We start from the raw sequence: 57,671 nt of genomic DNA, 5'->3' as shown, positions 1-57,671 counted from the left end.
CAAAACAATTGCAATAATAACAATATAATTGTTTTACCTAGCGTATATTTATTAAGAGATATCATAACGGGTAAATACAGTAATGAAGCAAATGGTAATACTTGTAGGACATCTGCAATAATTTTAGGAAAGAACCCCAAAGGAATTAGTGCTCCAGACATAAAGTTAACTATAGAGTTTTTCATTAAAATCAAACCCCAAATATTTTTAAAAATAAAAGAAGTAAAACCAAAACAAACACTTAAATAAAAATTGATTAAATAAGAAATAAAGCTACTTAAAATATAGATAGCTAAGTTAGTAATTCTAAACAGAATATTTTCAGATTGAAACAACTGGTATAATATTATTCCACCAAAAATAGGAATTGCTAGGATATAAACTTCTATCAATTTTTTTCCCATTTCTTCAAATAGATATGTTGCTGTAAAGCTTATTGGCTTTAATAGCCTCATTGAAATTGAACCATCTTTAACTTCACTACCTATTTGACTACTAACATTAGTTCTAGTAATTATTCCTGTATAAAAACTCAAAAAAATATATACTGTCATTTCTTGAAAAGAAAAACCGTTTAAATAAGAGCTAGACGATGAATTGAAAATAGCTAACCATATAAAGTAAGTAACAAAAGCTCCCATAAGATCCCCAATACGAAAAATTAAAAAATCTACACGATACGCAATCATCCCTTGCATTCCAGCATTAATAAATGGTTGATACTTTCGAAAATTATTAGTCATTTTCTATTTCCTTCCTAAAAAAGCGTTTAATGATTTCTTCTATATTTCCATCCTTAACTGAAACATCATTAATCTGAGTCCTACTTAGTGTGAATTGAAGTAATTCTGTTACATGTATTTTTGTTGCATCGAAACATATATTAATATTAACTCCATTTATTTCCATATCTATATTTTCGAAAAAATCAGTATAATTAAGTTTAAACACCTCTTCAATATTAGCTACTTGAAAACTAATTTCATGCATTCTTCCAAACTTATTTTTCAGTTGACTAATTGAGCCATCAAACACTTCTTGACCTTTATCAATCATAAAAATTCTACTACATAATAATTCAATATCGGTTAAATCGTGGGTTGTTAAAACAATTGTTGTATTTTCTTCCTTATTTATATCAATGATAGCCCTACGTATATTATCTTTAACTGATACATCCAATCCAATAGTTGGTTCATCAAGAAAAAGAACTTTAGGATTATGCAAAAGAGAAGCTGCTATATCAGCCCTCATACGTTGACCTAATGAAAGTGTACGTACAGGATCTTTTATAAAATCATTGAGTTCTAGTATCTCGTTCAGAAAAAGCATTCTCTTATTAAATTGATCATCTGGAATATCATATATTTCTTTGAGAACTTTATATGTCTCTCTTAGAGGTAAATCCCACCACAGTTGTGTTCTTTGACCAAAAACTACACCTATATTCTTTACATATTCTTTGCGGTTTTTCTGTGGATTCTTCCCTTCGATTTCACAAACTCCAGATGTAGGAGTTAATATCCCTGTTAACATTTTAATTGTAGTTGATTTTCCAGCCCCGTTTGCTCCAATGAATCCAAAAATTTGTCCCTTTGGTATTTCAAAGCTCAAATCTTTTACAGCCTCAAATACTTCTATTTCAGGTCTAATAAATGACCTCAATGTTCCAGCCAATCCAGATTTTTTAATGCTTTTGTTAAAATTCTTTTGTAAATGCTCAACTTTAATCATAAGATAATTGCTACTCTCTCCTCTCAAAAAATAAATCCCCAAAAATTAACGTTCCAGAATTCACTTTATTCTTTGAGGTTAGCTTTGATTCGATTTCTTCATATATCATTTTTTCTTTTTTAAATAATTTTTCTAATATATCAAAATTTTCATTTAATCTATTTACATCATATTTTTTTCTTGCAAAAATCAAACGTATTTTGGATATTACTTTTTTCATTTCTTCTAAAAGAAAATTAGTTTCATTAAATATTTTTATATAGACCGAATTAATCTCAGATATATCTTTTAAAAAATCCCTAAAAAAGCAACGACTTATTTGCATCTCAATTAGACATATTTCAATTTGATGTACTTCCTTTTCTGATAAAACTTTTCTATTTGAAATATCTCTAAGTTCTTCAATAACCATTACATTAGCCGTGATTCCATAAAAATAGTTTGTCTCTCCATCTTTAAGTACTTTTCCATCAAGATATTCAAATACTATGGTTGCCAATAATTGAAAACTTAGTTCCATTATTCTTTTTTCTTTAATATCTTTCTTTATATCTATTTCTAAGTATGTATATGGAGATAGACTGTCTATACCTACTATCTTAGAAAATTCATCAATTTTACTATCACCTAGCCATGCTTTGCTTAGATTATCTATAGATAACGTCTCATTACACACAATCGGCGTGGTATCATAAACTTGTAAAAATTCATCATTAATATCTATCACTAAAATATAATGATTCGTTATTCCTATCGTCCTTGTTTCATATTCACTAATATAACGCTTATTTTTGAAATCTTTTGAATAAGGTAAATAATACGTAGTTACACCTATTATCGTATTTTCATTTTTTCTATTTTTTTCTTTCAAAAAATTTATCCCTTCAGAAAAACTCTTAAAACATCTATCATTAATCTCAATATCTAACATATCAAATACTGTTCTATAGTTTAATTTTTGTGAAAATTTTACATTTGACAAAAATTTTTCTTTAGAATTTTTTGCATAATTTGGCACTGCTGTCAATCCGCTATTAGCAAGTAAATTAATATACATTATGCCTCCAAGTTTTCTTATACTGTTAGTTAATAAAGGGATACTACATGGTATATAATATTCCAAGGAAGTACCATCATCTAATTTATTAAATAAACAACCTTCCATTTTATTCACCTCAATAGTTATTAGATATTTTTTAATTATCCTGTGTCTCTAAAACACCAAGTAATTATATAAATATTTTTTTCTAGTTTTTAGAATGTATCAGTTCCAACCACCTATCAATACCACAGCCTACACATCCAGAGACAACATTTCCATTTGAGTCAAAGTTAAATTCTTTACTAAAGTGATATCCATGAAAATTAAACGATGCGATGGATACATTTTTACCATTAATATCAGCTACAAGCTCTGTTTTCAATTTGTTTTTTTCTTGAAACTTTTCTTTCAAAGCATTTTTTTTACTAGGATAAAAATGGTCATGAGCAACTTTAAGATATGATTTATCAGTAAATTGTTGAGCATATTCTAATAATTTACTTTTCATATCTTCTAAGAAATTTTGAACATATTCAATCGAGCCAACAGCTACAAACTCCCTAACTGAAAATTCCCATTGCCGTTCATTATATACAAATGCTCCATCTTCATATCTGTAAACGCGAGCCATTGTTGTTATGATTTCGTTGTATTTATTTTCTGTCTCTAACATAGGATAAAAATGTATACATGCTGCTGGTGTAAGATATAAATTAGAACTTGATATAAAACCATTACAATCATTATCTTTTGCATGCAAATCAATTTTATCCAAATCCAATGTACCAATTTTGGTTAACTGATTAGGAATAGTGGAAAAATATCCACATCTTTCTAAAACATCTCCATCTATAAGAGACGGTATAGTCCATTCATTAACTTTATAATCTTTAATGTAAGACATTAATTTAATGTTTAATTGGGCTCTTAGCTCAGTATCTTTACTGTGTAGAGTTGCATATTCTGGATGTATCATTTTGTACACTCCTTTTCTAATTTATTTGAAATGTAGAAGACTAAACTTTTTACACAAATTTCATTTGAAAATGTCAACATACTATCGTCAATTTCAAAATTATACTTTTCCTCAATAGCAACAATCAAATTAATAAAATCAATTGAATCTATTCCTAACTCTATAAACGGACGCTCTCTATCAACAGCCATAAATGTAGTTTTAGTGATTACTTGAACTTCAGAAATTAAAAAACTTTCTATTTCTCCCATTGTTATATTCCTTTCGCCTAGACTTTCAATTTAAATAAAAAAACTCAATGTTGGTTTAAAAAGTCATAAATTTTTCCAACAGACGTATTTATCAACAACTCTTCTGGAAAACTAATTGATGTTAACATATTCTTAATAGCAGAAAAATTTCCAATATCCGTCGCAAAATGCGCATCACTACCAATAGTTACTTTAGTGTCATTTTCCGCACAAAGTATTGCAATTCTTTTTATCCTTTCTTGAGCCATTTTATCTTTATTAAATGAATGTGTATTTAATTCAATTACTTTATTTAATTTTTTAGCAGTTTGAATAACAGCTAATTCTTCAAACTTTCCGGGTATTCTGTCACAATGACCTAGCACATGAACATCGGGATTAGATAGAACAGAGATGAGCATGTTAGTATTTTCTAAACTTGTTAAAGTTAAATTGCCAAATTGATGATAGCTAGCAATAATCATTGAGCACTTCTTTACAAGACGTTCTAGTACAGATTCTGAAGAATCAAAAGGAAAGTAATGATCAAAAAAGGCTAAATTTCCCATTTTATCTATAATATCAATTTCAACGCCATTAATAATTTTTATGTCATTTATTTCATCCGGTATATTTCTAATGTTAGCGATACCCGCAAACGATTGAAACAGATTTCCACCAACAAAATATGGTCCAAAATGGTCCGATATAACAATACCCTCTAAATTTTTTTTCTGTGCTTCCAAAGTATTTTCATGAATAGTACTATATGCGTGTAAACTATGGACTGTATGAACATGTGTGTCTACTTTTATCTCCATTAAACTGCTCCTTATACTCAAGACATGTAATGTAATGCTTCCGAAACAATACCTTCTCCCTTTTTTCTATAATCCAAGTGTCTGTACCTATTAGCTATCAATTTTTGTCCATCTACCCATTGAATAGCACCTAATCCCTGAATTGCTAAATATAGCCACATTTTTTTGTCATCTACATAAACTCTAGTTTCTTTTGACCAACCATCAAAGAAACTTTTTTGGAGTGAACAATCCTTAACAAAATCTAAATTATTAAATATCAACTTAGTAGTATCAAAAAAAATGTCTCCTATCATAGCATGTTCAAAATCGATGATTCCTGTAATATTAATATTTTTATACAATATATTTCTAAAACCATAATCTCGATGCATCAGCCCAATTGACTCAATAGATGAATCAACTTCTTTTAATCCTTGAAGTAAAATTTCTTCTAACTTAACGTAATTGATTTCACTTTTATATTTCTTATCCACTTTTTCTATCCATACAGGAATTTGATGCATGAAATGCTTTTTCCAATCATACTGTTTAAAATTTTCATCTGTTTCAAAATCAGAGTACTTCCATATATTACTGATATCTAATTCATTTAAAGTGAGTATTTTATTTATTTTTCCAAGAGCTTCGCCACATTCATACAACAATCCCTCTTTGTCCTTAATATCACTGTATATCTCCAGCAAAGTGTCTCCTTGCAATTTTTCTTGAATTATATAACCAACCTCTTTATTCCAAAATCCATTATAAAAAGATAATATTTGAGGTGTTTTAACTCTTTTTTTTTCTAACGCTTGTAGTGCATTAAGTTCTCTTTGAAAATTCTGTTCTGTACTATAATACTTTATTATAACTGGCACTTCATTAAGAGTTGCTTCATACACTTCCGTATTGTCTTTTTTGTTTAAAAGTTTTAGATTTTTTAATTTTGATAATAGTTCATTTTTTTTCATACTTACTTATCTCCAATCTGCTTTTGTAAGTAACTAGATAAACATTGATCCAAAACTTTATTTGTTTTCTTCTTTACTAGTTCTGAAGAGTTCATTACTGCTATGCTAAAATCTGACCATTGAAACATGCCTATGTCATTAATATCATTACCTATTGCTATTTTAAAATCAGTTGAATATTCAACTAGATCTCTACTAAACATATATTTAAGCCCATTCTCTTTGCTTGTATTCTCTGGATACACAATCGTCATATATTTATAATTTTGTATGGAATAATTTCCTAAAACCTTTAAATTATCAAAATTTATATTCTCATCATAAATTTGAAAAGATAGAATATTTGTCAATGGATTAATAGTTGGTATACCAACTATTATTTTACTTTTTGGAATTTTATTTATTATTGAAAACCTAGTACGTGACTCTTTGGAGTTTGAATAAAGCTGTCCATCAATATCAACAACAAATTTTTTCCCTATAGTATTTATTTTCTTTATTAAATTTTCAGTTACTCTAAACTTATTAAGTACCAAAAATTCCTTAGTTTTAAAATCATAAATTGCATTACCGTTATAACATACAATTTTTGGATTAACTATCTTAACTAAGCTAGAAACAACAGCTAATTGATCTAAAGATGATTTACTTCTTCCAGTTGCAACGATTTTCAAGTTACGCATATTCACTAAAGTTTCTTCAATATTAAAAAAAAAACCATTTTCATTAATAATTGTGCCATCTAAATCTAGTATATAAACATCTTTGTTCTCCTTATTCATTTTTTTTCAGTAAATCTCCTTTCTTAGTATTATTCAAAACATCTTCTAGCCTAATATTCTGATTAAATACTCTATCTTTAAGAGAATTATTCCAATGTTTAATTTCACCTTTACATGTGTAGTAATAATTTACTTTTGATTCACTGTTTACATATTTTTTCAGTAATTTAGGTATTGGAAAAATAGGAAAGAGAATATTAAAATTTGAAATAACAAATTCAATACCTACACGAAAATCCTTATCCTCTATATAGGAATTAACTATATCCCAATCAATTTCTTTATTCATGAGCAACCCTATATCTAAATACTTTATCATCTCTATATCCCCCCAATTTTTATGCCAACTATATTGCCAGCAAAATAAAACTGCCTCGGAATATAAATGTAAACAAGTATGAATAAATAATAATTCCGGAGTAGGTCCTACTATTTTTTTACCTTCAAATTTATAATCAAAATTATTATCTAGAAATGTATTAGTAGAAATATCATCAAAAAGATTAATTTGAGTAGTTTTCTTCCATAGAACAGAATGATTTATGTCTACAATGATTTCATCAAGTAAATTTACTTGGCCATTTTTATAAAATTCTACCGTTTCATGAGAGCTAATTTCTTTTTTCAATATATCGAATCTTGTAGCTTCAATTAGTAAATCAGTATCCTTATTTTTATTAGCTTGCATATATCCTAGTGAAGAAATTAATTTCTTTCCTTTTGATAAATCCTCTCTATTCATTAGAATATCGATATCTCCATACATCCGAAGCCCCTGTTGATTATATAAATAATTAGACAAAATCGGACCTTTAAGAATCATTGCATCAACATCTGTCTTTTTTGCATATCTACATATTTCATGTGCTTCGTTAGATAACATCCTATCTCTGTAACTACTGATATCGTATTGAGTTTTTAATAACTTATAAATATTATTGTTAATCTTAGAAGTAATATTTTCATTAAAAAAATAATGATATATAACAGGAGTTATTCGATGCAATGTAGCTTGGTACAAAATTTTTTCCAAATTTAAACTTGAGATATTTTTATCTAACTCAACATTTATTCCTAAAAAATTATATAAAATATCAAATAAATATTTACTTTCTTTCAGATTGTTCACTCCTCAACTCCTCAATTAATAAAACTATAAAAAAATTCAGAAACACTTTCAAGTGCTCTTATTGTCCATGATAAATATTTTTTAAAAAAAGCCGGTTTACTTTTTTTCAATTGAAATAGGTAATCACTAGTAGGGATTAAACGTAATATCAATACATGTTTGAAAAACTTTTTCTCTAGTATGCTCAACTGATTATTCTTAAAATAATTATTGAAAAACATTTTAGAATACTCCACATTCACATTAAAGCCTCCTCTTTCTTTTCTGCATAATAAAAACCAAGAATAAGAAAGATCATGAATCCGAGGTGATACACATAAAGTATCAAAATCTATTATCTGTTCTAAATATTTTTTTTTAAATATAATATTTCCCCCATGAAAATCACCATGAACAATTGAATGGGGCAACTTTTTATAATCATGAAGCGACATGTTCCCTATACTTTCTTCACAATACTTAATAAGTTTTATATAATTATTGTCATTTCCAATCGATCTAAAAAAATTATTAATCTTATCTTCGGAATTTACCAGCCAATGAATTGGATCATGCGGCGACAAGTAATAATAATTATTATTCATGTTATCAATTGGTATAGAATGAATTCTTTTGAGTACGTTACTAGCTTGTTTTATATCATTTAAAATAGAAAGGTCACAATTTCTTCCATCAACAAACGTTTTTATTATCCACACACAATCCAAATTGCTTCCAGCTTCTATATTCAAAAACGGTGATATAGGAATTCCTTGTTCAAAAAGTATACCCATTATCTCATCAATTAATGTCAAATGAGATAATGGTAAACTATTTTTCTGTAAAATCACTTTCTTATTTTCATCGGTAGCTATTAGCCAAGAAATATTAGGTCCGGCTCCATTCATTTTTCGTATAGAAGTCACCTCTCCGTATTTTTTTTTACATATAAATTCATTAATCATAAGATTTACCTTCTTGTTCAATAAATTTAATAAGTGCTTCACTTCCTGCATTAAGATCATCAAAAGATTGATTCAACGATATTAAACATATGTCATTTTCTTTAAATTTATTTAAATTTAACTCTTTTAAGTTTTTTGAGAAATAGGGCAGCAAAAAGTCTATATACTTTCCTGGTACAGATTGTATATTTTTTTGTAGTTTTCTTGAGCCCGCAATATGATCTAATTTTTGGATAATTGGATACTCAGTATTTTTAAATTCAGGAAATACGACATAATCAACTTTAAATTCTGATAGTAAAGGTACTTCAAATTGTTGACACAATTCTTTAGGATAAAAACATGTGACGTCAGCTGTATGTTTTTCATTTAATGGATGAGCTAGCTTAATTTTTAAGTTTACATTTAACTTATCTAATGTATCATTTCGCACAACGATAGATCTTGGCCAACCAAATCCAATTATTTCAGGGCCTTTTACGTTTAGAGATACATCATCATTAGAAATAAAAGAGACATTCCCTTTTCTTAAAAAAGATAGTATTGACGAAGTTTTTCCACACTTCTTATCGCCTAAAAAACATATTCCTTTATTTTTATATTTGATAAACCCACCATGAAAAAATATTGTTTCATCCTCTTTTTGTTGTAACCTAATAACAATACGGATAAACCTAATAACATTTTGTACTTGCCAAGCCAAACTATTCTCTAAGACTAAACCAATTATTTTCTTTTCCCCTGAATAATAGACTGTCATAAACGGCTCTGGAGACTGTTTAATTATTATTTTCATTAAATTTAATTTTTCAAAATACTGAGCTGATTTATTAGTTGTTATTTTCCATGAATGCTCAAAAAAAGAATTCCCATTACATTCACAATAACAAAAAAAATCCTCTAAATATTTTGTCACTGACTTAATTATTTTCTCATCTGATTCGAGGATGACTGAAGAATTGTCTCGATAATATTTAATATACATAATTGAGAATCCCCTTACTAGTTACCACATTGTGATTCCTTCAAATATAAGTTTTCTGGATATATCACCTACATTTCGAACTTTTTCTTGAACATACTCTTCTATATCATTAATTACTTCGGAATTTAAGTTTATATTATTCAATTTCATGATGACTTTGTCTGGATTATTTAGTCTAGTTTCTTTAGCTGTATAGATATGAACCTCTACTGGAACTTTATATTTCTCAAATATTCCATGAGCTAAATCATTCGCAAGGATTCCGTATAATTTACCAGTATGATCCACAGAATTTTTACCTGCTGGAGCCTCAATACTCATAGGTCTCATTGGTGTGATTAATCCATTATATCTATTTCCTCTTCCTACAACACCAACATCACCCGTGTCAGCTACTGACCCCAAAGCAGTCAGATAAGCTCGCCCATTTCTATCAGTAGCGTTCATCATTAAATCGATTTTCACAGCATAATTTTTATCCAAAAAATCCTGTAACTCTGCCAATATCTCCTTCTTTCTAAAAAAATATTCTTCTATGGAGGAAATGTCTTTCGCTAAAAACGGCATATTGACAAGTAAATTATACTCATCACCTGTTCTAGTCCCAAAAACCTTAACATCCCATCCAGTATCTGGATTTCTAGTTTTAAAGGCTTTTCCATTTATATATTGTTCGGTTTTTAGTACAATATTCTCTAATGTAGAAAGGGGGGCATATGCACTTAATAAATTCGTGTCATTTGAAACTAAGTGTTCATTGTCGAGCTTCGGTAATTTACTTATATCTGAAGGTTTATATCGCGAATCTTTTCTCCCAGCTCCTTGGTAATCAACCAGTTTGTTTTCAATAACTAAATGACTATGCCGATCAAAACCTGTTAAAACATTTTCTAAAACTTCTACACAACTTTCAAAAAGTATTTTTTCCAATGGAATTTTGACTTCTCCCACCGAGTAGCTTACTTTACCTGCAAAAATTATAGTATATGGTTTTTCAATATTTCCATTTTTGAAGTCAACGTTGGCTTCACCTCCAATTAGCATTACTTTATCAAACCAGTGATGTGCTGGGTTTCCAAAGTTTTCTACACAAAATTTAGAGTAATTTTTCGATGCGGTTTCTGCAATAGCATCACATATAGTGTCTGGGTGCCCTACTCCTTTTCTTTCTACTAACTCAAACTCAAAATTCTCTACTGTTTCATTTTCATTCCTCTTTATAAAAATGTTCATACAAATATTCCTCCAATGTTTATTCTTTACATATCCATAAATTCACATACTTTTGCATATGCTATATCTTCTAACATTTGTACTTTGGGTGACTTCATGTAATAAGCACTAGGCTCTTCTAAATATCCATAAATAGAATTATCTTTAGCAACCATAAGGCATCTTATAGCATCAACTAATACTCCTGATGAGTTCGCTGAGTCTACTACAGTCAATTTTCCCTCTATAGTCACTGGACAACCTCCAAAATTCTGCCCTTCTATATAAATCCGACAAGTTTTATTATCTTTTTGATTTTCTAAATATGTTACATTGACTGACAAATCTATTTCTTCGCTTCCAGATTTTACTCCGTTAGCTTTCGATTTATGCTTGTCATCACCTCTAGGTGTCATTAAATTCCAGAAATCCATATTACCAGCATAATTAATATGATGGCTGTTATTAACTTGGACTCCACGAATCTTTAAAAGATTTAACAGAGTATGATGAAAAATTGTTCCCCCTATCTGGCTTTTAAAATCGTCACCTATTATTGCTACTTTATTTTTTTCTGCAAGTTCTATAATATTGGGATCTTGAGATAAAAAAACTGGTATTCCATTAACAACACTTATACCTGCTTTTAATGCTTCTTCAACATAGAACCTACAAGCATCATTTGAACCAGAAGGAAGCAAAACTACTAAAACATCTACTTCACTTCTAATTAATTCAACTTTCACGTTTACTGGTTGCTCATTTGATAATTTAACAAACTTTCCAAGATGTTTATTCCAGCCATCTAAAACAGGCCCCTTTTTTACTTTCACCCCTTTATAACTAACCGAGCAAATTTTCTTAGTACAATTCGGCTCAGCAAAAATTGCTTCACTTAAATCTTTTCCTACTTTATGCTCATCTATATCAAAAGCCACAACTATCTCTATGTCACCAATATCATAACCACCAACTTCTCTATGCATTAATCCTATATCTAAATCAGAATTATTTTTGTAATAATCAATCCCTTGAATTAAATTACTAGCACAATTACCAATCCCTACTATCGCTACTTTAATTTTTTTCTTCAAATTACCTTACACCCCTTATAATGTATGTTTTTCAGAATTATTACTATTCGTTTTTGAATATGCTGATACCCTTTACACCATAGATTTTGATTCATTAGTTCCACAGCACCAACCGGAAGAACGCTTACAAATTGCTTCTACAGTAAAAATTTGTTTCAATCCATAATTCAAGCTATTACTAATAAAAAACATCCTATCATGTGATTATTGAAACTTTTACGAGTTAAACTCAAATTAATTATAATAATTCTATTAAAAATAGTGTATCATATTCAATTACCAATGAAAATATGTTACCGGTAACAATATTGATTAAATTATCTTATTTTCATTGTTATCAACAGTCACTACTAGTTTTTCCTAGTTTCAGAAGATTATAAAAATTTTAGTATCAGAGAATAAATAATTCATTTGACATTTTAAACATCACTATTTTTCGTAATAAATAAAAGAATATATTTTTCAACTAGAGAAAATAAGGTGTTTGGGACAATATCATGTTCAAAAGACAATCAGATATGATTATTAAAACTAGTTGATTAGTAAATGATTCACAATGAACAGAAAATCTAACTGTGTTTGACCAATTAAGCACCTAGTAAGTTTTGAATTTCATAAAATTAGTGTTGAGCCATTAGGAATGTGCCCCCCCCAATAGTAATTTTTATAGTTAACAATTCAAATTTAACCACTAACCAATAACACCCCCTATCACAAACCCTGCACTTCCCACTTAAAAAGCCCGCTAAATCAACCTTCCCTTCCCAAAAATATCATTATTTATGATACGGTTCTCCCTTCATAATCCGAAAGCTTCTATAGATTTGTTCTACTAATATAAGTTTCATCAACTGGTGTGGATAAGTTAGTTTGCCGAAAGATATTTGTTTTTGGCTTCTGTGGATAACTTCGTCACTTAATCCTAATGATCCGCCAATTACGAAAGCTAGTTGGCTTTTCCCACTAACACCTAGCTGTTCAATTTCTTTTGAAAATTCTTCACTGCTAAATTGTTTTCCATCGATTGCTAAAGCAAATACGTAGTCTGAGTCAGAAAGTTTATTTAAAATTCGTTCTCCTTCTTTGCTTTTGACTTGTTTCATTTCCGCATCACTGAGCTTTTCTGGGGCTTTTTCGTCGGAAACTTCAATAACTTCGACTTTTGCATATTTTTGTAATCTTTTTAGGTATTCGTTGATTCCTTGAACCAAGTATTTTTCTTTTAATTTACCTACTGTAATTATTTTAATTCGCACATTTCCACATCTCTTTCTTTTTTTATATATAGTTTTCAACAATTTTAACATGAATAATTTAAGTATTCCACACTATTTCCACATAGTTATGCACATATGCACAGACTTATCCACAGAAACATGCTCTGTTATCCCTAATTTCACGGTATTTCCAAGATACAAACACTTATTCCCATTATTTGTCCACACTATCCACATTTTGTGGATAACTTTTATTCTAAGTATACACAGTGTCTTTCCGGACTTTTTCACAGCTTCTGTGTATAACTAATCCAGCTTTTTTTGATTCTTACTTTAGAGTGTGTCTGAAAACGCCAACGACGAATATTTTCATGAAGTGTAGATAACTCGTTATCATAGAGCCTCGCTTATGCACTAAATAAGCTACGTTTTTTTCCTAGATTTAAACACAGTAGTCAGATGTCAGTATCGTTTTTAGACACAACCTAGTGATTTTTTCATAAATTATCACTAGATTTCTCCTTAGCTTGTTCATAAAAAATTCAAAGCTCTTCTGTAGACTAAAAGTGTCTTGAAAGCTTATACTTAAAACATATAAATAGTAATTAACTAATCGGGAGGTTTTATTTATGGATAGAAAAGATGTTACGCCTAATTCAGAAAAAAATTCAAGCGGGATTTTTAAGAAGCTTGGTATAGGAATTGTTGGAGGCCTTCTTGGAGGAGCTCTAGCTTTTGGTGGATTTTATGCTGTTATGAGTCCAAATTTCAATTCTTCTCCAGCTGTTACTAAAACAGATAATAGTAAAGATACAAAAGTCAGCAATGTGAACTACAGTGTAAAAAGTGATGTGACTACTGCCGTTGAAAAAGTGCAGGATTCTGTCGTTTCAGTTATTAATATGCAAAAACCAAGTCAAGATAATGAATTAAGTGGCTTTGGTGGCTTGTTTGGTCAAACTCCAGATAGTAACAGTGATTCTCAAAATGCTGAAGGGGATTTACAACCAGCAAGTGAAGGTAGTGGGGTTATCTATAAAAAAGATGGGAAAGATGCCTATGTTGTAACCAATAATCACGTTGTTGATAAAGCGCAAGGTTTAGAAGTCGTTTTACATGATGGTACTAAGGTCAAAGGGGAATTAGTAGGAACCGATGCCTATACCGATTTAGCTGTGATTAAGATCTCTTCCGACAAAGTAGATCAAGTAGCAACTTTTGGCGATTCTGATAAATTGAAAGTTGGTGAACCGGCAATTGCGATTGGGTCTCCTCTTGGCTCAGAATATGCTAACTCTGTGACACAAGGGATTATTTCTTCTGTGAATCGCAATATCACAAACCAAAATGAATCAGGTGACACGATTAATATTAATGCTATCCAAACGGATGCTGCAATTAATCCAGGAAACTCTGGTGGGCCGCTAATTAATATTGCTGGACAAATTATTGGGATTAACTCAGTCAAAATTGTTCAATCAAATAGTCAGGTTAGTGTTGAAGGAATGGGCTTTGCTATTCCAAGTAATGATGTAGTAAACATTATTAACCAGCTTGAAAAAGATGGAAAAGTGACTCGACCTGGTCTAGGAATCACTATGGAAGAATTAACGAATATTTCTTCTCAACAGCAAGAGCAAATTTTAAAAATTCCAAATACTGTTACAAACGGAATCATCATTTTATCTGTAAGCCCTGCTAGTCCTGCTGAAAAAGCTGGTTTACAAAAATATGATGTTATCACCAAAATTGACGGAAAAGATATTTCTTCTGTAACAGATTTACAAAGTGCTCTCTATAAGAAAAAAGTTGGAGATACTATGGAAGTTACCTTCTATCGTGAATCAAAAGAACAAACGGTGAAGGTTGAATTAACTATTGACCAAGCTGCTTTGCAAAATAAGAATAAATAAAATTCAGGCTTCTTCTTATTCGAAAAAAATGACAGATAGAGTAGACATTATAAGAAAAGACTCTCTCGTTTTCAAATTGAAAATGAGAGAGTCTTTTCTTTATATTGCGTTTTTATTACTAAAGACGCTTATAAAATCCACTAGAATTTAAAATACAGTACTGCTATTTTTTAATTATCTCGGCGGAGTTGATACCCAATAACCACCGTCAAACGTTAAATTCAATACGACACCACGTTTTGTCTTATTATTTTGAATTTTGATTGCTTCGATTATTTGTAAATAATACGCATTATTTTTAGATGTGTAAAATTTATTTGGAATAAATCCACCAATGATATTAATCCCTTGAGTAATAGGAATTCCTTTATCCATCTCTCTAAGAACACTAATCAAAGAAGATATCTGAGAACGTTGATAGGTTGTTGCAGTTCCCCAAGAATAACTGATTCGACTTTGATAATTTTGTGATACTTCTGCAGCTAATGGTGCCGCTGTAGTTTGGGCATGTGTTACTTCTGGCAAAGCAAAACCACTAACCATAAAACATGTTGCTAAAATTGCTAAAACTATTTTTTTCATAAAACACCGTCCCTTAAGTTATTATTCTAAATTCTAGCGATTCTATTACAAATTTAAATACTTAAACTTTCTTTTTGGAAATTTTGACAATTTTGGTAACTATCTTTTTTTCCATAAATAACGACATTCTTACGCTTCGATTTTAAAAGGTTAATCACATCATAAATAAGTACATCAACACTTTGAATTGCTTGATAATCACATTGATTGCAATCATTAGTAATAATTAATAAATCACAATCACTCGTCACCTCTTGTATTGTAATTCCTTCATAGGAATGACCATCACAAGCTATGATAGACTTTACATTTTCATCTATATAATCAACTTTAGCTCCGAGTAAATATAATAAATTGAAAATTTCTAAGCTTTTTGATTCCCTAATATCAGAGGAATTACCTTTATATCCCATTCCATAAACAACAATTCTAGATGTTTTAATTGGTTTATCTACTTGAGTTAGAATTTCTAGTACATTATTAACAATTCGTTGTGGTTGCCCCTTATTGACTCGATGAGCTAGATTTAAGAACTCACTTGAATGTCCTGCCTGCTGAGCTGCCCATTCTAAATACATCGGATCTAGAGGTATGCAGTGCCCCCCCACTCCTACTCCAGGAGTAAATTTCATGAAGCCAAAAGGTTTCGTGGCCGCTGCTTCGATTGTGTTCCAAATATCTATTTTCAAATGTTCACAAATTTCTGCCATCTCATTCATAAAAGCTATATTGATACTCCGAAAAGAATTTTCTAATAACTTCGACATTTCAGCAACTTCTGTACTTGTTACAATATGTACCTTATCAACAATTGATTGGTAGAAAGCCTTTGCTATCTTATAAGACTCTGGATCATCTGTTCCAACAACTTTAGGAGTATTTTTTACTTCATAAATTTCATTCCCTGGATCAACTCTTTCTGGTGAATAGGCTAAAAAAATTTTTTTATATTCATTAAAATTCCCAAAAACTTGTTTGGTTGTTCCAGGATAAGTGGAACTTTCTAATGCCACAAAACAATCTTCTTTACAGCAGTCAAAAATAATATCCGCTGCCGCCTTCACAAAAGAAATATCTGGTTCATAGTTTTCTTTCAATGGAGTCGGCACACAAACTAAAAAAATATCCGCATTCTTTAGATCTCCTCCATTAGTTGTTAAAGAAAAATGATTTTGTTTTAACACCTCTTGTAATTGGTAATCTGAAATATCTTGTATTGGAGACTGTCCAGCCTTCATCTTTTCAATTTTATTCTGATCAGTATCAAACCCAATAACTTTAAAACCACACGTCAAGCATCTTAACGCTAATGGTAAACCAACATAACCTAAACCAATTACTGTTACTATCGCTTGTTTGCTTTTTATTTTCCTAAGTAATTGACTATCCAAAGAATTCCCTCCTTGATCTAAATTCATCTTGTATTCCAACCAGATTTCTTTATTGTTATTAATGCATACAAGCGAGTAATTGCTAGCAGCACCCCATAAAAAAAAGAATAGACAGGCACAATCAAATATCTAAAAAAGTTCTTTTCAGCATAATAAACGCTTGAGATTTGAGCTACAAAAATAAAATAAAGAATTGCAAAAAGAAGCTGTATCCCATTAAAATAAATACCGTAGTTTATGGCAATAGTCACTCGCCCTAATAAAGCAAAAAACCATAAAGAGCTTTCACAAAATAAAAGAAGCCAAGTGAGAGGTTTTTTCCAAGCAAAAGTTATCATGCAATGCCACGACCTGAGAATGCTTGATTTTGTCCATCTTGTTCTTTGCTTAAAAAAACCTTTAATAGTTGATGGAACATTTGTATAACATATTGCACTTAATTGGTAAATCGTTTGATAGCCCCCCATTAGAGAATAGCTAGTTAAACATCGATCATCACCAGAAACGCAATTAATTCCAAAGACATCTTTTTTTAAAAATTGTTTCAAATTCGACAGAACAATTTCTCTTCTATGCATGCTTATCGCTCCAGAACAAACTAAAACACTGTTTAAGACTGATTGCGCACCACGACCGCATCTAAAAGCGTTAAAATACTTTATATCTTGCATTTTTGTTAAAAAATTTTGTTCAGCATTTCTTGGCAGTATATGTCCCACAGCAGAACCAACACGCTGATCCGAGAAGCATTTTACTAGTTCTCTTAAAGCATCTTTATGTAAAGTGGAATCTGAGTCTGCTAAAAAGAAAATAGCTCCTTTGGCTTTCTTAAAACTCCAGACTTGTGCTGCTTTTTTTCCTCGATTTTTTTTAAATCGATGAACATAAATTTTTACTTGAGGTATACTCTCCAAGCTTCTTACATAATTATATGCAGACAGATTTTCACTTCCATCATCTACAAAAAAAATTTCATCAGGTAAACTAGTTTGTCTTAATAAAGATTCAAAAAAAAGAGCAACAGACTTGGCATCCTCATTGTAACTCGCAATTATAACGCTTACAGATAGTTTTTTCTGCTTTTTTATCCCCTTAATTTTTTTCTTTTTTTTATAAAATAGCGATAAAATTATTTTAGTCAACATATATATAAATTGAACAGAGGTCCAAAAATAAAGAACTGTAAAAGAATATATAAATGCTCGATAAAACATTTGTGCAATCACTACTAATATTAATAAACGAACCGTAATTCTAATTTTCACTCCTGTACTGTCAAGCGACCTAATCATATCGTTCATCAAACCTTTATAATCATATTTGACAATATTTGTTTAGAAAGTTTAAAATAAGGTTTAAATCCCTATGTTTTTTGATAAAAAAACAAGTTCTACCAACCATATATATAATATATAAATCATATAAAATACCACCTTTCGTCGCTTTTTTTTTATTATAATTATAATATTAGTCTATGGAAACAGGGTAAGGTATGTTTGTATCTTATTCCGACAATTAAAATTAGGAGGAATTTAAATGCTTGTTGGAGAAATTCTAAAAAAAATTCGATTGGATAAAGGTATGACACAAGAAGAAGTCTCAAAAGGTATTATTTCTAGATCACATTTATCAGATTTAGAAAATTCAAATTACTATTGCTCTTATGATAAGTTCCTACGTATTCTCAATAGGCTAAATATTAGCATGATGGAATTTGAAAATCATTTAAATAATAGTTATTTTTATAAATCCGAGATGATTTATATTGAAATAAAAAATTTTTTAAATTCAAATGACTTGATTTTCATCAAAGAAAATTCGTTATTTTATATAAATAAACTAAAAAAAATGAATACTCTAAGAAGTCATCATACTATTTTAACGATAAATGCAGTTATTGAATATCGTGAATATGGATATGTAACAGGAGACTACAGTGAACTAAGCAACTACTTAATTAAAGTCAATGATTGGTCAAACTATGAAATAAAATTGCTTAACAATACTCTATTTATTTATGATAACGCTGCCATAGATATTCTGGGTACAAAGTTAATAAAAAAAACGAAAGTTGATTTCCAATGCAATAATATCTATATCAAAACACTGATTAATCTAAGTGATTACCATATTAATCATGGCCATTTCAACAAAGCAGTGCTTTATAGTCAAGAAGCTGAGACTGAGGCTTACAAGTCTCATTTGATTTTCGAGAAAATATTAGCATCTATCAATAAATTGATTGCCAGTTCTTATATAAATAAAAAAGTCGATCCAAAACTACTACATTCTATTCAACTTCTAAACGATTTAGACTACTCTGGACTAGCTAAATCCTTCACAGAAAAAGTACAAAAAATCGAAAATTTCATTTCAATAAAATAATAAATATAATTTAAATTTAATGTGTATTTCAACGTAAAGAAACTTAATTTTATATCTGATTTATAAAATTAAGCTGGATAAATGATGACCTATTAAATAAAATAGGAAGATAGGAAAACTGATTGTTAACAAAAAAACTAGAAAATATTTAACAAAATGGGATATTCCTTCTGCAAATTTAATTGTTCTAAATGTTTTTTAGAGGTTCCATAATATTATCAAGTTTTTCCACCTTGCCTTATGATTCTAATACTTGCTCTGATTTACTCTTTTTTATTAATCAACCATTCTTAGCTCAACAAAAAGACTAGGGCTTCCATCAACTAATTGGTATCCCTAGTCTTTAATTTGTCTATCTATTCCCCTATTGGAAATACACTTCCTACTTCTGCATCAAAAGGTAATTCTAAGATTCCTTTTTTCTCAGGAGCATCTGGCAAATGTAGCTCTTTCGCGGAACAAATCATACCAAAGCTTTCTTCTCCTCGTAAAACGCCTGGCCAAATTAGCAAGCCATCTGGCATCATCGCTCCTGGTTTTGCCACAACGACTTTTTGACCGGCTTTAATATTGGGTGCGCCGCAAACAATTTGTAAAACCTCTCCATTATCTACTTCTGTCTGAGTAATCGATAAATGGTCTGAATCTGGATGCTTCTTGCAGGATTTTACAAATCCAACGACAATTTTTGGTGTCGAATCGCTGGTTAATTGTTCTGAAAACCCTGCTTCTTTCAGCGCTTCATTCAGCTTTTCAAATTGCTCATCTGTCAATTTTACTTGTCCGCTTCCTTGAATATCCCCTAACAAGTCTGTCGCATTAAAAATATTCCAACCTACCACTTGATTATCTTCAACAGTTGAAACTCTGGCAATATCCCCTTTGCGTTCAACTTGATTCTCTTGTCCTTTATCATCTGCTACGATGACTAATAATACATCGCCTATATGGGCTTGATTATATGAAAAAATCATTTGTTCTTCGACCTCCTAATTTCTCTCCTGTCCTATCTTATCAAAAAAAGGCCATTCATGCATGATATTTCAGGTAGTTTATTACAAAAATATAAAAAATGGAAGAATCTTTTGGTCGACTCCTCCATTTTCTATTAAAAACTGCGACCCACTGTTAATGGATCAATTGATTTCAGGATGAACTATTAACACATCACAAGGCGCATGACGAATAATGTAACTGCTAACACTGCCAACTACCATTCGCTCTACCGCATTAAGTCCAGACTGTCCTACCATAATTAAATCTACATGGTATTTTTCAGGCAATTCTTTACACATCACTTCTTTTGCTACACCGTAAGTAATGAGTGTTTCAACTTGACTGAAGCCAACACTTTTAGCATATTTCTTGCATTCATCAAGAATTTCTTTAGCCTCATCGGTTTCTTGCTCAATTAAACTATCATTCATGGTTGAATAGCCCATCATCGTATAGAGTTTATTTTCTACCACATGGACGACAACGACTCGGCCTTGATTTCTTTTAGCCACTCCAATTGCCCGTTTATACGCTAGGTTTGCTTGTTCACTACCATCTACACCCACTAATATTGTTTGATAGGTTTGTGTTTCCATAGTGCTCATCTCCTGATTCTTTTTTTGTACAGGAACTATTCTTCACTTGACTACAGAACATTTTTTAACGACTAGGTAAATCTTTCAAAAACGATAGAATTTCTTGTTTCGTTTTACGATTTTTATTGACTAATCTGCCTAATTCTTTTCCATCTTCCGTTACAACAAAGCTTGGTATCCCAAAAATAGTCCATTCCGCAGCGACGTCTATAAATTGGTCACGATCAACTTCGATAAAACGAAATTCTGGATATTCGGCTTCGATTTCTGGCATCACTGGTTTAATAAAGGTACAATCGCCACACCAATCAGCTGTAAAAAAGAAGATACTTTTGCCCTTTTCTACATAGCTGGCTAATTCCTCTAAAGAAGTTGGTCTAATCATGCTTTTATACCTACTTTCCGTAAATAATAGTATTTACTGTAGATTTGTCTAATCCTTTTAAGACTTGAATAAGCAGTTCTCTTGCTGCTTCAAAATCTTTAATACTGAACATCGTTTGATGCGTATGAATATAACGTCCACAAACACCAATCACTGAACTTGGCACACCATTATTAGAAGTATGAGCCGCCCCAGCATCTGTTCCACCTTTAGATACGAAGTATTGATACGGAATATTGTTCGTTTCAGCTGTATCTAGCAAGTATTCACGCATATTTTTTAACGTAATCATGCCAGGATCAAAAATACGCAATAGCGTTCCTTCACCTAGATGACCGTAAGTTCCTTTTTTCGTTTGAGTATCATCAGCTGCTGAACAGTCTACGGCAAAAAATAAATCAGGTCTAAATTTATGAACGGCTGGTTTTGCTCCACGTAACCCAACTTCTTCTTGCACATTTGCACCAGCAATTAAAGTATGACCCAGTTGTTCATTTTGCAATGCTTCCAATGCTTCTAAGACCATTGTACAACCATAACGATTGTCCCAAGATTTACTGATGATATTTTTACCATTTGCTGTTTTAATTGTTTCTACTTGTGGAACAATCGTATCGCCAGGACGAACACCAAAGCTTTCTGCTTCCTCTTTTGATTCAAACCCAGCATCAAATAAAACATCTGTTACTTCTAATTGTTTTTGTCCACTGGTGCCACGCAATAAATGTGGTGGTACTGAAGAAGAGATACATGGATAATTTCCCTTGCTAGTTTTTAAAGTAAAACGTTGTGCTGAGACAACATAAGGATTCCAACCACCTAGAGGAACTACTCGGAATAATCCATTGTCATTGATTTGCGTTAACATAAAGCCTACTTCATCCATGTGGGCCGCAACCATTACTCGAGGTGCATCATCTGCTTTGTTTCTCTTTAAGCCAAAAATACCACCTAAACCATCATATTGAATATCGTCTACTAATGGTGTCATATGCTCTTTCATATAGGCACGAATATCCTCTTCAAATCCACTTGTTCCTTGTAATTCAGTTAACTCTTTAATGCGTTGAAATGTTTTTTCTTCCATTATATGTTTTCCTGCCATGTTTTGGGTTATTCCGCTAACCCATCAACCAATTTTTGACGGTTAAAAGTCAGTCTGACTTTCTCGAAAAGCAGGAACTCCTTTCATGATATGATTTCATCCTTATTATAACGCAAAATAAAATAATTGAACAATTGTTTTACTGTTTCAAAAGGATCACTCTTTTTTCCTTACAACTAATTCTTCCTATCTCTTATTTACTACCTTGTCAAATATAGGTTAAAAGTTAAGATAGTAGCTTTTGATTAGAATCTTACACCATTTTAAATGTATCTTGATACTCTCAAATAGTTGGTTGAAAGAGACCAGTCGTCTAAGTTAATTTCTCTACAAAATAATCGTTTGTTTTCCTACAATCTGCAACAGTATGTTAAAATGAACACATAGCCAACTATTTTTTGGCAAACTTTTGAGAGTATAGGAGGTTATTCCTAATGAATGATGAAAATGAATTAAGTTATTTTAAAGGTGGTTTAGCTTTAGGTGTCAGTGTGGGGCTCTTAAGTGGGATTGCTTCTGCAATGTGGTATAACAAAAAAAGAACAATGGATGCGGACTTAGTATTGGAAGATGTAAAAAAGGCTTTTCTTGAAGAAGGTCCTATTGAAGGCTCATGGATTGAATTTGAGAAAAAACCGTTAAGAAAATTTGCGATCCACTCAAAAACATATAATGGTGGTATTTCACGGTTAGAAGATGGAAATAGGGTGCAATATGAATTTATTGCAGATGCTTACACAGGGACAGTTATTGATATTAAACGACTTAAAGAGTAAAAAATACCAGATTCTAGGATACACAAAACCTAGAGTCTGGTATTTTTTATGCTGACGAAAAAAAGTTTCCCCAATTTTTGGTTCCTTATCCTTCAGTCAATTTGATTGTAATAACAGATTTATCCGCTGTAATCGTAATAGGTTTTCCTGCTTCTTTAATTTCTGCTGAAATTCTTTTAAGGGAAATATGAAAGGCAATTAAGTTCCCAGCGATTTTCAATTTGAACTCCAGCTCTTTAATCTCTTCTGGCAAATGATTTCGAACGACTATTTTATCTTCTAAATAAGACAACCCCGCAAAACCATAAATCATACTTAGCCAGCTGCCACCCATATTCGCCGCATGAATCCCATCTTTAACGTTCCCTTGTAAATCTGTTAAATCCATCAACGCTGTATCCATAAAATAAGAATACCCTTTTTCAGGTTGATCTGTGCGACTGGCTAAAATACTAAAAACAGAACGAGATAAAGATGAATCATGTGTTGTAACAGATTCATAGTACTCGTAATCACGAATGATTTGTTCTTTTGAATAATCTTGCGGAAATAAAAGCTCTGCTAATAATGCATCTGCCTGTTTACACACTTGATACTTATAAATAACCATTGGATGATAATGCAACAACAGTGGATAGTTTTCTTTTGGCGTTTGACTAAATGGCCAAACCTCTTTTTCAAAAAATGAATCATCCTGTTTCACTCGTTTTGTCTCTTCATCGTAAGGTAAATAAATTGCTTCCGCTGCTTTACGCCAATCAGCATATTCATTTTGAACGCTCAGGTTATGGTAACGTTCTGCTAATTCAACAGCATAGCGTAAGTTATTTTGCGCCATTTTGTTTGTATAGTAATTGTTATTTACTAGGGCGGTGTATTCATCTGGCCCAGTGACACCATTAATGCAAAACTGTTGTTTGCCATTTTTCTTGATCCAACTACCATACGATAGCCAAAATCTGGCTGTTTCATAGATGACTTCTGCCCCTACTTCTTTAATGAAAGCTGAATCACCTGTTACTTTTTCATAAAGTTGAAAAGCATAACTAATATCTGCATTTATATGGACTTGTGCCGTTCCTGCTGGATAGTATGCACTAGCTTCTTCCCCATTGATGGTTCGCCAAGCAAATAATGCTCCTTTTTGACCCATTTCTTTCGCACGTTCTTTAGCTTTTGGCAAAATATAATGACGATAGCTTAACAATTCCTTCGCGATTTCTGGCTGTGTATAAATAAAGAACGGCAAAATGTACATCTCTGTGTCCCAAAAATAGTGCCCTTCATATCCTTCGCCTGTTAAACCCTTAGCAGAATAATTCGTTTTCCCCTCACGACCAGCGCTTTGAAATAGATGAAATAAGTTAAATCGTAACCCTTTTTGTAAGGCTTCATGTCCATCTATACGAATATCACTAACCGTCCAAAAATCATTAACCATCTGTTCCTGCTGGATTAATAACTCTTCATAAGTCATTCCAGTTAGACGCTTTTGAAAATCTTCAACGGTCTGTTCTGTCACCTTTGTATCAACATAAAAATCAGAAAAAGCAACGACATTGATTGCTGATTTAATGCTTCTTGGTTGAACTAAAATAGAGGCTCTAGAAATCAGAGGATCAACACTTTGTAATTCTCCTGTCTGCTGATTCATTTGAGTAAATAAAACCGTTTGTTGACTCTGTTCTGTTGTCAAAGAGGCGATCTGTGAATTTCTATATGCCATTTTCAGCTGACTTTTTGATGAAGCTACTCGTGGATCTGACGTATCAGTCAATTTTGTCTGTTTTAAGTTAAGCAATTGCAGATCCTTTTCAATAATAACTTCTCCAGCAAAGTTACTTTCCGAAATACTGTATTTACTAGCATATATTTCTCGGTATTTGAACGACGTAAACGATTGAATGGTTAATTTCAATTGTTTATTGTTTTTTGTTCTGATTAAGTAACTTTCTTCCAGCTTGCCCCGATGCATATCCAAGTAAAAAGCTTCTTTCGTGATTGACCATTGGCTTTGATCTGAGCGTTCCCCTTCAATTTCAAGAACAATTCCACGAATATCAGGTAACTTAACAATCGTTTGATGATTTTTAGCATAACCATATGCCCATTCCCCATAAACAATGGGATAAGAATCATAAAAGCCATTCATAAACGTCCCTGGATTTCCTACTACAAATCCCCTTTTTATCGGTTCAGAAGCCCTTACCCCAACGTGTCCATTACTAAGAGTAAACAAAGTCTCTAAATATTCGGGGCTATCATTCCCTACATCGGATAATTTCAATAAAAACTCTGAATTAAACATCTGCTCCTGCTCCTTTATCTCGTACGAAAATAAATACATATTCTCGCTAAATTGAATAGTAAACATCTAAAGAGTAACATGAAATTAGATTGTATAACAACCAGAATCAAGAAAACTTGATACAGTAACCGTTTATCCAAAAATATACCTGTCATCTCTTCTGTCAAAAGCTCAACATTTGACTTCATATTTAATACCGAAATGCACAAAAAAAGGGAACAGAAAAAGTACCTAAGAAAAACTAAGATAAACAAGGCTCTTTCTACAATTCTTTATTATTCGTTCCCTGACAACCGTTTCATTCTATTAAATTAAAATAGTTCCCGATGCTCTTATCTATTGAAAATACATTCGCTCATTGCAATGATTCAGCAATTATAGGTTGCGACAGAGATGAATATTTATAAACCGATAATCAATATTTACTGATTTTAATTCAATATAATGTCATACTCTTTTTTAATCGGTTTCCATTTTACCCCTTCTATAGTGAAATAAACAGTCAATTTATTCCTCATATCCAGTCATTTATGACTAAAAATTTGTTTTTTATATAAAAAAATAATCAAAAAAATGTTTTTCCCAAAATAGAGTAACTTACTTGTCGAACCGAACATGTTTCCCAATCAATTTTTTCTACCAAAAAGAACAAATATGAATTGCTTTCCTTACCATTTTCTTAATTTTCCTTCACGACATTTTAAGTTCTCTTTGCATTCTTATTTCTAGACAAAGATACATCTTAAGGGTAAACTGATTCCATAGTCTAGCATTTATATTAATTTTAAAAATGGAAAATGGTGATATCATGAGACAAATTTTGTCTTCAAAAACACGTCGACAATTGGAACTAGTTGAGCTTTTATTTGATAATGAATGGATCACATTTGTAAAAGCTTCGGAACAATTAAAGGTTCCTACAAAGACATTAAAAACAGATATAAACGAATTAGATATGTTATTTAATAAAATACGTATTAAAATTTCAAAAAACATGGTATAAATTTAGTTGTTGACTCTAATTTTTCAAGAGCGAATATATATCAAACTTTTTTAAAGAACAGCATTGAATTCCAAATTATTGAAAGTGTCTTTGCAACTAACTTTACCTGTATGATTGACTTAGCAAATGAATTATTTATAAGTATCTCCACCCTGAAAAGAATCGTTTCACGAATCAACAAGGTCATCCAAGTAGAAGGTTTCATTATTAATCTAAAAAAAATGCGACTGTCTGGCGATCCTTTAAGTATTTGCAATTTTATGCAATATTATTATAAAGAAAAATATGTAACTGCTGACCGTTTACTCTCGCCTTTACAGTTAGCTATTCTAGATCAGATTTTATTGGAAACGCTAGAAGAACAATTTCCTGAATCTACTCCACATGTTAATTTTTCTTTTTTAAACAAATTACGTTTTTGTACCTATGCTGTCATCATATTCTTAAAGCATGATACTTCTGGCTTACTTTACAGAAAACCTCAGGAGTCTTTTGGTATATTAACGAACACTCACATATGCGATGAATTTTTCAAGCAATTCTCCGTAAAATTGACTGGTTTTGTGCTAAGCAATATCTTCCATTGTTTTTTCGATCCAAGTTACATACGTTCCATTGACAATTTGAATGCAGAAGCAACATTGAATCCTCAAATTCAAAGACAACAGCATAAAATCATGTCATTTATTCAGGAACTGGAGAAAAAAATAAATTGTCCTTGCCAGAAAAAGAACAATGTTTTATTACATCTTTACAATTTACAAAATCAAATTCATGGTAGAACTTATATTTTCTACGATACTAATAGAGAATTCTACTTAAATTTACTGCATTACTATGGTAGTTTCATTTCTGATATTATGCAATCTTTAGAGGCTATTTTCTATAAAACACCTCATAAAGAATACCTTTTATATCAAGCTTTTTTCATGCTCTTAACAAATTGGCCTGATTTATTAGAAAGTCTAGAACGTCCCACTTGTCCTATTAAGGCAGGGATGCTTTATGATGCCAATAAAGATTATGTAGAGATATTAGCAAAAAAAACAGAATACTATTTGAACAATCGATTTATCTGCACACCACTTCCTGTTTCTTCAATTGCAGAATTAGAGGCTGTTGCACCTTTGTTTGATTGCATTATCACAAACATTTCAGACATTTCTGTTCCTAAAGTTCCTGTTATCGTAACACCACTACTTTTCGATGTTGAGAGTTTTGACAAATTAAATTATTTTTATGAACATCATTTTAAGAAATAGGCTTTATTTTTTTGAAACTAATTTGTATTGATATTGACGAACCATTGACAACACTAGCTATACCTACTCAATTCCAGCAATCTTTTTTTATAACGTATAATTAGAGAGACAAACCTTAGTTTATCACTCATCCATCCTGTCATCATCAGCACTTGTTTTGTGTCCGCTATTCCAATGTTCTAATTCGTATACAAGTTTTTTTCAACAATAGAACTTAGCTATTCTTGCATGTTTTGCTTGAATAGCTATTTTTATTAACAATCTGTTGGTTGCTCCAAATGAAATATAACCGCATGAATTCAATTTTTTCAAACTGACTCCATACGGTTATATACATTTTATTAAATTCCACCCAAAGTTTCTATTTTAGCAAGTTTTTTCTCACGACTAATCAGAATTTCTGAATTGCCTATAAAGAGAACTACTAATTCTTACTGTAAGTTTTAACTTTTATTTAAATAAAGAATTTGCTCCTGGAGCCCATGTTATATCTCCATAGTTATTATGAGTAATTGTTACTTTGTATTCTTTTCCTTTATATTGAACTTTTTCCCCAGCTGTGTATAATTCTGGTTTTGAAAATGTTCCTAATTTCCATTCTCTAACGCCACTAGGTACTTCTTCTTTTGGTTTTGTCGTTACTACAAATGGTGCGCTTAAATCAGAAGCATTGCCTCCAAGACTTATAGCCTTCACTGTATACGTATATTTAGTGTTTGCTTTCAAAGCAGTATCTTTAAAGCTAGTTTTTTCAGTTGTCGCTACTTTTTTACCATCACGGTATACTTCATAGTGCTTCACACCTAAGAAATGTGTTGATTTGCCCCACATTAAGTCTACAGAACTATCTGTTGTTCCCATAGAATGGACACTTGTTGGTGCTGTTGGTTTTTGGTTGTCCTCAACTTCAGAAGATTGCGTCTTAACTGTTACAATATTGCTTTTTTCTGAAATTTTGCCATTGAACCCAACTGCTTCAACCTGATAGCTATAGCTTGTGTTTTCTTTCAAATTGCTGTCATTAAATTGGATTGCTCCAACTGTTCCTACTTTTTGATTGTTACGGTATACATTGTATTCTTTTGCATCATTTACTTTGTTCCACGTTAATTTAGCTGATGAAGTTGTTACTTCAGAAGCTTTTACATTTGTTGGTTTTTCTGGTGCTACTTCAACTGGTGGAAGTACTTCACCATTACTTTTAACATTAACGTCAATTACATTATAAAACGCATTTGGTGTATCTGCTACATCCCATACCGCTAGAATAACATTGTACCCAGAACGATCTGTTGGCACATTAATTTTATGTGATAAATTATTTGAAGCTGCTGAGTTATCATGTGCAACTGTTCCAATCAATTCTAAATCTTTTCTAGCCAACGGCTGATCTGGGTTCCACCCTTGTTTAGTCATGTAATAGTGCCATTTCGTTGTACTATGAGGAGCTGTATACTTCCAAGTGAATGTATTCATCCCTGATTTAATATCTGTTTTTTTCCAACGATTTACGCCAGTATTGTCTAATACAAAGTCACTAATCTGACCTAAGCCACCATTAGCAGAAGCAATGCGTCCGTCAGCTGGTCCAGCTTGTGGAAATCCTTTTGGTGCTTCTAATGATTGTGGATTTGTTATAACATTTCCATACATTTCATAGGCTTGTGTCCAGCCCATCGTATTTTTATCTAAAGATCCTTGATAGCCACGTGCTGGTGGTGATTCCACATAGCCATGTGCCATTGCTTCATCTGCTGCTGTCAGCCCCACGCCAATTGATAATGCTAAAGTTGCCATCGTTAGACCTAAAATATTCTTTTTCATAAATTTTTTCCTCCAATTTCAATTTTTAAAAATAAGGTGAACATCATTTAGGCAAATTAAAAATGTTGTTGATTCCCTTACTTCACAGTATAGATAAATTTTTTAATAATAAATATCAACTATCTCTCTTCGTTAAGAAGTTTTTGAACAAAAAATATATTTTTTACTCCTTTTTCTTCTTAAAACATGATTCTATTCACAAAAAAATCAAATCTGATTCATTTTTCGGTCTAAATTTGAATAAAATGGATTTTTCTTTTCAAACATCTTATTTTTTTCCCATACTTAAACTATTTACTAGACAAAAAACATAACTTCACGCTAAAATGGTCAACGGAACATAGACTATACCCAGAAGCCTATCTCTAGAATAATTAAAGCAGAAGGTGTTAGACATAATGAAGCAAATTTTATCTTCAAAAAACCGACGTCAATTAGAGTTCATTGAATTACTTTTCGAAAATGACTGGATTACACTTACTAAAGCATCTGAACTATTAGGTGTTCCAACTAAAACATTAAAAGTAGATATCCATGATTTAGAAACATTATTCGATCAAGTAACGATTGAAACGTCAAAGAAGCACGGTGTCAGTTTAATGATTGAGCCTAGTTTTTGTAAAGCTAGTATTTACCAATCTTTTTTAAAAAACAGTCTTGAATTCCAATTAATCGAGAATATATTTGTCCAAAATACTCTCAGTATAAATGAATTGGCAGACGATCTTTACATAAGTGTTTCCACTACCAAACGAATGATTTCAAGGATTAATAAAGTGTTACAATTAGAAGGCTTCTCGATTCATCCAAAAGAAATGAAATTAATGGGTGATCCCCTAAGTATCTGTAATTTCATGAAGCGCTACTATACTGAAAAATATGCTACTGCAGAGACTTTGATGTCTGCAAATCAAATTGAGCTATTAGATACAGTATTACTAAGCACACTTGAAGAGCACTTTCCAAATGCTATTGCTTATCAAAACTATTCTTTTTTGAATCGACTACGAATTTCCGCTTATACCATTATCCAATTTTTAAAAACCGATGCTGGTGACTTGTTAAATGTTGCTCCGCCTGAAAAAGAATTTTCTATAGTAACGAATAAACAAGTGACCAGTGAATTTTATCGTCAATTCCTTCTGCAGTTGACTCCTTTTACCTTGAGTAATATTCTATATTCGTTTTTCAATTCTAATTACGTCTATTCAATAGAAGAACTACTTACAAAAGTTAAAACAGATTCTCCTACTCAAAGAAAATACAACAAGATTACTTCATTAATTCAAGATTTAGAAAAGAAGATTGATTGTCCATGTACTAATTTTGACGATTTGCTACTTCAACTCTACAATCTAGATAATCAACTTTGTGGCAGAACCTTTATTTTGTACAACACAAATAAAGAATTTTACATCAGTTTATTAAATGTGTACGGCTCTTTTGTTTCTGATATGATCCATTCCTTACAAGGCATTTTCTATCAAACACCTCATAAAGAGTATATTGTCTATGAAGCATTTTTTGTGCTCTTTACGAAATGGGAGAATTTTCTAGAAAGTCTTGAGTGTTCCGTCCCTTCTATTAAAGCAGGTCTTTTATTAGATACTGGAAAAGAATTTACAGAAATTTTAGCTAAGAAAATGGAATATTATTTCAACAATCGGTTTGTATGTACACCGATTAACCTTTCCTGTTTGGATGAGTTAGAAAAAATAGCATCATCTTTCGACTGTATTATCACAAATATTCCAACTATTTCTCTCACTAACGTCCCTGTCATTGTGACTCCTGTTGTGTTTAATACAAAAAACTTCGATAAACTGATGGTTTTTTACGAAAACTATTTTAAAGGAAAATAATTTTTGGCAAAAATCTATTTATAAAAAAACAGCTCCAACAGTTCTCTCTCCTTTCATTCTCTATATAAAAAAATCGAATGCCATTTATTTATCCTGTTACACAGAGGAAATAAATAGCATTCGATTTTTTACTACCTTCCAGTCAAACCTATCAAAATAACAAACAATAGCTTTCACACAAGTCATCCTATTCGTTTCATTTGCTTAAAATTTTTTTTTCAAATATCATTAATTTATACATCCAGTTTATTTAATTAAAATAGCTATCCGTTATAAATAGAATGTAAATGATTCATTTAGTGAATAGTTATTTTACTGACTACTCAAGAGAAAGCATTTATTTTTTCTCCAATTACTTTGTTATAATATGGACTTTCCATATTATATATATCGTTTGGATGATGAGACCCGTTTATTTTTTGAAAGGTGCGTGATTAATGATTAAAATTTTTTTACTATAGAACTATCCATTACTAAACACCCGGCCTGTTTATTCTTTTTCTCGAAAGGAGTTTCAAGTTTTAAGTAGGGGAGGCGTTTTAAAATGAAAGCAGTATTGTATAAATTTCTTGTTGTTGGCTACACTATAGCGATTGCTGTAGGAGCATTTTCTTTATTATTATTTTCAGTGCAAATCAATCATTTCGCTGATACACATGAAGAATCTTCAAGAATGGAAAAACAAACAACGAAACCTGCGAATGATTCATTTAAAATTGCATCTGGACCTTATTATAAAAAAATTGAATGTAACGAGAAATTTAAAATGATTGACATTTTTCCAACTATTAAACAGGCAGACTCAAACGTTCAAGTAACCAACACAGATTATGATATTACCAAAGTAGGAACAACCTTAGTTACTGTAACTTTAAAAAATGAGCTGGGAGAAAAAACAACTCGGCTTCTGATTTTAGAAGTCGTTGACACAAAAGCTCCTACCATCGTTGCTGAAAACATCCAATTATACGTCGGCACATCTTTTGATGCAATGCATGAGGTAACGGCTCATGATGAAGTCGATGGGGATATAACGCAAAAAATAGAAGTTAAAGGTAGTGTTAACCTACAACAATCCGGCGAATATCCCTTAGAATATCAAGTAAGCGATACAAGCCACAATACAACAAAAATAAACAGGACAGTGACCGTTATTCCAAATGAAGTAGTTTCTAACAATGAACTAGTAGTAGCATCAAAAAATGATACTACAAGTACCCAAGAAGACTCTGCAGCCAATCAAAAACCTGGTGCTGTACCTGTTGCACCACCTGTCGCTACAGCACCTGCTTATCAACCAAGTTCTTTATACATTGCAGGAGTACAAGTTCCTTATCAAAATGGTGGTCAAGGAGCTGGTCAAGGAATTATTGACGGTAACCCATATGGAGTTGCATCTACATGGGGGGGCGCATCTGTTCAATCAGGAAATGATGGTCAGAATACTCATTTTATCGGACATACACCTGGAATTTTTTCAGTATTGTTCTCCGTTGGTATCGGAAGTACAATCATTGTGACTGATTCGGCTGGAACACCTACCGCTTATGTGGTCAATAATATTTTGCATCTGGATGATGCTGGAAGCGAATTAGGTACAGGCACAAGTTATTGGGATGTCACTGTAGGAGCTGGCGGAGGCGAAAGAATTACTCTGCAAACCTGTATTTCAGACACAGAGAATTTAATGATTTTTGCTTCTGCATCCTAGTCATTTTGTACGTAAATAAAAACATAGAAAGATTCTCAAATGATGAAATTACTTACAACAATATTTTAGCTGGTAAGGAATAGCTTTTATCCTATTTCTTACCAGTTATCCATTTTTACTTTATCAAAATGTTTCATTACCTATTTTTTTGATAGAAAAAACTTATTCCAAAATTTAAAGACTAGACTAAAAATGCTCGAATTCAGGAAAATCGGCCAACTTAAAAAAAATTGCTCCTGAGAAAATCAGTGTGTCGTTCTTTTTTGATAAACGAGAAACCCTCCCATCAAGTATGTTACACCATGATTATATCCTGGTATCAAAAAGCAATAGCCCTCTAACTTGCGGATGGATTCCATAAGCAACAACCTGAATCTATTTTTCAACTATCCCTTCATCATTAATATTTTAAATGCTCGCATTTACATTACCCTTTACTTTTTATTGCATCTTTGCGGTCCACTATCTTACTTTTCAAAATTATTATATTTCCAAGCATATTACTAAAATGACAATCACCTGCAAAAAAGGTCGAAATAAAAATCGGCAAAAAAACACCTTCAAAACAACCATTTTTTGTTTGGTCTTGAAGATGCTTTAAATGCTGTATTCAATTATTATTAATGTTTTTTAGTTTCAAACAAAGGGCTTACTGGTTTATTTTCATGGATGCGTTTAATTGCATCACCAATTAATTCACCCACACTCACTTCATCAATTTTATCAATTTTACGATCATCTGACAGGTAAATAGAATCCGTTACAACTAAACGAGTAATCGCTGATTCTTCAATTCTCTGTAATGCTGGTCCTGATAAAACTGGATGGGTACATGAAGCGTAAACTTCTTTTGCCCCTGCTGCTTCTAAAGCGTTTGCTGCTAGCGAAATTGTGCCAGCCGTATCAATCATATCATCGATTAATACACAGGTTTTTCCTTCCACATGTCCGATAATATTCATTACTTCAGCAACATTTGCTTTTGGACGACGTTTGTCAATAATTGCAATCGGCGATTTTAAATGTTCTGCTAATTTACGAGCACGAGTTACTCCACCATGGTCTGGGGAAACAACAACAACATCGTCTCCTTTAATTCCACGTTCAATAAAGTAATCAGCAATTAATGGAGCGCCCATTAAATGATCCACTGGGATATCGAAAAATCCTTGAATTTGAACAGCATGCAAGTCTAGTGTTAACATTCTAGTCGCCCCTGCTTTTTCTAGCATATTAGCAACTAGTTTGGCTGTAATCGGTTCACGAGCTCTTGCTTTACGATCTTGACGAGCATAACCATAATATGGCATTACTACGTTGATTGTTTTGGCACTTGCACGTTTTAATGCATCAATCATAATTAATAGTTCCATCAAGTTATCATTCACAGGACTACTCGTTGATTGAATCAAATATACATGTGAACCACGAATACTTTCTTCGATGTTAATTTGAATTTCACCATCACTGAACTGACTTACAGAAGATTTTCCTAATTCTACACCTACAGCATTTGCAATTTTTTCTGCTAACGGGCGATTCGAGTTAAGAGAAAAAATTTTCAATCTTGGATCAAAATAATGTTTTGACATGAGGACCTCCGCTTTCTTTTAATATAATGACACCCTTCAACAAAAACAAATTTACGTTACACTACCAACAGATTTTGTGAGGTTCATCATTCACTATTACATACATACTAAATAGTAGTCACTTTTGGTAAATAAATCAAGTAATTTTAGGCTTTTCTCTAAAATTAATCCTAAATTCTCATATAAAACTTTCAGGACATTTAGACTATCCTTGATTGTTTTTTCACAAACTCGCTTCAAGCGTAATAAAAACCCTTTAAATACACCGAAAAGAAACGACTTAGTTCGACTCCTTCGACTTTAATGCACCCTAGCTCTGTAGATACATTAAGTTTTAGTGAGAAAGAAGAAAATAGTATTCGATTCTGAATGTTTCCTTGCTAAAATGAAAGCGTATTATTTCTGAAAATATTTCTGCCATAAGGAGGGTTTTTGTGAAAAAGAAAAAATTGAAGCAATTTAAGTTAGGGTTTTATTTAGTACTTTTCTTGACAATAGTTATGGTTTTCAACGTACCAACTGCTTTAGCGATAGAAAATAGCAACAATCAATCACCAAAAGAAGAAACTGTTCAAAATTTAACGATTTTAGGCACCTCAGATGTTCATGGTCAATTATGGAATTGGTCCTACGAAGACGACAAGCAAATACCAGTAGGATTGTCTCAAGTCAGTACAGTGGTAAAAAATATTCGAGCAGAAAATCCAAATGGAACTTTACTTATTGATAATGGGGATATCATTCAAGGAACCATTTTGACAGATGATCTGTACAACAAAAAGCCATTAAGTGATCAAAAAAATCCTGTGATTCAAGCGATGAATTATATGGAATATGACGCAATGGTGTTAGGAAATCATGAGTTTAACTTTGGTTTAGACCTCATCAAAAAAATAGAAGATGAGGCTAGTTTCCCTCTTCTATCTGCCAACACTTACTTAAAAACAAAAAATCAGAGATTCGTTAAAGGTACTACTAAAAAAGAAATCGATTTAGATGGCGATGGAACAAAAGATTTGACTGTCGGAATTATTGGTTTAACTATTCCTCATATTCCTTTCTGGGATGGAGGGAAAGTGGAATCTTTACGGTTTGAACCACTGAAAGAAGAAGCAGAACTAGCAGTTGCAGAATTCGAAGGCACAGCTGATATTATCGTTGCCTCAATTCATGCCGGTCGACAAAATAGCGATCCTGCGGCAAGTGCCGATCAAGTCATCAGCAACGTAAGTGGTATTGATGCTTATATTTTAGGACATGACCATCGTTCTTTTGCGGAAAAAGTTCAAGGGCCTACAAAGCTTGTACCCATTGGTGGTCCTCGTGATACAGGTGTCCAAATGGTCCGGATTGATTTAGCAATTGAGAAAAATACCGAAAATAAATGGCAAGTCAAGAACAGCCAAGCTGAAATTATTGATACAACCAAAGTTGCCGCTGATAGCCAACTGAAAGAAAAAACGAAAGAATACCATGAAACAACACGTACCTTTATTTCAAAGCCTATCGGAACAGCGACAGGTGATTTTTTACCAAAAGAAGAAGTCAAAGGAATTCCAGAAGCACAATTACGTCCAACAGCTATGATTTCCTTAATCAATAACGTTCAACGAAAAGTTACCGGTGCTCAAATCGGTGCCGCTGCCTTATTCAAAGCAGATAGTAAACTGAATGCTGGAAATATCTCTTATTCTAATGTATTTGATATTTATAAATACCCTAACACCTTAGTCAGTGTGAATATTACAGGAGCAAATCTTCTGAAATACATGGAAAACCAAGCAGCTTACTATAATACCCCACAACCAGATGATTTAACTATCAGTTTTAACAAAAATATTCGTGTCTACAACTATGACATTTTTTCTGGAATTAACTATAAAATTGATATCTCAAAACCTGCTGGTGAACGAATTATCAATCCTACAATTGAGGGAAAACCTGTAAATCTTCAAGAAACATACACGATTGCTATGAATAATTACCGCTATGAAGGATTGTTAAGTCAAAAAATCGTCACAGAAGCACCTCTTAAATCCACTGATCCAGAAACGCTAAGAGGCTTTATTGCTGACTATATTCAAGAAAAAGGAACTCTTGATCCAGAGAAGGAAATAGAAAAAAATTGGGAAGTTGTAGGTTATCATTTTAATAGTAACTGGCGCAAATTAGCTGTTCAGTTAGTAAATGATGGCGTATTGAAAACAGAGGCTTCTGCTGACGGTAGAACACCGAATGTCAAAGCAATTACTAAACAAGAGGTCATTAATGCCGGTTACGAACCAACAATCGTTACAATCATGCACACTAATGATGTGCACGGTCGCATGGAAGGAAATGGAAAAGACGTTTTAGGTATGGCTCGATTAAAAACATACAAAGATATAGAAGAACCAGAGCTTTTAATTGATGCCGGAGATGCCTTACAAGGACTTCCTATCTCTAACTTTTCTAAAGGGATGGATATGGTAGAAATAATGAATGCTGTTGGTTATGATGCGATGGCTGTTGGAAATCATGAATTTGATTTCGGTTTTGAAACTGCGATGAAATATCAGGAAGCAATGAATTTCCCGCTTCTTTCCGCCAATACCTATAAAGGCAACGAAAGAATATTTAAACCTTATACAATCGTAGAAAAAGCTGGCAAAAATTATGCCATCATTGGTGTAACAACGCCTGAAACTGGAAATAAAACCCATCCAAATAATGTGAAGGGACTAACATTTAAAGAACCTATCGACGAAACAAAAAAAGTGATTCATGAAATCCAAAAATCCGGGAAAAAAATTGATGCATTTATTGTTACTGGTCATTTAGGCATTGATGAAACCACTCCTGAAAAATGGCGAGGAGATACTTTAGCAGAAACATTAAGTAAAGAATTTGGTACCTTAAATATCACTGTTTTGGATGGTCATTCTCATACAGCAGTCAAAGGTGGCAAACGTTTCGGCAATGTCATCTATAACCAAACAGGAAACTATTTAAACAATGTTGGGATGGTAACCATTGATTTAGTAGATTTTTCAAAAAAAGAAGCTACTTTAACTTCAGCCCAAAATTTAGCTACTCTTCAAGAAAATTCTACCATTAAAACTTTAGTAGATGCTGCTGCAGCAAGGTTTAAAGAATGGGGTTCTAAAGAAGTCATCCCTTACAATCCTTTCCAATTTAACGGGGAACGTGATAACGTCCGAACAAGAGAAACGAATCTAGGCAATGTCATTAGTGATGCGATGCTGGCTTATGGTCAGGATGGATTTAGTAATCCAAGTGACTTCGCTGTGACAAACGGTGGTGGGATTCGCGCAAACATCGAACCAGGTGCAATTACTTTAGGGGATATCATTGCGGTATTACCGTTTGGTAATAGTATTGCACAAATTGAAGTCACTGGGGCACAAGTGAAAGAAATGTTTGAAATGTCTCTTCGCTCAGCTCCTCAAAAAGCAGAAGATGGTACAATTCTGTTAGACGATTACAAACAGCCTAAACTTGGTGCTAACGGCGGATTTTTACACGTTTCCAGCACCATTCGAGTTCATTATGATTCTGTGAAAAAAGGAACGCTTTTACCTAATGATGAAGGGAATGGAACCGGCAAAAACATAGTAGGTGAACGTGTTTTACAAGTAGAAATTCAAAATCGTGAGACAGGTAAATTTGAACCCATAGATAAAAAGAAAACCTATCGCATGGCAACCAATGATTTTTTAGCTGCTGGCGGTGATGGGTATACTATGCTGGGAGGAGAACGAGAAGAAGGACCTTCTCTAGATACGGTCTTTATCAATTATTTAGAACGAGCAACGGCAATCCGCGCCTACGATGCCACATCAGCAGTTGATTTAACTCAATACAAAGAGCCCTTCCCTGGTAAACGAATTGTTTCCATTTCTGAAAAAGACTTCAATTCGAAACAAATACCAAAACCAGAAGAAGAAAAAGAAAAAGAAAAAGAAAAACCAAAAGACAAAACAGATAAAAAACAGGAGTTCCCTCTAACAGGTGAACAAGTAACTACCTACTTTGGTATAGGTTTTGTGATCATTTTGATTTCTGGAAGTATTTATGTTTATAGAAAAAAGAAAGCTAGTTAATCACACGAGGATCTCTTACTATAAGTAAAAAAATTACTCGTGTCTACTAGCTTAAAATCATTCGAATCAAAACAGAAGATTTAATTTTAAAAAAATGCTAAGAGCTAGAATCTTATTCTAACTTATTAGCATTTTTTTATTAAACTTCTATTAATAGAAAATTTCTATAAAACCTCTTTATTTTCTCCCTTTTTCAAAAAAGGATATTTCTTTTAGAAAGTTATAATGGTATAATAAAAAATATTAAATGACCGCGTAATCCTAAACTTACTTTTTGAAATACTTATAGATTTTAATTTGAAAGCGTTTCAAAACGAAAAAGAAACAAACAATTGATAGCGTTGTCACTATAGTAATATCTAACTGAACCAATCATCAAAAAAGGAGCTAAGAGAAGATTCTCTTACTATAAATTATGAACAAAAGGAGCATAGCATAGATTTGTCGTCCTGTGGAAAGGATTGGATCGTGACATTAAGTTGGCGAAACCTCGAAATGAAAACATTATGTCTAAATTTGGAGGGAACAAAATGGGTAAATATGAAGAACTTGCAAAAAAAATAGTAAAAGAAGTAGGCGGAAAAGAAAATGTTAATTCATTATCGAACTGTATTACACGCCTTCGTTTCAAATTAAAAGATGAAAGTAAAGCAAATACAGAAGTCTTAAAAAATATGGATGGTGTTGTAACAGTTATGCAGGCTGGCGGCCAATATCAAGTAGTTATTGGAAACCACGTTTCAGATGTTCGCAAAGATGTTGATGCTGTTTTAGGCGTTTTAGAACCAGTGAAAGATACCGGTCCTAAAGGAAATTTATTTGATCAATTTGTAGATATGATTTCTGGAATTTTCCAGCCAATTCTTGCTCCATTATCAGCAGCCGGTATGTTAAAAGGGGTTGCTGCTATTCTTTCATTTGCAATGGGACCTTCCTTTGCGGCTAGCTCAACTTATGCTGTATTCAATGCTATGGGGGATGGACTATTTCTTTTCTTACCTGTCTTTATAGCTTACACTTCTATGAAAAAATTTGGCGGTTCACCTTTCTTAGGAATGATGATTGCTTCAAGTTTGGTTTATAAAGGATTTATTGATGGCTCTATTACTGCTACCTTTGCTGAAAGTGGTGGATTAAACTTCTTTGGAATCCCATTTTCTATTCCAGCCGCAGGGTACGGCTCAACTGTAATGCCTATTATTGCTGCTACAGCATTTAGTGCATTTCTTGAGAAACAATTACGAAAAGTTATTCCAGATGTCGTGAAATTATTCTTAGTTCCATTCTTTACTGCTCTTATTGCAATTCCTTTAACTTTCCTAGTGATTGGCCCTATTATGAATGTAGTAGCTGATGGTTTAGGAAATGGCTTAATAGCTATTCAAGCTTTCAACCCAATTATTTTTGGTGCCATTGTCGGATTTACTTGGCAGATTCTTGTAATGTTTGGGATGCATTGGGCACTTATTCCATTCGTTATCATCTCATTATCACAAGGCCAACCAACAGCACTGATTACTGGATCAGGCAGTGTTTCATTTGCACAAACAGGTGCTGTTCTTGCTGTCATGTTAAAAACAAAAAATATGAGATTAAAAGAACTTTCTATTCCAGCATTTATTTCAGGAATATTCGGTGTTACTGAACCAGCAATTTACGGGATTACTTTACCGAAAAAGAGACCTTTCTGGGCTTCTTGTATCGTCGGTGGGATTACTGGAGCTATAGCAATGGGCTTAGGTATTCAAGCTTACCAAATGGGTGGCTTAGGAATCTTTAGATATACAAGTGTGATTGCTCCTGATGGCAATATGAAATTTGCTATCTACAATATGATTTTAGATGCATGTGCTTTAGTCGCTGGATTTGGACTAGCGTGGGCACTTGGCTTTAAAGATGACGAACCAACTATCGCTTTATCAAAAGAAGAAGCAAAAGCTGTTGCAACTGGTCACAATGTAACGACTAAAGTAACACCTGCAAAAGAAGAAATTTTTTCACCTCTAGAAGGTAAAGTATTGCCATTAAGCGAAGCAAAAGATCAAGCTTTTGCTGAAGGACTTATGGGAAGCGGACTAGTTATTGAACCTAAGACAGGTGAAATTATTGCGCCTTTTGACGGAACGGTTATCACTCTTTTCCCAACAAAACATGCAATTGGTTTAGTTTCAGATACAGGGGCAGAATTATTGATTCATATTGGGATTGATACTGTTGAATTAGAGGGTAAATGTTTTGATGCTTTTGTAGAACAAAATGCAAGGGTTAAAAAAGGAGATAAATTAATTACCTTTGATATTAAAGCTATTGAAGAAGCTGGATACAGTACGCAAGTGCCGATTATCGTTACCAATACACAAGATTATACAGATATCATTGTTACTGATGAAAATCCGATAAAACAAGGCGATCTTTTAATCACTACAATTCTGTCAAACTAAGCTAGCGAAGAATTTACACTTGTCGTTCTAAGATTGAAACCATATAAGAAGATTACGTGAGAAAAATATCCTTTATTTCACGTAATTTTCTTTTTACTAGACAACACCTAATTGCAAGAGTGAACTAGGAAACTATTTCCGCTCCACTACTAGCAGTCGGTGCCAGTGGAAAACCGTAGAACCGCTTGAGCCCAAAGGTTAGGTTTCAGAGCTTCTAAACTTCAAACTTGAGCTAAATAGACAGTGAGCCTAAATAATTCACATTGGCGTCTAAACAAGTTTACTGGCAGTAACTACTATTGATGTCACTATCGTTTTTAAACACAACCTAGTTCCGCTGTTTTTTACAACCAGTTATTTTTCTTCCCTCGTAATCCACTTGATGAATTGAAAAATGAGTACTTAAAAACAGAGGAAAATATTCTCAGAGATCATTAAAAGGTAGTGATGACAAGGAAGTGGTTTTTCCTAGATAACTCTGTATAAATATGAAGGAGTAGATAATAATGAGTTTTCCAAAGAATTTTTTATGGGGCGGTGCAACTGCTGCGAACCAATGTGAAGGAGCATGGAATGTTGCTGGAAAAGGCGATTCAATTAGTGATCATAACCGTGCTGGAGATCGCACCTCAGGAACCCATCGCGCATTTGATTTAGTCATAGATACAGAGAAATACTATTATCCTAGCCATACAGGGATTGATTCTTACCATCGTTACAAAGAAGATATTGCCTTGTTTGCAGAAATGGGCTTCAAAGTTTATCGGTTGTCGATTGCTTGGACGCGTATTTTTCCAAATGGCGATGAAGAATCACCGAATGAAGCTGGATTACAATATTACGATGATCTGTTTGACGAGTTAAACAAATATGGAATCGAACCTTTAGTGACGATTTCACACTTCGAACTTCCCTTTCATTTAGGTAAAAAATATGACGGTTTTTTAGACAAGCGTACGATAGGATTTTACGAAAAGTATGCAACAACACTTTTTGAACGTTATAAAGACAAAGTAAAATATTGGCTGACATTTAATGAAATAAACTTTGGAACAATGGAACACGGTAAAAAAATCAATGGTTTATTTAACCGTGAATACACAGAAACAGAACAGTATCAAGCGCTTCACAATGTTTTTATTGCTTCAGCTAAAGCCGTTATTGCGGGGCATAAAATTAATCCTGATTTTAAAATTGGTTGTATGTTAGCCTATATTACAATGTACCCGAAAACTTGCCGTCCAGAAGATGTCTTGAAAACACAACAAGTAAATGAAAAATTCAACTTCTTATGCGGAGATGTTCAAGTCAAAGGAGCCTACCCTTACTTTGCAAAACGCTACTTCGAAAAGAATAATATTCAATTGGATATTACCGCTGAAGATAAAGCCTTGCTAAAAGCGGGTACTGTAGACTACTATACTTTTAGTTATTATATGACAACTTGTATCGCAGATGATTTAGATAAGCGCGAAGATAAAACTGGTGGCAATCTTTTTGGTGGCGTAGCAAATGAATATTTAGAAACTAGTGACTGGGGTTGGCAAATTGATCCTGTTGGACTTCGTTACACCCTAAATCAAATCTATTCACGCTATGAAGTACCATTAATGGTTGTAGAAAATGGTTTAGGTGCCTTTGACCAAGTGGAAGCAGACGGAACAATTAATGATGACTACCGTATTGACTACTTCAAACGCCACATCGTGGAAATGAATAACGCAATTGATGATGGTGTCGACTTAATCGGCTATACACCATGGGGCTGTATTGACTTAATCAGCGCTGGTACTGGAGAAATGAGCAAACGTTACGGCTTTATCTATGTAGACCGTGATGATGAAGGAAACGGTTCTCTAGAAAGAAGTAGAAAAAAATCTTTCTATTGGTATAAAAAAGTCATCGAATCTAACGGAGAAGATCTTTCTGTTTAACTATTTTTAAGAGAAATAAAAGACTCCTTCATTTGTAGTTACAAGCTAAAAAATAGAATAGAAAACGGAAAAGGGGAGAATAATCGGAACAATCTGATTATTCTCCCTTTTTTTTGTGCTAGAATTAGATATCCCCTCTATTTTAACCATTAATTTTAAACACTTAAACAATAGTTGAAACAAAATAATTACAAAGGATGAAAACCAATGATTGATTTTTTGGATGTCACTAAAATTTATAAAAATGACAGTTTGGGGTTAAAAAATATTACTCTTCGAATTGAAGCCGGAGAATTCATCTATCTAATTGGAAAAAGCGGTGCTGGGAAAAGCACTTTTTTAAAGCTATTGACGCTAGAAGAAATACCTACTAGAGGAGCTATTCTTATTAATAATCAGGCCACTCATTCATTTAAAAATAAAGAAATGACAGAATATAGAAGAAATGTGGGAATTATTTTTCAAGATTTTAAATTGATTCAGGAACTAACCGTTTTTGATAACTTGTCCTATCGCCTCGAAATAGAAGGTCTTAAATCCGCAATAATTCAAGACCGTGTGAGAGCTGTATTGGCTATGGTTGGTTTAAGGGAGAAAGAAACGTGTTTCCCTCATGAGCTATCTGGTGGTGAGCAACAAAGAGTCGCCATCGCAAGAGCTTGTATCGTACAACCTAAAATAATAATTGCTGACGAACCTACAGCCAATTTGGATGATGCTAATGCATTTAAAGTCATCGAATTGCTGAAAGAACTCAACTTGAATGGAACAACGGTGGTGATTGCAACCCACGATGAGAAAATACAGGAAAAATTTCCTAATAAGACTTTAGAAATAAAACATCAAACTATTACATGAACGAAAAAATCAAAACAGAAAGGGAAGTGATTGTCATTGAAAATATTCTATCTGATGAAACGTGTCTTTAAAACTAAAAAATTGAACTATAAAACGACTCTTTTTAAACTATTGAAAAGCACTATCGCTATTACTATGATTAGTATTTTTTTCTTATTTAGATCTATTTTTCACAGCGCAAAGATACATGAACTAAAGATACGTGACAGCAATACGAATAATATACCAAAAGTAGACACTAGCGGAGAACTAATCTGGGTTTTATCGCTCTTGGAAAAGCTCTTTTTTGTATCAAGTGTATTTCTTCTATTCCTATTTATCGTCTACTTTTTTATTGTCCTTCAGAGAAATTTTTTATTGAGTAAAGAGAGTATTTTAGTAAAAAAGTTGAACGGTGGGAACAATCTTTCTCTAGCTTTAGAATTTTCTGTTGAACAATTAATAGAAATATTAGTTAGCCTCTTTCTTGGTATCATGATAGCTAATGCTTTAGTCAACAATCTAGTCTCCACAGTAAATAATTTTTGGCTATTTGAAGGATTAAGCTATGACAGCTTAGTTTTATTGTCTCCAATAAGTATCGTTAAAATTTCACTCGGCTATCTGTCGTTGTCGTTGCTTTCTTTTTTACTAGCATTAAAATGGATTGATTCGTTAAAAAATTGAGTAGTAAGTACAGATAAGTGCCGCAAGGAGGTTGAAGCAGAAGTCGTTTTGGGGCGAGAATTGGGAGCGAAAAGCGCACAATAGGCTTTCTGTATTGAGTGATTTCGGGAAATTTCCGAAGACCCAGACTTTTGACCGTCGTTTATTTGGCTTTAGAGGATGAAACAAAACTGATTTTTAGTTTTGTCCCCTCCTCATCTCTTCACAAGTAAAAAAACAGTGAGGAAAAACTCCTCACCGTTTTTTTACTTTACTATTTACTTTTAATCTCCTACGTTCTCTAAGCTACTTTCAACGGGTTCTATTTGTTTTCCATCTTTATCCAAGATAATCGCTTCTACTTCATTTTCCTTGGAAACTCTCACATAAGTATACGTAGCAACTATTCCTAAAATCAACAAAACTAAGCGAAATAAAACAACCGATTTCCTTTTCATATGCGCTCTTTTATTCCCCTTTAAAATATGGGAATTTTTTTGCATAACCGGCTTTATTTTCTTGTTTTGCACGAGCGATAGCTAAATCATGTTCTGCCACATCTTTAGTAATGGTTGAACCAGCAGCAATCATAGCGTTCTTTTCAACCGTCACGGGAGAAACTAGATTTACATTAGATCCAATAAATGAATGATCTCCGATAATCGTTTGATGCTTCGCTTGTCCATCATAATTTACAAAAACAACACCACAGCCGACATTGATATCTTTGCCAAGTTTTGCATCACCAACATACGTTAAATGACCAACTTTTGTATCTTCATCAAGACTAGCATTCTTCACTTCAACAAAATTTCCAATATGAACGCGTTCACCGATTTCTGCATTTGGGCGTAGGTGTGCAAAAGGTCCTACATCCGCATCTTTATGCACAACACTTTTTTCTAGCACTGATTGGATAATTTTTACATTATCTGCAATTTTACTATCAACAATTTCAGAGTTCGCACCGATAAAGCAATCTTCTCCAATTACAGTTGCACCTTTTATTTGGACACCGGCTTCAATCACTGTATCTGAGCCAATAATAACTCCTTCATCAATATATGTATTCTCTGGATCAACCAAGGTGACACCATTCATCATATGCATTTTATTCAAACGACGATGCATAATTTTATTGGCTTCTGCTAAAGCAACGCGGTCATTAACTCCCATTGCTTCTTCAAAGATATCCATTTGATACGCAGCAATTGTTTTGCCTTCTTTTTTCAAAATTTCAATAATATCCGTTAAGTAATACTCTCCCTGTGAGTTGTTAGTATTAATTTTTGAAAGAGCAGAGAATAATGCTTCATTGTCAAAACAGAAAGTTCCAGTATTGATTTCTTGAACCAGTGCTTCTTGATTGGAAGCATCTTTTTGCTCAACAATTTTCTCAACGATTCCAACCCGATCTCGAATAATTCGACCATAACCTGTAGGATCTTCTGCATGAGCTGTTAAAATTGTTGCACTAGCATTTTTCCCTTGATGGTATTCAAACAAGTTATTTAATGTTTCAGCTTTTAAAAGTGGCGTATCACCAGTGATTACTAATGTTGTCCCTTTTTTGCCTTCTAAAAGAGCACTGGCTTGCATTACTGCATGCCCTGTTCCTTTCTGTTCATTCTGCAATGCATATTGGCTACGATCTCCCAAATGGCCTTTAATCGCTTCTGCCCCATGTCCAACAATTGTTACTACTTCTGTTGGCTTTGTTTCTTCCACTTGCTCTATAATGTGCTCTACCATTGGTTTCCCTGCCACAGGGTGTAACACTTTGTATAGTTTCGATTTCATACGGGTTCCTTTACCCGCGGCTAAAATAATTGCATATCTATTTTCCACTTGTTTCACTCCTAATTTTGCTATATTTATTGTCTCTTTTTATATTATCTTCGTTCTTATTTTAGATTCCCTTAAACTCTTACATTTATTAAATACGACTAGAACCAATTCCTAGTGTAGCTTAATAACTGCTCTTTTTCAACTGAACCAATTAAAAAAAATAGTAGACCAATTAAAAAAAGCCTATCAAAAATGACAGGCTGGTCTTTCTAAAAAAGCAACTTATTTTATTGGTTAAAGTAGTTTCCTGGTACGACATTAATGGTTTTCGTTGCGGTATCAACATCTTTGACATAAAGTAATGAGGTGTAATCATCAATCGCACGTTCCCCTTTGAATTTAGATTCCGCAAAAACTGTAATGCCAACGAGTTCTGCTTCAAATTCTTCAATCATGCTCTTCATTCCGTTGACAGTTCCGCCACCCTTCATGAAATCATCTACTACAAGAACTTTTGAGCCACGTTTTAGACTACGTTTTGACAGTTCCATTTTTTCAATTCTTTCAGATGATCCAGAAACATAGTTCACACTCACTGTAGAACCTTCTGTAATTTTTGAATCTCTTCTTACAATTACGAAGGGAACATTTAAATAATAAGAGACTGCTTGAGCAATAGGGACTCCTTTGGTGGCAACAGTCATTACAGCATCTATAGGCTTACCTAAATATTTAGAAGCGATAATTCGTCCAACTTGACGCAACAAATCAGGTTCTCCTAATAAATCTGAAAGGTAAACATATCCTCCAGGTAGCAAGCGATCTTGCTCTGATAAGCGGTCGCATAGTGCGGTAATTAATTCTTTTGACTCTTCATACGGAATCTCGGGAATAAACCGAACCCCTCCAGCTGCACCAGGAATCGTTTCTAAGATACCTGTTCCTCTCATTTTAAAAGTTTTTTTGATAATAGCTAAATCTTCACTAATAGAAGACTTTGCTGATTTATAGCGTTCTGCAAAGTATGTCAAGGAAACCAATGTATGTGGATGATCCAATAAATACTGTGTCATGTCAATTAGACGTTCACTTCTCCGAACTTTCAAATCCGTCACTCCGTTTCTTTTTTTGTTTGATATTCCTTCTCTCTATAACTGCTTTCCAGTTTAGGTTATGGTATGTTTTCAAACTATTCGCTCCTTATTATAAGGGCTTAAGAGAAAAAATTCGAGTATTTTTTCACAAAAGATGAAAATAGTTCGCAATTTCTTGAATAAATAAGAAAATAGCAAGAAAAACTTTCGTTTTTCCTGCTATTGTTGGTTTATTTTTTTCTTACGTTGAAGCACAACAATTGCTTTTTTCGCTAGATTCACTATTAAAAATAAACCGATAAAAATAAGCGTAATGCTGGCGCTTGGTGGCGTCTCCATATAATAAGAACTTGTTAATCCAGCCAACATTCCAATGACTCCCATAATGACACTAATGAAAACCACGGTATTGAATCCTTTACCGATTCTCATACCAATCGCTGCTGGAAGAACCATAATCGCCGAAATCAATAAGGCTCCTGCAATCGGAATCATTACAGCAATGGCTACTCCTGTAATCACGTTGAACAGCATTGACATCCAGTACGTAGGTAATCCATCCACATGAGCTGTGTCCTCATCAAACGTCAACACGTACATTGGCCGCTTAAATAACAAGAACAAAACAACTAAAATCACTAATAAAACCGCCAGTATCACCACTTGACTCCAAGTTATGGTGACAATTGAACCAAATAGATACGATTGGATACTGGTAGCGGAGTTCCCTCCACTAAGATTCATTAAGACTAGCGCTAAAGCTAGCCCGCCTGACATTAAGATAGCAATTGAAATTTCCGAATAAGTACTGTAAATCATTCGTAAATATTCTAGTATAATAGCTGCAATAATCACGACAACCAACGTCATCAAATCAGGATTCAAATTTAAAAAGTAGCCTAATGCCACGCCTGCTAAAGAAACATGAGACAGCGTATCCGCCATTAACGATTGTCGGCGAATCACTAAAAACACCCCCAGCATCGGAGCAATGACCGAAATAAATGACGCTGCTAAGAACGCTTTTCTCATGAACTCATATGAAAGCATCTCCATTGAGAATCCTCCTTCCGCACTAATCGGATTTGTCGATCAGCATAGGCTTTAATATCTTCATGGTCATGGGTAATCATCAAAATTGCTTTCCCATGGGCATGGGCATTGTGTCTTAAAAGACGGTAAAATTCATTTCTAGAGGTTTCATCCATCCCGGTTGTCGGCTCGTCTAAAATGAATAAATCGGGGTCTGTAGCAAAAATACGTGCCAAGCTAATCCGCTGCTTTTGTCCACCGGAAAGTTCACCGATTCTTTTATGGCGCATTTCCCACATTCCAACAGCTTTCAGCGCTTTTTCAACATGTTGATGATCTCGTTTAGTTAAAGGTTTAAACCAACGCCCATGAGGAAAACGGCCTGAACGCACTAATTCTAAAACGGTACTTGGAAAACCTGCGTTAAAGGAAGCGATTTGTTGAGGAATGTAGCCGACACTTAGCTTTTTTCCTTCTTGATTTTGTTTTGAAATAGTTATGGAACCGCTCGTCGGTTTTAGCAACCCTAATGTACTTTTTACTAGGGTTGATTTTGCAGCCCCATTTTCTCCAGTTAAAATAACAAATTCTCCTGGATCTACATGATATGAAACACCTTCTAACACCGGTTCATCATCATAATAAAATGTTAAATTTTCCACTTCTATATAATGCATGGCACTTCTCCTTCTATATTAGGACCTGTCTGAAAATTTTTTCCATTAAAAAAAGAAAGTGACACAAAGGTATCACACTCTTTTTCTTCTAGAATGATGAAAGCTAGACTTTTATTTACTCTCTAGTATCTTGATAAAGTTATCATTCAGTAAAGGTTCAAAATCAAAGAACAGCCCGCACACAAGTGACTCCCCTATAGGATACCTTGGTATTGCTCCGATTACACTGCTATAAAGCACAACGAATGCAGTGATTTATGGCAATGTGATCGTAACGAAGTAAGCTGAACGATCAGTAAATAGTGCAATAACCGTGACCAGAAGCCAGTGTGAGTTACTTGGTCTTGACTTATTTAGCCCAGATTTGATGCTTGGAAGCCTGAGCTTTGGGTTTCAGAGCAGTTCCAGAGTTTTTCACCGGCACCACTGCTGTTAGTAGAACCTAGTTTATACAACACCAATGGTATTTATTTTTATAGGTGGTTTAGTTTAGTTTAGTTATAAATTTTTCCATTCACTCAATTTACTACTGAATACTCTTTTTCAAAGCTTTTAGGTTTTCTTCCATCACAGAGATATAATTTTTCCCTTGTTCTTGCTCTTTTTTTGTTAAGCTTTCTAACGGGTTCAACACAGCTAATTCTACTCCTGTTTCAGTTGCCAATGTTTTTGCAACTTTAGAAGAAGCTGAGGATTCAAAATAGATAACAGAAACATGGTTATCTTCTACATAATGCTTTAATTCTGCTAAACGGGATGGTGAAGGTTCTTGATCTGGCGAAATGCCTGCAATCGCTTCTTGAGTTAAGCCATATTGTTTCGCTAAATAGCCAAAAGCGGCATGTTGGGTAACAAATGTTTTATTTTTAGCATTCGCAAAAGCTGTCTTGTACTGATTATCCAAAGCGGCTAATTTATTTAAGTAAGCATCCGTATTTTTCTCGAAGAGATCTTTTTTCTCTGGATATTTTTTTACCAAAGCATCGCGAATGGCTTCTACTTCTTTTTGCGCCAACACTGGATCTAACCAAACATGAGGGTCTAATTCATGACTATGGTTATGTCCTTCGTGTCCTGCTTCGTCTTCTTCCTCTTCATGAGACGTTCCTTCCATTAAATCAATTTCTTGACTGGCTTCTACAATAGCAACTTTTTTACTATCGATATTTTCAAGACTTGCTTTTACCCACGTTTCTAACTCTTGACTATTATACACGAAAACATCCGCATTAGAAATTTTTGCAATATCTTTTGCACTCGGCTCGTAATCATGAGCCTCTGTTCCTGCTGGGATTAATAATTCCACTTCTCCTGCATCGCCAACGACTTGTTTTGTAAAATCATACATCGGATAAAATGTTGTGACTACTTTTATGCTATCCTTTGATGTTTCCCCTGATTCTTTTGTTTGTCCACAAGCTGTTAATGTAAAAATACTTGCAATAAATATAAGACCTAAACTATATTTTACGATATGTTTTCTCATTTTTTCGCCTCTTTTCGATTTATACGTTACAAATCGTAATATTTACGATTTACCAACAAGAACTAACTTACCAAAATATACCTATTTAGTCAAGGGTAAATGGCTAAAAAATTTCATACCACCTTGAACTTTCTTTATATAAAATCAATCAGGCCTAATTTCAAGCCTATACTACATACGTTTCTTTTGACATAAATATCTATAACAATTACATTAAAATTAACAAACACTCAGCAAAAATAATGAAACATTTAGGAGGAAGCAAAATGGCTAACATGGTATTTATTAATTTTCCGGTAACTGATTTAAAACGAGCAACTGATTTTTACTCAAAACTTGGGTTCAAAAAAAATGAAGCTTTTTCAAATGAAGATGCTAGTGCAATGATGTGGGATGATTCGATTTGGTTCATGCTTTTGCGTCATAGTTTTTATAGTGTTTTTCTTAAAGATAAAGAAATTGCTGATACGCACAAAACAAGTAGTGCCTTAATATCATTAAGTGTGGCATCCGTGGAAGCTGTCAAAAAATTCGGCGAAACGGCTTTAGCCAATGGCGGTTCTTATCATTTTGTTGATATGGGGATACCAGAAGATCAAATGTATACCTTAGAAGTTCAAGACCCCGACGGAAATACGATAGAGCCTGTATGGATGGCATTTTAATTCTATTTGTTGCTTAAATTGAACCCTTATACCACACAAAAAAGTAGCCTTAGCAAGACGTTTACTTTTGCTAAAGCTACTTTTAAAATTTGATAGTATATTTTAAGCTACAGATCTTTTTGGAAATAATTAGCAGGTAAATTTTTTTGGCAAACGGCTCTATTTTAAAGTCCGAACAATATACACTTCCTCACAAAAGCCTTTTAAGCCATTGTAAATACGTTGTGCTCGAGATTTCTTCTCACATAAAGCAAAAACGGTTGGGCCACTTCCGCTCATTAAAGCTGCATCTGCGCCATATTTCATCATTCGATCTTTAATTTGTTGAATAACAGGGTGGCGTTTAATTGTCACACTTTCTAGTGCATTGCCTACCTTAGTTGCCATCAAATGATAATCATTTCTTGTGACCGCATCTTTCAGTCCTTCAATATCTGGGTGTTGAATACTATTAAAAGATAGACTCCCAAAAATAGAACCTGTTGAAACACTCATTCTAGGTTTCACCAATACGACCCAACATTGAGGCATTGGAGGTAACGTTTCAATTTTTTCTCCACGTCCAGTCACAAAAGCTGTTCCCCCTTGGATACAATAGGGAACATCTGAACCAATTCGACCACCAAGATTAGCCAGCTCCTCTAAAGATAACCCTAAATTCCATAAACGGTTCAATCCTCGCAAAGTTGCCGCACAATCGCTACTCCCACCAGCTAAGCCGGCAGCAACAGGAATATTTTTTTGAATCTGGATTTTTACTCCTTGCTTCAAATGATATTCTCGCTTCAATAATTCTGCTGCTTGATAAACATGGTTTCTTCTATCTAAAGGTAGAAAAGAACTGTCCGTTTCAATGACTATTTTATTTTCTTTTGTCGCTTCGAAAGATAAACGGTCCGCTAAGTCTACACTAGCCATTACCATTTCAAGTTCATGATATCCGTCTTCCCTTTTGTAAAGTGCATCCAAGCCTAAATTAATCTTCGCTGGTGCTTTTTCTATGATTTCCATCTATATTCACCTATCTAACATTGACTACCTACAAAACTCACAATCTTTTAGATTTTATCATATGTCATGAAATATGTACACGCTTTGATAAAGAACTATTATTTTTTTCATACTCATTCATCTAAAAAAGAAACCTAAGATAAATAGTAGAATAAAAAAAGATAAATCAATCCTTATAATTTTAGACGACAAAAAAGCTTAAGAAAATAATTCCCCAAGCTTTTTCTCTTCATAATTAGACTGCTTCACTAAGAAACTCAATTTCTACTGTACGTGTTAATACATCAGAATAACTATAGGATACACGTTCAAATGAGTTCTCATCGGGATCTAAATCAACAACGAATACAGATGGATATGTTTCTGTCAAAATACCTTTGCGTTCAGTCTGACGCTTACGACCTGTTTGAGCAACTAGCATTATTTGGCTACCAATACGGCCTTCTAAATCTTTCTTGATGGAAGCTAAAGTTGTTGGCATTGCATTCACCTCAGATGACATTATAACCTATATTAATAAAAATATCAAGTTTACCATAGCATAAAGTGAAATGCAACTAAAATACTTCAAAAAAATACTGTTTTTTTCATGTGAATTTTCTAATAATTTAAATTAATCAAACATGATATCCTTCACTTTCTTTTTTGCTCGATCAAACGCGCTTCTAACGGTTCCATTTTTCACTTCATTTTCTTTAGCAATTTCAGGTAAATCTTTCCCAACGATATAATTGTTAAAGGTTGTTCGCTCAAATATAGACAACACCTCAGGCAGCTGTTCTAGTTTTTCTCTAATAATCATTTGATCTAGTGCATTATTATTTTCAACACCCATATAGTCAAAAAAAGTTTCTCCTTGCCTATCCATTTTTTGATCTAAAGAGATGGATTCTGCATCAATTTTCCTCTTAACTGCACACTGTTTTCTGACTAAGCTCTTGATATGATTTTCAAAATTAAACTTAAAATAGTTCCCAATTGAAATTTGCCGCTCGGCTTCATATTTTTCTAAAGAGTGATAAAAAATAATTCTTCCTTCTTGAAGCCAATCTTCTCGATCGAACCCTTTCAAATAATACTTCTTTCGCATCTTAAAGACTAATGGGTAATATTTCCGATACATTTCATCAAAGGCCATCGAGTCTCCTGACAACGCTCGTTCTATTTCTTCCATAAAAAAACTCTCCTTTCAAACCATTACTTTTTGCAGAAGTAACTGTTAGGGAGAGTATCATTTTCTATAAAAAAAGCTGAACCGAACGTACGTTTAATCTTTCTTTTTAGACAATTCTTCCAGCTTCTGGGATAATTTTTCCAATTGCCTTGAATCCCACGGGGAATTTCGTCGAAAATCCTGAAAATGGATATCCGTTGCATGAATACCAATGGTACGTTCCGATTTTTTTACCGTTTTATATAGCTCATTAGCAGAAGTACGTAATGCACCTTTCGAGAAAACTAGCCATTGTTCTGCTAAATCGCTCGTCGCAACAGTGACTTGTGTGAGACGAGTATTTTTTTCTCCTGCAATTCGCTCAATATAACTATCTGCCGTTTCATCTTCTTTCGTGAAAATAACAGTCAACTGATATTTTTTATAGGTTTGTTGAATTCCAGGAACCAGTTGGGCATCAAAAACAACCATGACTTCTAGTCCTTCATATTTTGCATAATTAGATAGTTGGTTCAACAAGCTTTCTCTAGCTTCTTCCAGATTTTCTTGATTTTTTAGCTGAACAAGTTCAGGCCACGAACCAATCATATTGTACCCATCAACAATCAGCAGCTGCTTTTTCATTTTTGTCACCTTTCTTATCCTATTGGATTCCGCCCACGATAGGCTTCGTACATTAATAGTCCAGCAGCAACGCCGGCATTTAAACTTTGAACATGTCCTCCCATTGGGATTGTAAGTAATTCATCTACTTCTTTATGCAGACCTTGGCTCATGCCACGTCCTTCATTTCCGATAATCAAAGCAATCGCCCCTTGTGAATTCCACTGGCGATAATCAGTACCTTTCATGTCCGTTCCAAAAATCCAAAAATGATTTTCTTTCAATTGCGCAATACTTTGAGACAGGTTCGTCACACGAGCCACTGGAACATATTCTACTGCACCTGTAGAAGCTTTTGTGACTACCGGAGTAATACCAACTGCTCGATGTTTTGGAATAATAATGCCATCCACTCCAGTTGCATCGGCTGTTCTTAAAATCGAACCAAAATTATGAGGATCTTCAATACTGTCTAAAATCAAAAAGAAAGGGGTCTCTGTCTTTTCTTTTGTTTGGAGTAGTAATTCATCCAAAGTTAGATATTCATAGGCTGTAACAGCTAATACAACGCCCTGATGCACCCCATGATCGCTCATTGTATCCAATTTTTGTTTTGGTACCCATTTAACCGGCACAGCATTTTCTTTTGCCAATAATTTTAGTTGTTCTACTTTTTCAGCCTTGCTATCTTCTTGTAAAAAAAGTTTATTACCTCGCCCTTGCTGAATCGCTTCAACAGTAGCATGATGACCAAAAACGAAATTATCATCGATGATTTCGGCGGTCGGTTCTTTTTCTTTTCTTACTGGACGCTCATTTTTTTTCTTTTTCCCTTTAAAGGGTGGTCGTTTTTCATTTCTCATTATTTTCACCTACTTTTTTTATACACCATGTTATCAGTTCTTCCAAGCGTTCTGTTTGTTTCGTTAAATGCAAGTACCCCATCAGTGATTCAAAGCCTGTCGCCACACGATAGGTGGTAATATCTGCATTTTTCGCTGAGGTATGACTTTTGGCATTGCGGCCTCGTTTGTACATTACCTCTTCTGATTCTGTTAATAGGTTTTCTTCTAGCATTCCTTGTATCAGCGCTGCTTGCGCTTTAGCAGATACGTAGTGTGTCGCCATTCTGTGTAATGTATTGGTTTTGGTTTGGCCTTGCTCTATTAAGTAATCACGAATATACACTTCGTATATCGCATCTCCTGCATAAGCCAAAGCTAATCCATTTAACTGAGTATAATCTTTCATTCGCTTCTTCTCCATCTCGTTCCTTGCGGGGTGTCTTCTAAAATAATGCCTTTGTCTTTCAAAAGATCACGAATCTCATCGCTTCTGGCAAAATCACGGTCTTTTCTTGCTTGGTTTCGTTCTGAAATTAGTTGGTCAACTTCTTCATCTAATAGCTCTTCTGATAACAAAATAATGCCAAACACATTAAGCCACTGCAATAGTTTTTCAATAGCTGCTTCAATCACAAGCATAGAAACCATTTTTCGTTCACTATATTGGTTCATCCATTTTGCGAGTTCATAAACCACAGTAATGCCATTCGCTGTGTTAAAGTCATCGTCCATTTCTATTGTAAATCGGTCTTCTAGCAAAGTTAATTCTTCTAGTAGCTGTTTATCATCTGCTAAACTCTCCTCAGCTGTTTCTTTGCGGAAGGAGAGGTTTTCAAATGCTGTTTTCAGTTTCTGTAAATTGACTGCTGCTTCTTTCATTGTCGTTTCACTATAACGAATCGGTCTACGATAGTGGGTTGTTGCCATAAAGAAGCGCAACACCTGAGGATCTACTTGCTTCACTAATTCATGAACAGTAACAAAATTCCCCAGAGATTTACTCATTTTTTCATCTGTTTCTCCCACTGTAACAAAACCATTATGCATCCAATAATTAGCAAAAGTCTTACCCGTTTTAGCTTCACTTTGAGCAATTTCATTTTCATGATGAGGAAATTCTAAGTCTTGTCCGCCACCATGGATATCAATCGTATCACCTAAAAGTTTTGTCGCCATAACTGAACACTCTATGTGCCAGCCTGGACGCCCTGATCCCCAAGGTGAATCCCAAGAAATTTCATTTGCTTTACTACTTTTCCATAAAGCAAAATCTAAAGGATCTTCTTTTAAATCCTGTTCTTCCCCCGTCCGCTGACTAGCGCCAATTTCTAACTCATCTACAGACTGACCACTAAGTTTACCATAGGAAGGGAACTTTCTGGTACGATAATAGACATCTCCTTGCGATTCATATGCATACCCTTTTTCAATGAGCACTTCAATAAAAGTTAAAATATCGGCCATATATTCTACTACTCGTGGATTGCTAGTTGCTGGTTTGATGTTTAATGCGCCGGTATCTTCTTGAAAGGCTTCGATAAAACGATCGGCAACTTCTTTTGCGGTGATTTTCAACTCTTCTGCTGCTCGAATAATTTTATCGTCAACATCTGTGAAGTTAGAAACATAGTTCACTTCATATCCTCGATATTCAAAATAACGACGAATCGTATCAAATGCGATCGTACTACGACCATTACCAATATGAATATAATTGTAAACAGTTGGACCACAGACATACATTTTTACTTTACCTGCTTCTAATGGAACAAATTTTTCTTTTTCTCTGGTCAATGTATTATATATTTGAATCATTTTTCCCCTCCATCTTCTTTCCTTTTATTCTTACAACTTTTGCTGGCGTTCCAACTGCCGTTGCATCCTCGGGAATATCGGTTAAAACCACTGAACCCGCACCAATTTTCGCTCGTTCACCAATCGTTACAGGACCCAAAATTTGCGCATGAGCTGAAATCAAAGCTCCCTTTTTCACTGTTGGATGCCGTTTTCCTGTATCTTTCCCTGTTCCTCCTAGTGTTACCCCGTGAAATAAAACTACATCTTCTTCAATTTCTGCTGTTTGCCCGATGACAAGTCCCATTCCATGATCGATAAACACTCCAGGTGCAATTGTCGCTCCAGGATGAATTTCGATTCCAGTCAAAAATCGCCAGAACTGGGCATGAATTTTTGCTAGTAAATGTAGACGATGTTTGTATAAAAAATGGGATAAACGATGCCAAAACAGAGCATGTAAGCCTGGATAGGTTAACAGAACCTCTAGTGTTGAGTGCACAGCTGGATCATTTTTTTTCACTGCCGTAATGCCTCTTCTTAACCAACTCAATTGAATCCCCCTCCTTTTGATTTAATCCTGTTTATTACGTATAAAACAAAAATTTTCGGTAAATCAGCACCACCCGTGAGAACGGGTGGTTTGCTCTGCGGGTGGAACCCGCTCTTACCGGCCTTGGTCTAAAGACCTACTGAATCAGTCCGCCTTCC

51 protein-coding genes (1 of these 51 running past the window's edge) are annotated in these 57,671 nt (G+C 33.4%); 13 read left to right on the top strand and 38 right to left on the bottom strand.

Going from position 1 to position 57,671, the window contains the following annotated elements; genetic code table 11:
- The 14 genes from BCR26_RS13485 to rlmH form a co-directional block, all read right to left on the bottom strand.
- Positions 1–743: the 5' portion of an ABC transporter permease gene (locus tag BCR26_RS13485; protein ID WP_069699521.1), read on the bottom strand. 76 nt of this gene lie to the left of the window's left edge; only the first 743 of its 819 coding nucleotides appear in the window; the start codon lies at positions 741–743; its stop codon lies off the left edge, out of view.
- Positions 736–1,734, bottom strand: coding sequence for an ABC transporter ATP-binding protein (locus BCR26_RS13480; RefSeq protein WP_069699520.1), 999 nt, complete (start codon positions 1,732–1,734; stop codon positions 736–738). The genes BCR26_RS13485 and BCR26_RS13480 overlap by 8 nt, the downstream gene beginning before the upstream one ends.
- Before the next feature lie 10 nt (positions 1,735–1,744).
- Positions 1,745–2,899, bottom strand: coding sequence for a hypothetical protein (locus BCR26_RS13475; RefSeq protein WP_139124955.1), 1,155 nt, complete (start codon positions 2,897–2,899; stop codon positions 1,745–1,747).
- A gap of 82 nt (positions 2,900–2,981) precedes the next feature.
- The gene (locus BCR26_RS13470; RefSeq protein ID WP_069699518.1) at positions 2,982–3,752 is read right to left on the bottom strand and encodes a class-II aminoacyl-tRNA synthetase family protein; all 771 of its coding nucleotides are present in this window, start codon (positions 3,750–3,752) and stop codon (positions 2,982–2,984) included.
- A complete protein-coding gene (locus BCR26_RS13465) occupies positions 3,749–4,003 on the bottom strand; it encodes an acyl carrier protein (protein WP_069699517.1) in 255 nt (84 codons plus the stop codon). The genes BCR26_RS13470 and BCR26_RS13465 overlap by 4 nt, the downstream gene beginning before the upstream one ends.
- A 44-nt stretch (positions 4,004–4,047) precedes the next feature.
- Complete coding sequence (locus BCR26_RS13460) at positions 4,048–4,803, bottom strand: PHP domain-containing protein (RefSeq protein ID WP_069699516.1); 756 nt, start codon at positions 4,801–4,803, stop codon at positions 4,048–4,050.
- A 17-nt stretch (positions 4,804–4,820) separates the two neighbouring features.
- Positions 4,821–5,756: an aminoglycoside phosphotransferase family protein gene (locus tag BCR26_RS13455; protein ID WP_069699515.1), complete on the bottom strand. Its 936-nt coding sequence runs from the start codon at positions 5,754–5,756 to the stop codon at positions 4,821–4,823.
- 2 nt (positions 5,757–5,758) lie between these two features.
- Positions 5,759–6,538 (bottom strand): HAD hydrolase family protein, encoded by a 780-nt coding sequence (locus BCR26_RS13450; protein ID WP_069699514.1) that lies wholly within the window; start codon positions 6,536–6,538, stop codon positions 5,759–5,761.
- The gene (locus BCR26_RS13445; protein WP_069699513.1) at positions 6,531–7,667 is read right to left on the bottom strand and encodes a nucleotidyltransferase family protein; all 1,137 of its coding nucleotides are present in this window, start codon (positions 7,665–7,667) and stop codon (positions 6,531–6,533) included. Before BCR26_RS13445 ends, BCR26_RS13450 begins: the two co-directional genes overlap by 8 nt.
- Positions 7,668–7,678: 11 nt before the next feature.
- On the bottom strand, positions 7,679–8,611 hold the full coding sequence (locus tag BCR26_RS13440) for an aminoglycoside phosphotransferase family protein (RefSeq protein WP_069699512.1): 933 nt from the start codon (positions 8,609–8,611) through the stop codon (positions 7,679–7,681).
- Positions 8,604–9,527, bottom strand: coding sequence for a hypothetical protein (locus tag BCR26_RS13435; protein ID WP_211272307.1), 924 nt, complete (start codon positions 9,525–9,527; stop codon positions 8,604–8,606). The genes BCR26_RS13440 and BCR26_RS13435 overlap by 8 nt, the downstream gene beginning before the upstream one ends.
- 90 nt (positions 9,528–9,617) lie before the next feature.
- On the bottom strand, positions 9,618–10,829 hold the full coding sequence (locus tag BCR26_RS13430) for a methionine adenosyltransferase (protein ID WP_069699510.1): 1,212 nt from the start codon (positions 10,827–10,829) through the stop codon (positions 9,618–9,620).
- 26 nt (positions 10,830–10,855) lie between these two features.
- Positions 10,856–11,902, bottom strand: coding sequence for an inositol-3-phosphate synthase (locus BCR26_RS13425; protein ID WP_069699509.1), 1,047 nt, complete (start codon positions 11,900–11,902; stop codon positions 10,856–10,858).
- A 776-nt stretch (positions 11,903–12,678) separates the two neighbouring features.
- Complete coding sequence (gene rlmH, locus BCR26_RS13420; protein WP_069699508.1) at positions 12,679–13,158, bottom strand: 23S rRNA (pseudouridine(1915)-N(3))-methyltransferase RlmH; 480 nt, start codon at positions 13,156–13,158, stop codon at positions 12,679–12,681.
- A gap of 590 nt (positions 13,159–13,748) precedes the next feature.
- On the opposite strand from rlmH, the gene BCR26_RS13415 reads away from it, so the two are divergent.
- On the top strand, positions 13,749–15,032 hold the full coding sequence (locus tag BCR26_RS13415; protein WP_069699507.1) for a S1C family serine protease: 1,284 nt from the start codon (positions 13,749–13,751) through the stop codon (positions 15,030–15,032).
- A gap of 174 nt (positions 15,033–15,206) precedes the next feature.
- Here the strand turns inward: BCR26_RS13415 and BCR26_RS13410 are convergent, their stop codons facing one another.
- From BCR26_RS13410 to BCR26_RS13400, 3 genes are read right to left on the bottom strand one after another with little or no spacing between them, the layout of a single operon-like run.
- On the bottom strand, positions 15,207–15,614 hold the full coding sequence (locus BCR26_RS13410) for a hypothetical protein (protein WP_069699506.1): 408 nt from the start codon (positions 15,612–15,614) through the stop codon (positions 15,207–15,209).
- Positions 15,615–15,667: 53 nt separating this feature from the next.
- Positions 15,668–17,005 (bottom strand): nucleotide sugar dehydrogenase, encoded by a 1,338-nt coding sequence (locus tag BCR26_RS13405; protein ID WP_169818895.1) that lies wholly within the window; start codon positions 17,003–17,005, stop codon positions 15,668–15,670.
- Positions 17,006–17,028: 23 nt separating this feature from the next.
- Positions 17,029–18,270: a glycosyltransferase family 2 protein gene (locus tag BCR26_RS13400; RefSeq protein ID WP_169818894.1), complete on the bottom strand. Its 1,242-nt coding sequence runs from the start codon at positions 18,268–18,270 to the stop codon at positions 17,029–17,031.
- Positions 18,271–18,541: 271 nt separating this feature from the next.
- Between BCR26_RS13400 and BCR26_RS13395 the strand changes: the two genes are divergently transcribed.
- Positions 18,542–19,390 carry a helix-turn-helix domain-containing protein gene (locus BCR26_RS13395; RefSeq protein ID WP_069699504.1) on the top strand — a complete coding sequence of 283 codons (849 nt, stop codon included), beginning with the start codon at positions 18,542–18,544 and terminating at the stop codon, positions 19,388–19,390.
- Between the two features lie 356 nt (positions 19,391–19,746).
- On the opposite strand, the gene ytpR is transcribed toward BCR26_RS13395, so the two are convergent.
- The 4 genes from ytpR to pepA form a co-directional block, all read right to left on the bottom strand.
- Complete coding sequence (gene ytpR, locus BCR26_RS13390) at positions 19,747–20,364, bottom strand: YtpR family tRNA-binding protein (RefSeq protein WP_069699503.1); 618 nt, start codon at positions 20,362–20,364, stop codon at positions 19,747–19,749.
- 162 nt (positions 20,365–20,526) lie between these two features.
- Positions 20,527–20,982 (bottom strand): universal stress protein, encoded by a 456-nt coding sequence (locus tag BCR26_RS13385; protein ID WP_069699502.1) that lies wholly within the window; start codon positions 20,980–20,982, stop codon positions 20,527–20,529.
- A gap of 64 nt (positions 20,983–21,046) precedes the next feature.
- Entirely contained in the window at positions 21,047–21,367 is a 321-nt protein-coding gene (locus tag BCR26_RS13380; RefSeq protein WP_069699501.1) for a thioredoxin family protein, read from the bottom strand.
- Between the two features lie 10 nt (positions 21,368–21,377).
- Positions 21,378–22,454, bottom strand: coding sequence for a glutamyl aminopeptidase (gene pepA / locus BCR26_RS13375; protein WP_069699500.1), 1,077 nt, complete (start codon positions 22,452–22,454; stop codon positions 21,378–21,380).
- Positions 22,455–22,906: 452 nt separating this feature from the next.
- Here pepA and BCR26_RS13370 point away from each other — a divergent pair, with 452 nt between their 5' ends.
- Complete coding sequence (locus BCR26_RS13370; RefSeq protein ID WP_069699499.1) at positions 22,907–23,248, top strand: PepSY domain-containing protein; 342 nt, start codon at positions 22,907–22,909, stop codon at positions 23,246–23,248.
- 85 nt (positions 23,249–23,333) lie between these two features.
- Here the strand turns inward: BCR26_RS13370 and BCR26_RS13365 are convergent, their stop codons facing one another.
- Positions 23,334–25,556, bottom strand: a complete 2,223-nt coding sequence (locus BCR26_RS13365) for a glycoside hydrolase family 65 protein (protein WP_069699498.1) — start codon at positions 25,554–25,556, stop codon at positions 23,334–23,336.
- A gap of 808 nt (positions 25,557–26,364) precedes the next feature.
- On the opposite strand from BCR26_RS13365, the gene BCR26_RS18130 reads away from it, so the two are divergent.
- Together BCR26_RS18130 and BCR26_RS13360 are read left to right on the top strand one after the other, a co-directional pair.
- Positions 26,365–26,559 (top strand): helix-turn-helix domain-containing protein, encoded by a 195-nt coding sequence (locus tag BCR26_RS18130; RefSeq protein ID WP_169818893.1) that lies wholly within the window; start codon positions 26,365–26,367, stop codon positions 26,557–26,559.
- Positions 26,556–27,821 carry an AcpB/EbpR/MafR family transcriptional regulator gene (locus BCR26_RS13360; protein WP_084387143.1) on the top strand — a complete coding sequence of 422 codons (1,266 nt, stop codon included), beginning with the start codon at positions 26,556–26,558 and terminating at the stop codon, positions 27,819–27,821. The genes BCR26_RS18130 and BCR26_RS13360 overlap by 4 nt, the downstream gene beginning before the upstream one ends.
- Before the next feature lie 450 nt (positions 27,822–28,271).
- Here the strand turns inward: BCR26_RS13360 and BCR26_RS13355 are convergent, their stop codons facing one another.
- On the bottom strand, positions 28,272–29,645 hold the full coding sequence (locus BCR26_RS13355) for a lytic polysaccharide monooxygenase (RefSeq protein WP_069699497.1): 1,374 nt from the start codon (positions 29,643–29,645) through the stop codon (positions 28,272–28,274).
- Positions 29,646–30,043: 398 nt separating this feature from the next.
- Between BCR26_RS13355 and BCR26_RS13350 the strand changes: the two genes are divergently transcribed.
- Positions 30,044–31,507 carry an AcpB/EbpR/MafR family transcriptional regulator gene (locus BCR26_RS13350; RefSeq protein ID WP_069699496.1) on the top strand — a complete coding sequence of 488 codons (1,464 nt, stop codon included), beginning with the start codon at positions 30,044–30,046 and terminating at the stop codon, positions 31,505–31,507.
- A 544-nt stretch (positions 31,508–32,051) separates the two neighbouring features.
- Positions 32,052–33,218 carry an immunoglobulin-like domain-containing protein gene (locus BCR26_RS13345; RefSeq protein WP_069699495.1) on the top strand — a complete coding sequence of 389 codons (1,167 nt, stop codon included), beginning with the start codon at positions 32,052–32,054 and terminating at the stop codon, positions 33,216–33,218.
- 620 nt (positions 33,219–33,838) lie between these two features.
- Here BCR26_RS13345 and BCR26_RS13340 read toward each other — a convergent pair.
- Positions 33,839–34,810: a ribose-phosphate diphosphokinase gene (locus BCR26_RS13340; protein WP_069699494.1), complete on the bottom strand. Its 972-nt coding sequence runs from the start codon at positions 34,808–34,810 to the stop codon at positions 33,839–33,841.
- Between the two features lie 488 nt (positions 34,811–35,298).
- On the opposite strand from BCR26_RS13340, the gene BCR26_RS13335 reads away from it, so the two are divergent.
- From BCR26_RS13335 to BCR26_RS18370, 5 genes are all read left to right on the top strand, one after another.
- Entirely contained in the window at positions 35,299–38,913 is a 3,615-nt protein-coding gene (locus BCR26_RS13335; RefSeq protein WP_379962722.1) for a 5'-nucleotidase C-terminal domain-containing protein, read from the top strand.
- Between the two features lie 530 nt (positions 38,914–39,443).
- Entirely contained in the window at positions 39,444–41,354 is a 1,911-nt protein-coding gene (locus tag BCR26_RS13330; RefSeq protein WP_069699492.1) for a beta-glucoside-specific PTS transporter subunit IIABC, read from the top strand.
- A 506-nt stretch (positions 41,355–41,860) separates the two neighbouring features.
- Positions 41,861–43,288: a glycoside hydrolase family 1 protein gene (locus BCR26_RS13325; RefSeq protein ID WP_069699491.1), complete on the top strand. Its 1,428-nt coding sequence runs from the start codon at positions 41,861–41,863 to the stop codon at positions 43,286–43,288.
- A gap of 207 nt (positions 43,289–43,495) precedes the next feature.
- Positions 43,496–44,146, top strand: coding sequence for a cell division ATP-binding protein FtsE (locus tag BCR26_RS13320; RefSeq protein ID WP_069699490.1), 651 nt, complete (start codon positions 43,496–43,498; stop codon positions 44,144–44,146).
- Positions 44,147–44,503: 357 nt separating this feature from the next.
- Positions 44,504–44,812, top strand: coding sequence for a hypothetical protein (locus BCR26_RS18370; protein WP_139124953.1), 309 nt, complete (start codon positions 44,504–44,506; stop codon positions 44,810–44,812).
- Between the two features lie 263 nt (positions 44,813–45,075).
- On the opposite strand, the gene BCR26_RS18570 is transcribed toward BCR26_RS18370, so the two are convergent.
- The 6 genes from BCR26_RS18570 to BCR26_RS13290 all read right to left on the bottom strand — a co-directional run bounded on the left by BCR26_RS18570 (position 45,076) and on the right by BCR26_RS13290 (position 50,868).
- Complete coding sequence (locus BCR26_RS18570) at positions 45,076–45,249, bottom strand: hypothetical protein (protein WP_169818892.1); 174 nt, start codon at positions 45,247–45,249, stop codon at positions 45,076–45,078.
- Between the two features lie 10 nt (positions 45,250–45,259).
- Positions 45,260–46,639: a bifunctional UDP-N-acetylglucosamine diphosphorylase/glucosamine-1-phosphate N-acetyltransferase GlmU gene (gene glmU / locus BCR26_RS13310; RefSeq protein ID WP_069699488.1), complete on the bottom strand. Its 1,380-nt coding sequence runs from the start codon at positions 46,637–46,639 to the stop codon at positions 45,260–45,262.
- Between the two features lie 227 nt (positions 46,640–46,866).
- Positions 46,867–47,685: a pur operon repressor gene (gene purR / locus BCR26_RS13305; RefSeq protein ID WP_069699603.1), complete on the bottom strand. Its 819-nt coding sequence runs from the start codon at positions 47,683–47,685 to the stop codon at positions 46,867–46,869.
- A 207-nt stretch (positions 47,686–47,892) separates the two neighbouring features.
- Positions 47,893–48,729, bottom strand: coding sequence for a metal ABC transporter permease (locus BCR26_RS13300; RefSeq protein ID WP_069699487.1), 837 nt, complete (start codon positions 48,727–48,729; stop codon positions 47,893–47,895).
- On the bottom strand, positions 48,702–49,382 hold the full coding sequence (locus BCR26_RS13295; protein WP_069699486.1) for a metal ABC transporter ATP-binding protein: 681 nt from the start codon (positions 49,380–49,382) through the stop codon (positions 48,702–48,704). The genes BCR26_RS13300 and BCR26_RS13295 overlap by 28 nt, the downstream gene beginning before the upstream one ends.
- A gap of 526 nt (positions 49,383–49,908) precedes the next feature.
- Positions 49,909–50,868, bottom strand: a complete 960-nt coding sequence (locus BCR26_RS13290) for a metal ABC transporter substrate-binding protein (protein ID WP_069699485.1) — start codon at positions 50,866–50,868, stop codon at positions 49,909–49,911.
- A 266-nt stretch (positions 50,869–51,134) separates the two neighbouring features.
- Between BCR26_RS13290 and BCR26_RS13285 the strand changes: the two genes are divergently transcribed.
- Positions 51,135–51,533, top strand: coding sequence for a VOC family protein (locus BCR26_RS13285; protein WP_069699484.1), 399 nt, complete (start codon positions 51,135–51,137; stop codon positions 51,531–51,533).
- A gap of 159 nt (positions 51,534–51,692) precedes the next feature.
- Here BCR26_RS13285 and ispE read toward each other — a convergent pair whose 3' ends face one another.
- The 8 genes from ispE to epsC all read right to left on the bottom strand — a co-directional run bounded on the left by ispE (position 51,693) and on the right by epsC (position 57,513).
- Positions 51,693–52,544, bottom strand: a complete 852-nt coding sequence (gene ispE, locus BCR26_RS13280; protein ID WP_069699483.1) for a 4-(cytidine 5'-diphospho)-2-C-methyl-D-erythritol kinase — start codon at positions 52,542–52,544, stop codon at positions 51,693–51,695.
- Positions 52,545–52,779: 235 nt separating this feature from the next.
- Positions 52,780–53,025, bottom strand: coding sequence for a Veg family protein (locus BCR26_RS13275; RefSeq protein WP_069699482.1), 246 nt, complete (start codon positions 53,023–53,025; stop codon positions 52,780–52,782).
- A gap of 132 nt (positions 53,026–53,157) precedes the next feature.
- Positions 53,158–53,718: a sigma-70 family RNA polymerase sigma factor gene (locus BCR26_RS13270; protein WP_069699481.1), complete on the bottom strand. Its 561-nt coding sequence runs from the start codon at positions 53,716–53,718 to the stop codon at positions 53,158–53,160.
- 93 nt (positions 53,719–53,811) lie between these two features.
- Positions 53,812–54,342, bottom strand: a complete 531-nt coding sequence (locus tag BCR26_RS13265) for an NYN domain-containing protein (RefSeq protein WP_069699480.1) — start codon at positions 54,340–54,342, stop codon at positions 53,812–53,814.
- 14 nt (positions 54,343–54,356) lie between these two features.
- Positions 54,357–55,184, bottom strand: coding sequence for a 23S rRNA (guanosine(2251)-2'-O)-methyltransferase RlmB (gene rlmB / locus BCR26_RS13260; protein WP_069699479.1), 828 nt, complete (start codon positions 55,182–55,184; stop codon positions 54,357–54,359).
- Positions 55,174–55,572 carry a Mini-ribonuclease 3 gene (locus tag BCR26_RS13255; protein ID WP_069699478.1) on the bottom strand — a complete coding sequence of 133 codons (399 nt, stop codon included), beginning with the start codon at positions 55,570–55,572 and terminating at the stop codon, positions 55,174–55,176. Before BCR26_RS13255 ends, rlmB begins: the two co-directional genes overlap by 11 nt.
- The gene (cysS, locus tag BCR26_RS13250; RefSeq protein WP_069699477.1) at positions 55,569–56,981 is read right to left on the bottom strand and encodes a cysteine--tRNA ligase; all 1,413 of its coding nucleotides are present in this window, start codon (positions 56,979–56,981) and stop codon (positions 55,569–55,571) included. Before cysS ends, BCR26_RS13255 begins: the two co-directional genes overlap by 4 nt.
- On the bottom strand, positions 56,965–57,513 hold the full coding sequence (epsC, locus tag BCR26_RS13245) for a serine O-acetyltransferase EpsC (RefSeq protein WP_069699476.1): 549 nt from the start codon (positions 57,511–57,513) through the stop codon (positions 56,965–56,967). The genes cysS and epsC overlap by 17 nt, the downstream gene beginning before the upstream one ends.
- Positions 57,514–57,671: the final 158 nt, after the last annotated feature.

Source organism: Enterococcus rivorum (assembly GCF_001742285.1).
Lineage (GTDB): Bacteria > Bacillota > Bacilli > Lactobacillales > Enterococcaceae > Enterococcus_L > Enterococcus_L rivorum.
Note: the sequence above shows the minus strand (reverse complement) of the source record. Positions and strands in the feature narration are given on the sequence as shown.

Excerpts from the sequence above, each read along its gene's own strand:
- BCR26_RS13340 (WP_069699494.1), bottom strand. The coding sequence starts at position 34,810 with ATGTCAAAACATTATTTTGATCCAAGATTGAAAATTTTTTCTCTTAAC.
- BCR26_RS13450 (WP_069699514.1), bottom strand. The coding sequence starts at position 6,538 with ATGAATAAGGAGAACAAAGATGTTTATATACTAGATTTAGATGGCACA.
- BCR26_RS13385 (WP_069699502.1), bottom strand. The coding sequence starts at position 20,982 with ATGGAAACACAAACCTATCAAACAATATTAGTGGGTGTAGATGGTAGT.
- BCR26_RS13380 (WP_069699501.1), bottom strand. The coding sequence starts at position 21,367 with ATGATTAGACCAACTTCTTTAGAGGAATTAGCCAGCTATGTAGAAAAG.
- BCR26_RS13265 (WP_069699480.1), bottom strand. The coding sequence starts at position 54,342 with ATGAAAAAGCAGCTGCTGATTGTTGATGGGTACAATATGATTGGTTCG.
- BCR26_RS13275 (WP_069699482.1), bottom strand. The coding sequence starts at position 53,025 with ATGCCAACAACTTTAGCTTCCATCAAGAAAGATTTAGAAGGCCGTATT.
- pepA (WP_069699500.1), bottom strand. The coding sequence starts at position 22,454 with ATGGAAGAAAAAACATTTCAACGCATTAAAGAGTTAACTGAATTACAA.
- BCR26_RS13295 (WP_069699486.1), bottom strand. The coding sequence starts at position 49,382 with ATGCATTATATAGAAGTGGAAAATTTAACATTTTATTATGATGATGAA.
- BCR26_RS13480 (WP_069699520.1), bottom strand. The coding sequence starts at position 1,734 with ATGATTAAAGTTGAGCATTTACAAAAGAATTTTAACAAAAGCATTAAA.
- BCR26_RS13290 (WP_069699485.1), bottom strand. The coding sequence starts at position 50,868 with ATGAGAAAACATATCGTAAAATATAGTTTAGGTCTTATATTTATTGCA.
- BCR26_RS13350 (WP_069699496.1), top strand. The coding sequence starts at position 30,044 with ATGAAGCAAATTTTATCTTCAAAAAACCGACGTCAATTAGAGTTCATT.
- BCR26_RS13475 (WP_139124955.1), bottom strand. The coding sequence starts at position 2,899 with ATGGAAGGTTGTTTATTTAATAAATTAGATGATGGTACTTCCTTGGAA.
- BCR26_RS13300 (WP_069699487.1), bottom strand. The coding sequence starts at position 48,729 with ATGGAGATGCTTTCATATGAGTTCATGAGAAAAGCGTTCTTAGCAGCG.
- BCR26_RS13330 (WP_069699492.1), top strand. The coding sequence starts at position 39,444 with ATGGGTAAATATGAAGAACTTGCAAAAAAAATAGTAAAAGAAGTAGGC.
- BCR26_RS13345 (WP_069699495.1), top strand. The coding sequence starts at position 32,052 with ATGAAAGCAGTATTGTATAAATTTCTTGTTGTTGGCTACACTATAGCG.
- BCR26_RS13255 (WP_069699478.1), bottom strand. The coding sequence starts at position 55,572 with ATGAAAGATTATACTCAGTTAAATGGATTAGCTTTGGCTTATGCAGGA.
- BCR26_RS13470 (WP_069699518.1), bottom strand. The coding sequence starts at position 3,752 with ATGATACATCCAGAATATGCAACTCTACACAGTAAAGATACTGAGCTA.
- BCR26_RS13320 (WP_069699490.1), top strand. The coding sequence starts at position 43,496 with ATGATTGATTTTTTGGATGTCACTAAAATTTATAAAAATGACAGTTTG.
- BCR26_RS13285 (WP_069699484.1), top strand. The coding sequence starts at position 51,135 with ATGGCTAACATGGTATTTATTAATTTTCCGGTAACTGATTTAAAACGA.
- BCR26_RS13430 (WP_069699510.1), bottom strand. The coding sequence starts at position 10,829 with ATGAACATTTTTATAAAGAGGAATGAAAATGAAACAGTAGAGAATTTT.
- ispE (WP_069699483.1), bottom strand. The coding sequence starts at position 52,544 with ATGGAAATCATAGAAAAAGCACCAGCGAAGATTAATTTAGGCTTGGAT.
- rlmB (WP_069699479.1), bottom strand. The coding sequence starts at position 55,184 with ATGAGAAATGAAAAACGACCACCCTTTAAAGGGAAAAAGAAAAAAAAT.
- cysS (WP_069699477.1), bottom strand. The coding sequence starts at position 56,981 with ATGATTCAAATATATAATACATTGACCAGAGAAAAAGAAAAATTTGTT.
- BCR26_RS18130 (WP_169818893.1), top strand. The coding sequence starts at position 26,365 with ATGAGACAAATTTTGTCTTCAAAAACACGTCGACAATTGGAACTAGTT.
- BCR26_RS13410 (WP_069699506.1), bottom strand. The coding sequence starts at position 15,614 with ATGAAAAAAATAGTTTTAGCAATTTTAGCAACATGTTTTATGGTTAGT.
- BCR26_RS13395 (WP_069699504.1), top strand. The coding sequence starts at position 18,542 with ATGCTTGTTGGAGAAATTCTAAAAAAAATTCGATTGGATAAAGGTATG.
- BCR26_RS13270 (WP_069699481.1), bottom strand. The coding sequence starts at position 53,718 with ATGGAAGAAATAGAACGAGCGTTGTCAGGAGACTCGATGGCCTTTGAT.
- BCR26_RS13440 (WP_069699512.1), bottom strand. The coding sequence starts at position 8,611 with ATGATTAATGAATTTATATGTAAAAAAAAATACGGAGAGGTGACTTCT.
- BCR26_RS18570 (WP_169818892.1), bottom strand. The coding sequence starts at position 45,249 with ATGAAAAGGAAATCGGTTGTTTTATTTCGCTTAGTTTTGTTGATTTTA.
- BCR26_RS13370 (WP_069699499.1), top strand. The coding sequence starts at position 22,907 with ATGAATGATGAAAATGAATTAAGTTATTTTAAAGGTGGTTTAGCTTTA.
- BCR26_RS13415 (WP_069699507.1), top strand. The coding sequence starts at position 13,749 with ATGGATAGAAAAGATGTTACGCCTAATTCAGAAAAAAATTCAAGCGGG.
- BCR26_RS13325 (WP_069699491.1), top strand. The coding sequence starts at position 41,861 with ATGAGTTTTCCAAAGAATTTTTTATGGGGCGGTGCAACTGCTGCGAAC.
- BCR26_RS13355 (WP_069699497.1), bottom strand. The coding sequence starts at position 29,645 with ATGAAAAAGAATATTTTAGGTCTAACGATGGCAACTTTAGCATTATCA.
- BCR26_RS13460 (WP_069699516.1), bottom strand. The coding sequence starts at position 4,803 with ATGGAGATAAAAGTAGACACACATGTTCATACAGTCCATAGTTTACAC.
- BCR26_RS13365 (WP_069699498.1), bottom strand. The coding sequence starts at position 25,556 with ATGTTTAATTCAGAGTTTTTATTGAAATTATCCGATGTAGGGAATGAT.
- BCR26_RS13455 (WP_069699515.1), bottom strand. The coding sequence starts at position 5,756 with ATGAAAAAAAATGAACTATTATCAAAATTAAAAAATCTAAAACTTTTA.
- BCR26_RS13465 (WP_069699517.1), bottom strand. The coding sequence starts at position 4,003 with ATGGGAGAAATAGAAAGTTTTTTAATTTCTGAAGTTCAAGTAATCACT.
- ytpR (WP_069699503.1), bottom strand. The coding sequence starts at position 20,364 with ATGATTTTTTCATATAATCAAGCCCATATAGGCGATGTATTATTAGTC.